We start from the raw sequence: 41,391 nt of genomic DNA, 5'->3' as shown, positions 1-41,391 counted from the left end.
GTATTCTTTGGCAAATTGATCGTGGGGAAAGCGAGTCATTAGGGATTTTTATACTCTATGTATTAATTATATTATTTGATGGTTCATCTATTTCAGTTAATGATATTAATCAGGGCGATCGCATAAATAACAAAACATAGTCCGATCGCATAACCAAAAACAACCCAATCGCACTTTTCCCATCAGCACAAAAAAGAACGATCGCCTTTCCTAAACTTAGCCGAAAAAAGCGATACGCCTACGGCACGCTACGCGAACGCATTTTTTACTGGTAGTGCAATCGCATAACCAAAAACAACCCAATCGCACTTTTTCCCGTCAGCACAAAAAAGAGCGATCGCCTTTTCCAAACTTAGCTGAAAAAAGCGATCGCATTTTTTGCTGGTAGTGCGATCGCATAACCCAAAACAACCCAATCGGACTTTTCCCACCAACACAAAAAAGAGCGATCGCCTTTCCTAAACTTAGCTGAAAAAGCGATTGCATTTTTTTCTGCTAGTGCGATCGCATAACCAAAAACAACCCAATCGCTCTTTCTTTTCCCACGAACACAAAAAGAACGATCGCATTTCCCAAACTTAGCTGAAAAAAGCGATCGCATTTTTTGCTGGTAGTGCGATCGCATAATTGAAAATAGCTTGAGCCGATTTAGGGTGTTTTGCTGTAGTTTTGTTGATTCATGCTTGTTTACTTAGTTGGAAACTGGCCCGTTTGCTGGATTAAATTTCTGACACCCACGTTCTTTTCTGATATTTTCAGTACATGGAACAAAACATCCCCAGTGTTTTTCTTTATATTTGTTCCAATGGAACAGCGAAACTTGAATAGATGCAGATCCAGCTACTTCTCTAAGAAATGGATCTTGATGCTTAGATAGGGTTTCTCTACAAAAAGTTACTGCATCTGCCATGTTAAAGTTTATTTCAAGCGGAGGAGTTAGTCCTGAGCCAACCCGCTTTCTCACCGTACAAGCACCTCTAGTTGGATCGTCAATAGGTGGGTATTCATTATAAGCATAGCCCTCTGGCTTCTTTTTATTGCAAAGTTTGTCAAAGGTTACATTACCTACAAAAAATACATCATTTACAGGAGTTTGTGCAGTTTGTTGAGGTTGCGGAGGTTGTTGAGGTTGTTGAAATCGACTCATAAATTGATCAAAAGATTCTTTCCACAAAGCTAAATCTGATAGGCTAGGAGATGGATCTAAACTTGGCGCACACTTAATATCACTTATACATTGTTTAAACTTTTCTGGATTTCGTATTGCCCATTCGGTAATTGCTGCTCCTTTACCAAGAGTATAGGCAATAGTCACTAAATCTTTTGGACTGCTTCTAGCTTTTTGGATATTTGTTCCTAGTTTGTTAATTGTTTGACGTACTGGTTGTGGAATATTCCTCTGGATATGGTTAGAGAATTTGGGATTTTGCCTCTGACGTTGGTATTTAAAAAGCTCTGCTTTTCTGCCACTGTCTCGTAGCCACTGTTCGTATCTTGGATTATTGCTTGCAATTATAGTTTTGCGATTGTTACTTTTGGTATCAATAACCAGTATTTTTTTAAGGCTGGAGCTCAATGTAGAAGACATTTGCTTATTCATTGAAACATAAATTTCATTTCCACTTTCAGTATCAACTATTACTGCCCACACAGATGGAGAATTTTGTGTCCCTACCCAAGTAATTATCAATTCATCGGATACATCTGATTTAGGTTGATTTCCTAATGATTCGATCAATTGTCGGTAGTAAGGGTTACTTCCTGTTAATCTGATAGGGAAAATAGCAATTGGCTCAGGCTCAGAAGGAGACTCATAAATGCTGTAAAGCCACATACCATCTAAAGATTTGTTATCAGGTTGACTCGAATCAGGTCTGTCAAAGTCAGGACGAACCGGAAAATTTGGCCCCGGATCTTGTGGAAAAGGTGGTGCTTGCGGATTACTTTGTTGTGGGGAAGGTGTACTTGGTTGAGGATCTCCAAATTCACTGGGATCTCGTTGTGCTAACAAATTACTAAAACCATCAAAAATAGTGTTTTCTACAGCAGGGGGAGTTGCTGCTACTACTCGCTGAGAAGATTGTCCCCAATTTGCTGTACAAACCATTGAATTGAAACTGAAAATCCCACAAACTAAAGTGGAAAAAACGCGATTTACCCAAGAACCAGGAACGAGTAAAGCACCAAAAATAGCGGCAACAAAACTCACCAAACCCAGAACTAAAAAACGAATGCGACGCATAAATTACCTCGTTTCAAAATTGTTGAACGTCAAGAAAACTCAAAAATGCTTTCAGTCCATTTTTAGGGGCAGGTTTAGCAAAAATTCTTTGTTTGTTACAGATAACCTCACAACAAAACCCGCCTCTGCCAACCTTGTAGAGACGTTGTATACAACGTCTCTACAATATGTGTAATCGATCGCAAATCATCCAAGAGTTTTTTGCAATTACCTCCTAAAACGGCAAACCAGGAATTCTCACTGGGATAACTCGCTGAATAATTCCAATGCCAACATTAAGGGCAAAATTGTTATACCAACCCTTAACTTCTTCGCGGGAAGGTTGAGTTGCGGCGACATTATCAGCTGGTTTATTATCCCTAGTGATACTAGAAGAATTCATCCCAGCTTCAGGCATTAAAGCGACAAAAGTATTAATCGGAACTGCCGCATTAAATCCGGTTTTAATCTCTTCTTGTCCACCTGATTCTGTTTGTACAGCACCAGTGCGATCGCCTTGTCCATGAATTCCAATTACTCGTCCATTCACATCAAAAACAGGGCCACCACTCATTCCCCGGCGAGTCAAAGCATCGTAACGGATCGTATAACCTTGGGGACGACTACTAGGACGACTGCTAACTTGTCCAGCAGTAAATTCAAATTCCCTTTGTCCACCAGCTTCAATTGACTGCGGATAACCAGCAATATAAATTCCCGATCCAATTCCCGCATCATCGGAATTACTAATTGCCGCAATAGCTTGTTGTTCAGGACTTTCAAAAGTCACAATTGCTAAATCGGGATCGTTGGGATTTTTCGCCAAATTAACCACAGATTTTGCCGTATAAGTTTTGCCTTTACTGGTGTAAATCTGGTATTCCAAATTGGGATTTTGTACCACATGATTAGCGGTCAAAACTGTATATGTATTGCCATTTTTAGCAATAATTACCCCAGAACCACCCAAGTCATTACTCAGCGGATTGTCAATTCTCACCGTTGTAGGAACAGCAATTTTCGCCACATCTTTAGCCGTTTTCGCCATAGCAGGTTGGCTAATTACGATCGCAGCAACAACAGCTGTACCTGCCAAAATTCCGGGAACATAATTAAACCGAGAAAAACCTAAACTCATAACAAACTCCTAAAAAATACAGGTACGTAGTTGCGCTTCAGCGCCAAATCTTTAGCACTAAAGCGCAACTACGTACTTATTAATGGGAATTCCCCAACTCGAATTCATGATTTGCTGTAACATTGCAGGTGAAGGTTCGCTGCCATCTTCAAAGGCATAAACGCCAAAATCTGGATCGCGGTTTTTCACCCTGCCATTAATCCCAATTAACAAACCATTGGCATTAAAAATTGGCCCCCCACTCATCCCAATGGCAATATCATTTGTGTAGCCCAATCGATAACCTTGAGACAAAGATTTCGGCAACAACAAAGACACTTCTCCAGAGGTAAATTTAAAGATTTGAATACCTCGATCGAACGTCGTATTGATAGTTCCTGGTTGATACATGGGAAAACCAGCCGCAAAAACCTTTTCTCCCACCATTGCAGGTGCTTGGCTAATAGCTGCAACTGCATAATTAGCCATGCTGCGAAATTGAATAACAGCTAAGTCTTGATTACCCAGTTGTTTCGGCGGAAAAATAGGAGAATAACGACGATTATCGGGAGTAATAACTGTGTATTTGCTGCCAAAAGCTACAACGTGCCAACTAGTTAAAAGCGTATAAACTTGCCCTTGTCGCTTAACAATTACCCCAGAACCAGAAGCATTACCAGAAAGGATGCGAACAGTAGTTAATTGTGCCAAGCGACGAACATTAACAACCTGAGTTTCTTCATCTGCCAAATTAACTGGAAATGCAGAAGCCAAGTTTGTAGTAAGCACTTCAGTGCTTAAAATTCCTACAAGTACGTAATTGAGCTTTAGCGCTAAAGCGCAACAACGTACCAGCTTTAGCGCTAAAGCGCAACAACGTACCAGTACCAGTTTTATACCGGAAATCACTTTACAACTCCCTCGGTGAACCAGTTTGAGGCGCTGGTTGCACGTTCGTTGGCGCATTCGGGGTTGATGGCGCACTACTATTGCCGCCTTCTCCCAAACGTCCACTCACATCAATATAAGGGACATTGCCACTTTCATTCAGAGAAGACACACCCGCTTGACCTTCGCGCCATGCTAAAAGATTATTCAGCGTCCGAACTGCATCTTGATTAGGTTTCAGAGTAAAAATCAAATTCTCGCAACGACCATTAATCACACTGGCAGTGCAAACAACCCTTTGCCGATTCATCATCCCAACGGTGATATATCTCAACTGTTTGTTCTGGCGATAGTTTTCCAAACGGGCACTAACTTCTTGACAGCGAGTTAAAGGGTCATATCCGGCACTTCTGAAACTATTGGAAACCCAACGAATCCAAGGTTCGCTGGCACCTTGGGCATTTTGGTAAACTGTGACGGGTACGCCGCTAGATGTGTCGCAATAAAAACCCCTTGCGGCAGAGTTTTGTGCCTGACTCGGTTGGTTAAATGTCCCAAATGCGCCAAGAGTAACAACTCCGGCAGTCAAAACTTTAGTCAGTATTGATAGTTTCATATTTGTTTCAGCTACACAAGGCAGCTACAGGAAAATGACTACCTATTAGGTATTCCCAAATTAGTCCAGCTTGGCACAGACAGATATAAAACTTTACATTTAATTACGTAAAAGTGGATATTTAAACGTTAGAATAGCGTGTTCATCTGCCCAGTCTATGTTTTGGGGAATTACCATCAGTGACGATCGAGGTAATTTTCAATGGGTGAGGAAACATATACTTATAGATCTGGGCAAGTAAGATAAAAAGAGGTCGCTGCATGGCATCCATCCGCGAGTTGCACCAACAACTCATCACCAAAGAACGTTCTGCTGTAGAAATAACTAAGGAAGCTTTGGAACGCATCGAGGCGGTAGAACCGAAAGTGCGTAGTTTTTTGTGCGTCACAGCAGATAAGGCTTTAGAACAGGCAAAGGCGGTAGATGCAAAAATTGCCGCTGGTGAAGAAATTGGGCTGCTGGCAGGAATTCCTATTGCCATTAAGGACAATATGTGTACTAAAGGAATTCCCACAACTTGCGGCTCAAAAATTTTGCAAGGTTTTGTCCCTCCCTACGAGTCAACGGTAACTCAAAAGTTGGCGGAAGCTGGGGCGGTGATGGTGGGTAAGGCGAACATGGATGAGTTCGCAATGGGTAGTTCTACGGAAACTTCGGCTTATCAGGTTACAGCTAATCCTTGGGATTTGGAAAGGGTTCCCGGTGGATCTTCGGGGGGTTCAGCTGCGGCTGTGGCGGCTGATGAAGCTGTGGTATCTTTGGGCTCGGATACGGGGGGATCGATTCGGTTGCCTGCGTCTTTCTGCGGTATTGTGGGGATGAAGCCGACTTATGGTTTGGTTTCCCGCTTCGGTTTGGTGGCTTATGGTTCTTCTTTGGATCAAATTGGGCCTTTTGGTCGATCGGTAGAAGATATAGCAATTTTACTCGGTGCGATCGCAGGTTACGATCCCAAAGATTCGACTAGTTTAAATGTGAAAATCCCTAATTATGCTAAATCTTTGAAACCGAATTTCAAAACTAGGGGAGTTCTGAGAGTTGGCGTAATTTCGGAAACTTTTGGTCGGGGTTTAGATCCAGTTGTCGAGAAAGCTGTGACTAAAGCGATCGAAGTTTTGCAAGAATTAGGTGCAGAAATTCATGTAATTTCTTGTCCCCGTTTCTCTTATGGTTTACCAGCATATTACATCATTGCTCCTTCGGAAGCTTCGGCAAATTTAGCCCGTTACGATGGAGTGAAATATGGTATACGCGATGAAGAGGCTAGTAATCTTTTATCTATGTATACTAAGACTCGCGCTGCTGGATTTGGGTTAGAAGTAAAGCGGCGGATTATGTTAGGAACTTATGCTTTGTCAGCAGGTTACTATGATGCCTATTATTTGAAGGCACAAAAAGTCCGCACTTTGATTAAAAAAGACTTCGATAGTGCTTTTGAAAAGGTGGATATTTTAGTTTCTCCGACTGCGCCAACAACGGCATTTAAAGTAGGTGATAAAACCGCCGATCCTTTGAGTATGTACTTAACTGACTTGATGACAATTCCAGTTAATTTGGCTGGTTTACCTGGGGTGAGTATTCCTTGCGGTTTTGATGAACAAGGTTTACCAATTGGAATGCAATTAATCGGTAGAGTATTGCAAGAAGAATTACTTTTGCAAGTGGCTTATGCTTACGAACAAGCAACTACTTGGAATGAGAGAAAGCCGAATTTGGATTAACTAGTAGGGGCGAAGCATTCGGACAGAAAATCTAGGGTTTGAACCGATAAATTGTCGCCCGAATGCTTCGCCCCTACCCAAAACTAATGACAAATGACTAAGGACGAAAAATATGTCTTTTGTTGGTTTACACACACACAGCGATTACAGTTTACTTGATGGCGCAAGTCAAATTCCTGAACTGATCGATCGCGTTATCGAATTAGGAATGTCTGCGATCGCACTTACCGATCATGGTGTAATGTATGGTGCGATCGAATTAATTAAAGTTTGCCGAAATAAGAATGTAAAGCCGATCGTCGGTAACGAAATGTACGTGGTAGAAGGCGAGATCGAAAAACAAGAAAAACGTCGCCGTAAATATCACCAAATTGTGTTAGCTAAAGACACCCAAGGCTACAAAAACTTAGTTAAATTAACCACTATTTCTCACCTGCAAGGTGTTCAAGGAAAAGGTATTTTTTCCCGTCCTTGTATTAACAGAGAATTATTAGAAAAATATCACGAAGGCTTAATTGTAACTAGCGGTTGTCGCGCAGGTCAAGTTCCGCAACTGATTTTACAAAATAAATTGAAAGAAGCCAGAGAATGTGCTAAATGGTATCAAGATATATTTAAAGATGACTATTATTTAGAAATTCAAGATCACGGTTATTTAGAAGACAGAATTGTTAATGTTGAAGTCGTTAAAATTGCCCAAGAACTAGGCATAAAAGTTGTCGCAACTAATGATTCCCACTTTACGGATTGTTCCGATGTAGATGCACACGACGCTTTATTATGTATTAATACAGGACAGAAATTAATTGAAGAACAAAGAATGCGCTATAGCGGGACAGAATATTTAAAATCCCCTAAAGAAATGGCGGAATTGTTCCGGGATCATTTGCCAGAGGAAGTAATTAAAGATGCAATTAAGAACACTTTAGAAGTAGCAGATAAAGTTAAAAAATACGAGATTTTCAACGAACCAAGATTACCTGATTATCCAGTTCCTCCCGATCATACACCTAGCACTTATTTAGAACAACTTGCTAGAGAAGGATTGCAAGAAAGATGCAATAATCGTAGTTATAATGACATCGAATCAGCATATAAAGAACGGCTGGAATATGAATTAAAAATGATTGAAAAGATGGGATTTTCCACTTACTTTTTAGTTGTGGGAGATTACATCAGATTTGCTAGAGATAAAGGCATCCCAGTTGGGCCAGGAAGAGGTTCTGCGGCTGGTTCTTTGGTTGCTTATGCTTTAAAAATTACGAATATTGATCCGGTACATCATGGGCTTTTATTTGAACGTTTCTTAAATCCTGAACGGAAATCAATGCCAGATATTGATACTGATTTTTGTATTGAAAGAAGGCAAGAAGTTATTGAATATGTTACCGAAAAATACGGTAAAGAAAGGGTAGCGCAAATCATTACTTTTAACCGTTTGACTTCTAAAGCAGTGTTAAAAGATGTGGCGAGAGTGTTGGATATTCCCTATAAAGAAGCCGATGAAATGGCGAAATTAATTCCGGTAGTCAGGGGAAAACCAACTAAGTTAAAGGTGATGATTTCTGATGACACTCCTGCCAAAGAGTTTAAAGAAAAATATGATAATGATGAAAATGTCCGGCGTTGGATTGATATGGCAATGCGGATTGAAGGTACTAACAAAACCTTTGGTGTTCACGCGGCGGGTGTGGTAATTTCGGCTCAACCTTTGGATGAAGTTGTACCATTACAAAAGAATAATGACGGTTCTGTAATTACTCAGTATTTCATGGAAGATTTGGAATCGCTGGGTTTGTTAAAAATGGACTTTTTGGGGTTGAAAAACCTCACGATTATTCAAAATACTTTGGATTTAATTAAGAAAAATCGTGGCTTTGCAGTTAATCCTGATGATATTACTTTTGAGGAAAGAAAGGCGTTTAAAATTTTAGGCAAAGGTGAGTTGAAAAAACGACCGCAAGAGGTAGAAAAAACCTATAAAGTTTTAGAAAAAGGGCATTTAGAAGGGGTTTTTCAATTAGAATCTTCGGGAATGCTTGATGTGGTGCAAAAGTTAAAACCTTCGAGTATTGAAGATATTTCTTCAATTTTAGCGTTATATCGACCGGGGCCTTTAGATGCGGGGTTGATTCCTAAGTTTATCGATCGCAAACACGGCAGAGAAGAAATTCAATACGAAGATAATAACTTAGAACCCATTCTAAATGAAACCTATGGCATTTTAGTTTATCAAGAGCAAATCATGAAAATTGCTCAAGATTTGGCTAATTATACTTTAGGTCAAGCTGATATTTTGCGTCGTTGTTTGAGTGGTTCAACTGAAGTAATTGATGCAGCTACAGGTAGGTTGGTTACATTAAGTGAAATTGCTAAAAAGCCTGAGTATTGGTTAGGAAGAAAAGTATTTTCTTTGGATTTAGAAACGCAAAAGATTACTCAACAACCAATTACAGAAATTCATCCTAATGGGGTGCGAGATGTTTGGGAAATTACTACTAAAACTAATCGGACTATTAAAGCAACAAACGATCATTTATTCTATACATTGTTGGGATGGAAGCCTTTAAAAGCATTTAAAATTGGCGATCGCATTGGTTTAGCCAAAACATTACCTATCACTCATAGCAGTGAAATTTCAGATTCACAAATTAAACTGACTGCTTATTTAATTGGTGATGGACATCTTTCTACTAAAAGCCCTAGTTGTAGCTATTTCTGTAACAGCGATCCCGAAATAATCGCCGATTTTAATCATTGTGCAGAAACATTATTTGGTTCATCAGCACCAGTTGATATTCAGTTACATCCTGGACGCAAGTCAGTAAATTATGCTCGAATTGGTTTTATTTCTGCTTTCAATCACTGGGTAGATAAACACCTAAAACGTGCTCATTCTAGAGATAAAGAAATTCCTAGTTGGGTTTTCTCGTTATCAAAGAATCAAATTAAACTTTTCTTGGGTACTTTATGGTCAACAGATGGTAGTTTTGACACTAAAATTGGACATACAGACTATACTTCAACTTCTCCAGTTTTGATTAAACAAATCCAACATTTACTCTTAAGGTTGGGTATTGTTGCTTTATTTGATGTCAAAACAATTACTTACCAAGGCAAACCTCACATTTCCTATCGGGCGCAAATTACAGGACGTGAGGATATGTTGAAGTTCTACGAACTAATTCAGCCATTTTTAAGTAGCTATAAACAGTTGCAAGCACAAGCTTGTTATTTAGCAATCAAAGATAAGATCAAAAATCAATCTAAACATACAATTCCTGCGGAAGTTATTACACTAATTGCAGATGCTAAAAAAGCTAGTGGTATGACTTGGGCAGAAATTGATCAAGCTGCGGGAACATTGAGGGGAACAATGTCTTCTGGCTTGAATTTTCAAAACACTCCTACTCGCAACTTATCTAGACATCGAGTTGGTAATTTTGCTTTAGCTTTCCAGCATTCTGAGTTAATGGCGATCGCAAATTCGGAAGTCTTCTGGGATGAAATTATTTCGATTAAATATGTAGGAAAAGAAGAAGTTTTCGATCTGACAATTCCTGAAACGCATAACTTTATCGCTAATGATTTTATTGCTCATAACTGTATGGGTAAGAAGAAAGCTGACGAAATGCAGAAGCAAAGAGAACTTTTTATTGATGGTGCAACTAAGAATGGAGTCAGGCAAAAAATAGCCGAAAAACTATTCGATCAAATGGTTTTGTTCGCGGAGTACTGTTTCAATAAATCCCATTCCACTGCCTACGCTTACGTCACTTACCAAACCGCTTATTTAAAAGCAAATTTCACAGTCGAATACATGGCTGCATTGCTAACAGCTAACAGCGGCGATCAAGATAAAGTACAAAAATACATTGCTAACTGTCAGGAATTAAACATTAAAGTTGAAGGGCCAGATATTAACCGTTCCGATCTTAATTTTACACCTTCAGATGGAAAAATTTTGTTTGGGTTGTCGGCAATAAAAAATGTGGGTGAAAATGCCATTAAAAATATTTTGGAAGTGAGGAAACAGGGAGGGGAGTTTAAGGATTTGGCGGATTTTTGCGATCGCATAAACCTACACAGCGTCAACAGTCGCGCCTTAGAAGCTTTAATCAAATGTGGCGCATTAGATTGTTTGAATCAAAACCGTCAGCAACTCATTGAACATTTACCTTTCGTCGTTAGTTGGGCACAAAAAAGTAAAGACGCTTCTGAACAACCAACTTTGTTTGACTTAGGAAGTGTCAGAAGTCCCGCACCAAAACCACCACAAATAAATGATTTTTCCCCCAAAGAAAAGCTACAATTTGAAAAAGAATTGCTAGGCTTTTATGTTTCTGCTCATCCCTTAAAATTCATTGAAAAATTAGCTCCTAAATTAAGCTTAAATCCTTCTCCCATTACCCTTAATCAATTAGCAGAAAACCGGGGAAAAAATGTCCATGTCATTGTCATGATTACCGAAATTAAAAGAGTGGTAACAAAAAAAGGTGATCCAATGGCAATTCTGCAAATAGAAGATTTAACTGGCAAATATGAAGCAGTTGTTTTTAGCAAAACTTATGACAAAATTAACGCTGATTTGGTAACAGATGTGCCATTAATTTTCAAAGGTAAAGTAGACACAGAAAAAGAACAACTTCAGTTAATTGTTTATGAAGCAAAATTAGTTCCAGCTGATACACTGGCGAGTTTGGAAGAAACTTCCACAACAGAAATCGAACCAGAAGTTATGGTAGTTTTGGAACTAACACCGCAGCAAATAGAGGAACAGCAACTACTCGAAAATCTCAGAGCAAATTTACAAGAATGTAGGGGTGACGCTGACGCGAAAATTCCGGTAATCGCAATTGTTATGAATCAAAATCAGCGTCAAGCTGTGCGCTTTGGTAAAGAATATTGGGTACAGGATTACGAATATGCTGTTTCTCGGCTCAAAAATGCCAAATTTAATGCTAGACTCTACTCCCCAATTAACTTTTGAAAATGACCAATGACAAATGACAAATGACAAATGACCAATTAATCAACCAAATCCCTGCCAAATTTTGATGGTTTTATCGGAACTGGCGCTAACAAGTAATTGACCATCAACACTCATTGCTAAACCATTAACCGCACTTGTGTGTTCATTCAAAGTAAACAGTAATTCCCCTGTTTCTAAGCGCCATATCTTAATAGTTTTGTCGCTACTGGCGCTAACTACAGTTTTACCATCAGGACTAATTGCCACAGCATTTACATACCCAGAATGTCCCGAAAAAGTCCGAATTACTTCTCCGTTTTGTAAATTCCACAATTTAACTGTTTTGTCCTTACTCGCACTAGCAAGCATTTGTCCATCAGGACTAAATGCTACAGAATAAACTGAATTAAAATGCCCATTGAGAGTATTAACTAATTCTCCTGTCCCTAACTTCCAAAGTCTAATTTGGTTATCTAAACCGCCAGTGGCAATTAATACCCCTTTCGGATCAATTGCTATTGCCTTAATCATTCCCGCAGAAGCAAACAAAGTGCGGATTGGCAAGCCATTTTTTAGCCGCCACAATTTGATAGTTCTGTCATCTCCACCACTAACTAAAATTTGTCCATCTGGGCAAATTGCCAGTGCATTCACATCTCTAGAATGTTCGGTTAAAGTTTGCATTAAAGTAGCGCTGTGTAAATTCCAAAGTTTGATTTTTTCATCATCGCTACCACTAGCAAGAATTAATCCATCAGGACTAATAGTTAGAGAATTAACTGCCTTTGTATGTCCTGATAAATTCTGTAAAAGTTCTCCTGTTTGGGAACTCCAAACTTTAATTTGGTCATCTAAACCACCGCTAGCAATCACTTGTTTATTAGGACTAATAGCTACCGCCATTACCCAAGAAGTATGCCCAGTTAAGGTATTCACACATCTCCAAATTCTCTGTGTAGAACTGGTTTTTGGTTGCAGGGAAACAGGTGGAGGCGTTATGGGACGGCGTGTATTTCTTCCCGGAGTAACTGGAGTTTTACTAATATTTAAACGTCCAGAAACACTGGGATTAGGTGCAGGTTGTCGGGAAACCGCAGGCGGGGGAGTAACTGTAGGTGGTTTGGTAGGTGTAGGATTTTGTCTAGTAGCGGGTTGCCAACCCACGACACTTAAATCTTGCAATACTATATCGGCTGATTGATAACGTTCATTCACCCAATCTTTGAGCATTTTATCTAAGATTTGGGCTAAGTTATCGCTAACATCTAACCCTTTTTTACGTAAATAATCGCGCCAAATCCATTGACCATTTAAAGGATTATAAAGGCTATCCGGCTTAACTTGGGTCATTAAGTAAATACAGGTTGCACCCAAACTATAAATATCACTAGCGGGAAACACTTGTCCGTTCCGCAATTGTTCTAATGGTGCATAACCTTCTGTACCAATTTTAGTTCCTGGTTGTGAGGCTGTACTTTCTGTAATTTGTTTAGCAATGCCAAAATCTATTAACACGAATTTTCCATCGTTTTTGCGGCGAATAATGTTAGTTGGCGTAATATCGCGGTGAATTACTTGTCGTTCGTGAACAAATTTTAATACAGGTAAAATATCTTGTAAAACTTCCCGAATTTTGTCTTCTTTAAATATTCCCTGTTGCAGCAATTCTTGATATAAATTTTGTCCTTCAATAAATTGTTGTACTAAATACAGACGTTTATCTTGTTCAAAGTAAGCTAACAGAGTAGGAATTTGCGGATGTACTCCTAGTTCATGCAGTCTATATGCTTCTTTATTGAAAAGTTCGATCGCTTTTTCTTGAGATTGCGTCCCTTGCGATTGTACGGAAAATTGCTTAATCACGCAGCTAGCATTTAACATATCTTGATCCGCTGCGAGATAGGTTTTGCCAAACCCTCCCTGTCCAATAGGTTTAATCACTCGGTAACGGTTTCTTAGCAGTGGTTCTAGTTTGCTACCGCAGTTTTGGCAGATCTTTCTACCTGGAGGATTTAATGGCTGTTTACAATTGGGGTTGAGGCAACATATCATAATTGGCAAGGCACCCGCAGGCTTAATTTGTTCTATTTAGCAGGTTTTTCTGTCTTGATACTATCTTCTTGGTTAACTTTTTTCTCTTTGCGATCGCTTCTGTTCCATTATGCCCTGTCTAAAGCCTAACACTACCAAAATATTTGCCAGTGTTAAAAAAAACTCAGCACCACCATGCAACCAATCAACATTTGCTAAAGATTCACCATAAACTATTTTTGCGTAAATTCCCGCAGGAATGGTAACACCGACAAACACCAAGGTCATGTAAAACCCAATTAAACCTAAACGTGGCATTTGTTGGGAACGAGTAATAAACCACAAGAAACCCAAATACGGAAATAGCGACACAATAAACAGGGTGTCTTTAGAAATCATAGTCCTAAGTTAGTAGAAGATGGCGTTTGATCCTGACTTCCAGGTGTTTTTACCATAGCAGATTTAGCACTTCGCCAAATCAACCAACCAGCGAGTAACAAAGTAAAATTTCCCAGTACCGTCATCGCAGCTTGCAGCGTTACCAACCATTCCAGAGACTTTGGGTTATCGAAGTAGTGCCAAGTGCAAGCACACATCGCACTCACTAAAGCTGGCAGCATCCCCAGAGACAAAGCATACCACGCTCGGTTCTTCGTCACTTCACCATAAGTCCAAATTAACCAAATCGCAGCGATCCACTCAATAACGCTGGAAACATGAATGATCCAAGTAGGGATTGACAGTACGTGCATTCTTCAACAATAAATAAAATTTATTTTATGTTATCTTAGTTTAATTAACTAATACATCTTTATAAATATAAGTTAGTAAATTATTCTAGCTGAGTTCACCACTAAAAAAATTCTCAGCTAGTAATCTCACTAAATTATGCCAACCCCGAAGCTAAGCCGGAACCTTCATTTCTCTCTCCCTTTCAGGATCGTCTAAGTCGATCGTTAATTGCAAAGGATTCAGAAATTTTATCCTTGTATCAATTACCTCTGCTTGTTCCTGTCTTAAATCTTCTATGTAACCGCCTTTCTCTAATTCCGCTTCCCTTAAACTATCAAAAGGCCCAAAGTAGTAAATACAACTAGGATTCTTGGTAAAAATCTCCAACCACCAAGACATTTTTTTATCTCCCTTTCTTTTGCCAATAAAGTTGTGCTACTCTTAACTTTTCCACTTTTTCGTTAAAACTGATTAACTAAATTCCTTGAACATAGATGACAATTATACTGCAAGCAGTCAAGAAAAATTGATATCAAGAATACAATTAGCCGGATTTTACAAAAACTGCCAGTTTTTGTCTACTGCAACCAGGCTCCTTATTGCCCAAAGAAACGACTAAAGTCGCTACTACAAACGTGATGATAATTAACCGGACATTGTATTTTTCCGCTAAAATGTATAAATTTTACCTACGATTCATCTAAATTCTCAAGTTAAGGTTTCATTATAAAAGTGATCCCCAAATTCACCTGGTTGTAATTGTATATTTTGGATGAATAAACAAAACATATTACACTCAGTAATGCTTTTTTTCGATAATTAATTAAATTGGCAATAAAATTCCCCCAAGCTAAAGTACAATAGCACTTCAGGTCGGGGGGCGAGGGTTTTGATTGTCAACATCAAACCTTCAAACCTTCAGCTGCCTGGGGACGGGCAAAAATCATCCTTCCGGCAGTAGTTTGCAAAGCAGAAGTTACTATCACTCGCAATTCACTACCCACGTATTTACTACCCTCCTCAACTACAACTAAGGTGCCATCATCTAAGTAACCGATACCTTGACTAGGTTCCTTACCCTCCTTAAGAATTTTCAAATCCAGGCTGTCACCCGGTAAGTAACTAGGACGAATAGCGTGGGCTAAATCGTTGATATTCAACACAGGTACTTTTTGCAGAGTAGCAACTTTACTCAAGTTGTAATCATTAGTTAATAAAGTTCCATTAATTTCCTGCGCTAAACGCACTAACTTAGCATCAACCGTAGGAACATCTTCATAGTCAGCAGAATGAATCACAATTCTTTCCTGATAATCTTCTTTCATCCGGTTCAGAATTTCCAAACCGCGACGACCTCGGACTCTTTTTTGGTCGTTAGAAGCATCAGCAACTTGTTGTAATTCTCGCAGGACAAACTGTGGCACTAAAATTTGCCCTTCCACAAAACCAGTAGCGAGTAGTTCTTCAATGCGACCATCGATAATGCAACTAGTATCTAAAACCTTTGTTGCCGCAGGTTTGAGGGTGCCTTCTGCTACCAGCAAAGTTTCTGCTGTATGAGGATTAATTAACCGCAGGAAGTTGTGCCCGTGAGTGTCTGCTAAACTAACGCCCGTAAAGGCAAACATCACGCTACCCAAAACCGCAACTACTGGCTTAATAAAACCAAAGTCTGTGGGAATGGGTAGTAGAAAAATTGGTGCTAGCATCAAGTTGGCTACCAGCAACCCCAAAACTAAGCCAATGGCGCGAGTTAAAAGCACGTCCACAGGCATTTCTCGCACTTTTCTTTCCAAGCGACGATAGGTAGTTTGGACACTTAAGCCAATGGCAGCGCCGATAATGGCACTAAACCCGGCAAGTACCCATCGTAAACCTTCTATGTTCGTCACTTGTTTGAGCATCGTGCTGGGCAAGAGGTCAATGCTATCGAACCCAATACCAGCTGCTGCTAGGATGAATAAAATAATAATGATTGCGTCAAGCATTTTTTTGGGCTGATTGTGTTTTAGTTTCCATCCGGGAAGAATGAAGAAACCATTAAAAAAATCTCAGCTTTTGAGATTTATATCGTTCCATTATACTCCTTGGTTTGTTTTTGGTTATTTCGTAGATTCCTGGTAGGAATACCGTACACGCACAACAGTTCAGCCGGATTTTTAAGAATTTATTTGATTTAATTTACAAGTATTTACGAATAAATTAAGGTTTGTTCATAATTGGGCATTTTTTGGCAAGTTGGGAATTAATATTTCCGGCGGGGCTACTTTAAAGTATTGCCGGAATCACATCAGTTCAATCTCTCAGATTTATCTGTAAGTTCAATCTAAAATCAAATGATCAGAAATTTCACCAGAGAAAGTAGCAATTACAACATAGATTTAAATATTCCGACTTCTGCTTATATTCATATTCCTTTTTGTCGGCGACGCTGTTTTTATTGTGATTTTCCGATTTCGGTGCTGGGCGATCGCACAAGAGGCGAAAACTCTGGCACAATTGTCCAGTACATTGCTATTCTCTGCCAAGAAATTGCCGCAACTCCCACCCAGGGAAAACCCTTAACAACTGTTTTCTTTGGTGGGGGAACTCCTTCGCTATTATCCCCCAAACAAATCGAAACAATTTTAACAACTTTAGCCAATAAATATGGGATTGCCACTGATGCGGAAATTTCTTTAGAAATTGATCCCGGAACTTTTGATTTACCGCAAATTCAGGGATATAAAGATGCGGGGATTACGCGGTTTAGTTTAGGCGTGCAAGCTTTTCAGGACGAGTTATTACAAGTTTGTGGTCGATCGCATACTACCGCCGATATCTTCGCCGCAATTGATTTAATTCGCCAAATTAATCCGCCAGAATTGAGCATTGATTTAATTTCTGGGTTGCCGAAACAAACGATCGCACAATGGCAAGAAAGTTTAGAAAAAGCTGTGGCGATCGCACCAACTCACATCTCCGTTTATGATTTAATTATCGAAGATGGTACAGCTTTTGGGCGCTATTATCAACCCGGTTCTCAACCCTTACCCACCGATGAAACTACCGCTCAAATGTACCGTCTAACCCAACAAATCTTAACCCTTTCCGGTTACGAACATTACGAAATTTCTAACTACGCCCAACCCGGACATCAATGCCGTCATAATCGAGTTTATTGGGAAAATCGCCCCTATTACGCTTTTGGCATGGGTGCCGCTAGTTACCTCAACCGTCAGCGTTTTACTCGCCCAAGAAAACGCCAACAATACTACAAATGGGTAGAAAATTTTATCGCTTCCGGTGGGATTTTAGATGCTCCCCAATTAGACGAACATGATATTTTATTAGAAACCTTAATGTTAGGATTGCGGTTAGCTGAAGGTTTAGAAATAGCAGTTTTAGCCGAAAAGTTTGGTCGAGAAACCTTAGAAAAAATTTGCCATTGCTTACAACCTTATCAGCAAAAAGGTTGGATAGAAATATTAGAAACCACCAAGGGAAACTTTCCCTTCCCTGCCACTGGCAGGTTAAAATTAACTGATCCCGAAGGGTTTTTGTTTTCTAACACAGTGCTCGCAGCTTTGTTTAGTTATCTCGAAAAGACCCAGTACGGGGAAAGTAAAAAAATTAACGATTAACCGATTAATTAGTTTTGTTAATTTTTGCAAAAAAATATGCTATTTGGTGCGGTTTATGATAAAGAATACTCCGAAAAAGTCAGTAGATCGCAAAGTTATCTGATGAATTTGGGTGTGGGGTGTGGGGTGTAGGGAAAAACTGGGGGATAGGTGGCCCAGGTGTGGGGGTTGGGGGAATATATATCGATCCTAACCCCTCGTTCTTCTTCCCTACACCCTAACCCCTAACCGCTACACCCTGCCTTTAAAGATCGCTTTTCGGGTCTACTGAAAGTAGGTGAAGGGGTGCGATCGGCAAAAAAATTAAAAATTGCCAAAGACAATTTGCTATAAGGCAAATTAAAGATCCCAATTTTTGCCAAGATTAATGTTAGACCTCTTGCAAAAGTTGATTTCAACCCGGGCAAAGGGCAAAGGTTAAAGGTTAAAGGGCAAAGGAGGAAATCCCACCCTTTCTCCTCTTTGGTTAACCCCTTTTCTCCGGCTTCTGCAAGGAGTTTATGGAATTGCCATGAAGTTGTATTGGCAAAAAAGGACATGGCCCAAAGAGACATCGACAACAACGCTACAGGCGTTCTGATTCTAATTATCCCCATAGCGTTCGCCATCATACTGCTATTTAAAGCTTGGCCCATACTACTGATCTTAGTTTTGCTCAGTAGTGCTTGGAGTATTTGGCAACGCTATCAATTACAAAGGTTGAGCCGACAACTTAACCCTGTGTTCCATCAGTTAATCTTAGAAAACCAAGGATGTGTAACTGCACTAGACTTGAGCATGAAGGCAAATCTTTCGGGAAGATCGGCCCAAAGGTTCTTAGATGCCAAGGCTGAGGAATTTGCTGCCCAAAAACACATTTATGAAGACAAAGGTGCGGTGTATTACTTCATTACCGCTAACACTCTCGGCAAAATATTTGACGCGAGTGATACGGATGACGATCGTGAGGACACCAAATACCTAAGTCAGGCAAAAGAATTGTTGTTAAAGGCAATTCCTGAACCGGAAACTACAGAGAAAACCCCTGATTATTTGGAGGAAGAAACCGAAGAAGATTATATTCCAGAATCCCTAAGCACACAGGAGGCAATTCCGAGAAAACATCCGATTTTTCAATCCTTGATTCAATCGGAATTAGCCAGACGGTTGCGTGTACATTCGAGCACGGTGATGAAAAGAAGAGACGATCCCAGTTTTACCGAATGGAGTCGCAGAAGAGATCCAGAAGGAATTGCTTGGGAATATTCACCAGATACTAGGGAATTTTTTCCCATAGAATCTCCACCACCCCGAAAAAAGTAAAGTAGGGGTGCAATTAATTCTAGGGTTTGTGGTCAAAATCCTTTGGTCATCTGGATAACATTTCTCTGCATCAGGAGCTTCTGAAGTCTTATCCTTAACCAATAAAAGTTTGACCACACCCAATTTCAGGGGAAAAACTTAGGCATGGAATCTCAATATTTAGTTAGTTGTTTATTAGCAGATATACACACAATATTTCGGGATTTGTCAATAGACAACTCGTCAAACTCTTGTAAGACAAAGCGTCAAACTTATATCCGAAGATTTAAATCTTAAAAATTCCTAATAACCTCAATAATTAACAATAATTTGTTCCATAATTTACAGATAAGGTAATAGATTTGCAGTTATTTTCGCATTAAGCTGGTTGGGCAACTTGTAATCAAGCCTAGATCTGGGATATTTTCACCTTAATATCCAACAGGGCAAGAAAGTGTTTTCTGAATAAAGATTATGAATAAAAAGGGGAGTTTTTTGATTTGGTTAGCCTACAATCTCTCAATCAGGTTATCTCAACATGAATAAATTAAAGTTTGAGGGTGATTAATTCACTATAAACATCAAGACAGGAGGATTGTAGTGAAATTAGAAGAAATAGAAACAGAGCAGTTCTTTGTGATTTTAATGCTGACGATTCTGATCGTCGTAACTTTTATAGAACTGCTATCAAGCTTACAAGCTGACTCCTTTTTATTGCTTTAGTGTAATTTATTCTGGATTCATTTTGAGGGTTAGTTCCTTAGTGGAAATATCATGCTGGAGTATCTTCCCCCGCTCAACGATCATAATTTGCCTTATCCCGATACGATTCATCCCATTGTGGTGCATTTTGTGATTGCAATGGTTTTATTTGCAGTTTTATGCGATGGGATTGGCTATTTTACCCGCAATGCTCGACTGTATGAAGTGAGTTGGTGGAATTTGTTTTTTGCGACAATTTCTATTTTCATTGCTATTATTTTTGGGCAAATTGAAGCGGGATTAGCTGAACCATATTCAGTAGCAGAGTCAACTTTGAATCTGCATACATTACTGGGATGGTCATTATCGGGCATTATTGCCGCAGTTACGGCATGGCGCTATGTGTTGCGATCGCGCGATCCCAAAACTTTGCCCCTCCCATTTTTAGGAGTCGGCTTACTCCTAACCGGACTGGTATTTTTCCAAGTTTATCTGGGGGATGTACTGGTTTGGGTTTATGGGCTGCATACAGTTCCAGTGGTAGAAGCAACACGGGAGGGGATATTGCAATGAGTCCTGATTTAATCGACCAACTGAAAGGACAATTAGGTGCGAACGGCTTGCCCTATTCTCTACCGATTCATCCCAATTTAGTGCATTTGACACTGGGATTGTTCATTGTAGCGATCGCCTTTGATATCGTCGGCACACTCTTCCCCCTGGAAAAACCCATCTTCAAATTTTTGGCTATTCCCGCCACCCGATCGAATTTCTTCGACGTGGGTTGGTACAACATTCTAGCCGCTGCCGTGATTACCTTTTTCACCGTAGCAGCGGGTTTCTACGAAGTAATGTTGGCAGAACCAACCGCAGATGTGAAAAGCGCCTGGGGTTTACAGGCAATGGAAACCATGCTTTGGCATGGAGTTGGGGGCGTGGTGTTGCTAATGCTAATCGTGGCAATGGCAATATGGCGAGGGTTTCAGCGATTTCTCTGGCGTAAAGATCGCGCACAACAGGTGCAGTGGAGTTATTTACTAGCAGGATTGGGTATTTTCGCCTTGATGTTTGTTCACGGAACGCTGGGAGCACAACTAGCAGCAGAGTTTGGCGTGCATATCAGTGCCGATCGCCTGCTGCGGCTGGGCGAGAATCCGAATTTGCTATTGAAATGAGGGGACGCATGAAAATTCGCACAATTTTAATTTTAGGAACAATTGCGATCGCCCTTGCCCTGATCAGCCTGTGGATGGGACAACAAGCCTATACCTGGTTGCCCCCGCAAGCCTCTGTAGAAGCTGAGTTGATCGATCGATTATTCAGCTTTCTGGTAACGCTGGGAACATTCATTTTTCTGGGAGTTGTGGGGACGCTGACTTACTCAGTGCTGTTTCAACAGGCGGGTAAATACGACACCAGCGATGGCCCCCATATTGAAGGCAATCTGACGCTGGAAGTCGTTTGGACGGTGATTCCCTTTGTGCTAGCAGTCTGGATTGCTGGCTACAGCTACCACATCTACGATCAGATGTCAATCTTGGGGCCGATGGATCATGTCCATGTAAAAACTATGGGTATGGCAACCGCAGAAGCGGCAACCTTAGATACAAAAGAAATGAAAACCCATCCGATTGAAGTCCATGCCCGTCAATGGGTGTGGGAGTTTTACTATCCAGAGCAAAACATTACCAGTACCGAATTGCATTTACCCAGCAACCAGCGGGTGAAACTGGTATTGCGATCGGAAGATGTGCTGCACGGCTTTTATGTGCCAGCCTTTCGCGTCAAACAAGACATCATCCCCGGTCGAGTCATTGATTTTGAATTTACACCAATTCGGGAAGGACGATATCGGTTGCGCGATTCTCAGTACAGCGGCACTTATTTTGCCGCCATGCAAACCGATGTAGTAGTAGAGTCTGAGCAAGCTTATCAACAGTGGCTCATCGACGCAGCCGCAAGTCCGCCTATCGTGGCCTATAACCGGGCTTTTGATGAATATAACCGAGCCCATAATCCCATCAGCACAGGCTGGAAAACGGTTGAACCTGCGCCTCCCCCGATGGTCAATGCTCCAGCCAATCGTTCCACAAATCCCCCTAGCGGTCAAAGCTTGTAAACCATGACAAATCTTTCGGTTGAAACAATTACTCAGATTGAACAACCACTTCCTGGTGCGCCTGATAACTGGAAGCGATTTTTCAGTTTCAGCACCGATCATAAGGTGATTGGCATTCAGTATTTGGTGACATCGTTCTTTTTCTTTTTGATTGGCGGCATTTTCGCCATGATTATTCGCGGCGAACTGATTACCCCGGAAGCTGATTTGCTCGATCGCGCCGTTTACAATGCCATGTTCACCATGCACGGCACAGTCATGCTGTTTCTCTGGACATTCCCTTCCCTAGTCGGGCTATCCAACTATCTCGTACCCTTGATGATTGGGGCAAAAGATATGGCATTTCCCCGCTTGAATGCAGCCGCATTTTGGATGGTGCCCGTGTTTGGGGTGATTCTGATGGCAAGTTTCTTTGTCCCCGGAGGCCCTTCTCAGTCCGGTTGGTGGGCTTATCCTCCCGTGAGTTTGCAAAATCCTACGGGCAACTTGATTAACGGACAGATGTTGTGGTTGCTGGCAGTGGCAATCTCTGGCGTGTCTTCGATCATGGGGGCAGTTAACTTTGTGACTACCATTGTGCGAATGCGATCGCCCGGAATGACCTGGTTTCGGATGCCCGTGTTTGTGTGGACAGTGTTGGCAGCCCAAATCATTCAACTGTTTGGCTTACCTGCGTTAACGGCAGGGGCAGTAATGTTATTGCTCGATCTTACCGTTGGTACTAGCTTTTTTGACCCAGCCAAGGGTGGCGATCCGATTCTGTTCCAGCACTTCTTCTGGTTTTATTCTCACCCAGCAGTTTATGTGATTATTTTGCCAATTTTTGGCATTTTCTCAGAAATTTTCCCCGTCTATGCTCGTAAGCCACTGTTTGGCTACAAAGTAGTTGCCATCTCATCACTAATTATCACGGGGTTGAGCGGTATTGTCTGGGTTCACCATATGTTTGCCAGCGGTACACCAGGTTGGATGCGGATGGTGTTTATGGCAACTACGATGTTGATTTCCGTTCCGACTGGAATTAAGGTTTTTGCTTGGGTGGCAACGGTTTGGGGCGGTAAGTTGCGGTTGAATACTCCCATGCTGTTTGCTTTGGGTGGTTTGGTGATGTTTGTGTTTGCGGGGATCACCGGGATTATGTTGGCATCGGTGCCGATCGATATTCATGTCAACAACACCTACTTTGTCGTCGGACACTTCCACTACGTCATCTACGGTGCGGTAGTGATGGGAATGTATGCGGCGTTGTACCACTGGTTTCCCAAAATGACCGGGCGAATGTATTCTGAAGGTTTGGGTAAGCTGCACTTTGCCCTAACTTTTCTGGGTACTAATCTTAACTTCTTTCCCATGCACCCTTTAGGATTGCAAGGAATGCCCCGTCGCGTCGCCTCCTACGATCCTGAGTTTGCTTTCTGGAATGTGGTTGCCAGCTTAGGCGCGTTTTTGTTGGGTATGTCTACTTTGCCGTTTATTTTGAATATGATTGGCTCTTGGGTACAGGGCGAAAAAGCACCGCAGAATCCTTGGCGAGCGATCGGACTGGAATGGTTACTCTCTTCTCCCCCTACAGCAGAAAACTTTGAAGAGTTGCCGATCGTCATCTCTGAACCCTACGGCTACGGCAAAAATGAACCGTTAGTTGCTAACCCTGATGCGCTGGAGGTGAGTCATGAATCCAACTAAAATCGACCCTTCACTCAACTCTCATGTTGAATCAACCCATACCTCTGGGCTGCATGGAACAGTAGAACATACTCACGATGAAGCGGGTAATAGTATGTTCGGCTTCATTGTGTTTCTGTTGTCAGAAAGTGTAATTTTCTTGAGCTTTTTTGCTGGCTATATTGCTTACAAAACCACCGCTTTAGATTGGCTTCCCTCTGGTGTCATGGGATTGGAAATCAAAGAACCAGCTATTAATACAGTAGTGCTGGTTTCTAGCAGTTTTGTGATCTATATTGCTGAACGTTTTCTGCACGTTAAGAATCTCTGGGGTTTCCGGGCATTCTGGTTGCTGACGATGGCAATGGGCAGTTATTTCTTGTATGGTCAGGCGGTGGAATGGAGCAATCTGCCTTTTGGTTTTACTGATGGTGTGTTTGGCGGCACGTTTTATTTGCTCACCGGATTTCACGGTTTGCACGTAATGACGGGAGTGTTGTTACAGTCGATTATGTTGGGGCGATCGTTCATTCCAGGCAACTACGATAAAGGCGAATTTGGTGTTGCTGCTACCTCACTCTTCTGGCACTTTGTCGATGTGATTTGGATTATTTTGTTCATTTTAATTTACATCTGGCAGTAGTCCTAAAAACTCAGGTTTTCCCGATCAGAAAATCTTCTTCTCTTAAATAAACTTTGCCGTCGATTCTGATGCGATTCCTGTCAGTTCCAAAACGAACATGAGGTTTTATGATTATTGATGACCAATCCTACGATCTGATTATTGTTGGTACAGGTGCAGGTGGAGGAACTCTCGCCTATAAGTTGGCTGCTACGGGGAAGAAAATCTTGATTTTGGAACGGGGCGATTTTATGCCCTTAGAGGAGCAGAATCGCAGTAATGTGGATATTTTTAAGCGGGAACGCTATCATGCACCGGAACAGTGGTATGACAGTGCGGGAGAACCGTTTTCACCGCAGATGAATTATGCAGTTGGTGGTAATACTAAAATTTATGGGGCGGCTTTGCTGCGATTCCGGGAACGGGATTTTGAAACGGTCAAGCATCAAGCTGGTGTCTCCCCAGAATGGTGTTTGAAATACGCAGATTTTGAACCCTATTATACGGAAGCGGAAACACTTTACAAAGTTCATGGTCAGGCAAATGTCGATCGCACAGAACCCCCCCGCAGTACAGATTATCCTTTTCCACCAGTGGCGCAAGAGTCCCAAGTTGCTGAAATCTATGAAGCTATTGGTAAGCTTGGTCTTCACCCCTCTCGGTTGCCTTTAGGTTTGACGCGCCAAGAGGACGATCCGACGAACGATTCTGAGGTTAGCGGCATTATCCCAGCCATAACACATCCCAATGTTACCCTGAAAACTGGGGCGAAAGTGGTTCGTCTGCACATCAATCCATCAGGTCGGGTGGTGAAAGGGGTGCAAGCTGAGATCGCTGGACAATCTTACCTGTTTCTAGGGGATATTGTGGTGTTGGCTTGTGGTGCGGTGAACTCGGCGGCGTTACTGTTGCGTTCGGCGAGCGATCGCCATCCCAACGGTTTAGCTAACAGTTCCGGTTTAGTTGGGCGCAACTTGATGAAAAGTTTAATGACTGTGGTGGTGCAACTGAGCACTAAACCCAACTCTGGTGCTTTTCCAAAGACGGTTTGTGTCAATGATTTTTACTGGGGCGATGGGGATTTCCCTTATCCAATGGGACATATTCAAAACTCTGGGGGACTGCTTACCGATGTGATTTTTGCGGAAGCACCGCCAATGTTTTCGCTACTGGCAAAGTTTATGCCGGGATTTGGGTTAAAGCAGTTGGCAACTCATTCGATCGGTTGGTGGGCACAAACAGAAGATTTGCCCGATCCCAATAACCGAGTGCGGTTTGAAGGGGGAAAACTATTTGTTGATTATACTCCCAACAACATCGAGGCGCACGATCGCTTAATTTATCGCTGGATCGAAGTGTTGAAAAGTATTGAAAAAGAACTGGATGGTTTTCAACGGGGATTCCTGCATCCACGAGGAGAAATTCCGATTCAGGTGATGGCAAATCAATGTGGAACTTGTCGCTTTGGCGAAGATCCCGCTACTTCAGTTTTAGACCCCAACTGCCGTACCCATGATGTCGATAATCTCTATGTGGTTGATGGCAGTTTTTTCCCCTCGAATGCCAGCGTTAACCCAGCTTTGACGATTATTGCCAATGCTCTGCGCGTGGGCGATTATTTAATTGAACGTTGGCGATAAATATTAAGTCCGAGAATCTTCCTTTTCACCGATCGCAATCAGTTCCAAAAATCTCTAAACTGATGGGAAGGTAATTTTTTTGTTGGGTAGACATTGATCAATACTCTCTCTCTTGCGCCTGATGATTGGCTAGGTTTGCTTTCTCGATTGTTACTCGCCTTATTTCTAGGAGGAATTATTGGCTGGGATCGTGAACTGAGAAATAAACCAGCTGGCTTTAGAACTCACATGATTGTTAGTTTTGCTTCTGCTTTGTTTGTCATGGTTCCCATTGTTTTAGGAGTAGTCCGCGATGGTGATAGCATTGCACGGGTAACTCAGGGAATAGCAGCTGGTGTGGGTTTTCTAGGTGCTGGAGAAATAGTCACATCATCTGGAAAGCAATCTGATTCAATTCGAGTTCGGGGACTGACTTCCGCTGCTGCAATTTGGGCTTCAGCCGCTGTAGGGGTTACTGCTGGCTGTGGCTTATGGCAATTAGGCTTAATTAGCGCTCTGCTCTGTTTTTTCGTCTTGAGAGTGTTAAAAATTTTGGAGTTTGACTAATCTTGTAGCTTAAGCGATGCTTTCCCACGCTTGAGCGACAATTTCTTTGAGCCAACGCCGTTGCTGCTTATCCAATAAACAATCGTCAGCTAGAACTTCCTCCGTTAGTTGCTCTAAGGATTTGCCCTCAGATCGCGAAATTTGAATCACTCCAGCGATCGCAGCTGCAATTAGTTCTTCATCTATGCTTTTTTGTTTTAACGCCACTACCTCTTCTGGGCTGGCTGGAATGGGATAATTCATAGCTAGTTAATTAATTGATCTCCGTAAAGATTTACAAAAATGAGAGAATTGTAAAGATTTTTAAATTTCCATTAAGTATCGGCTATTATATCGCACTTTTACTGTGTGTCAACACCGTCTCTTTACTTAGTTTTACCGACCTTACTGAGCATGAAAGAAATCCTTTATTTAGAAGTCCCCACCCCGAATACAGATGTGGTTCGCACTTGGTTACAACAGGAGTTTGAGCCAGTTTCGGGCAAAAAAGTGATTACTCAAGATGGCTTTTGCCTGAGTTCTCCTAAAACTACAAGTAGTACTACAATTATTCCAGAAACAGACATTCAGCTTTCGGTTTTTGTTTGGTCGGTACAGCGATCGACATATTTAAAGGTATTTCGTTGGGGATCTCGACCTTTTCCCCAAGAACCACAAATTTTACAACAGTTAACCGCCCAACTCAGGAAGCAGTTTCCCAATCAATATCCTGAACCACCTGCGATCGATCTTTCTCGCCAATCAATCTTTGACGCACTCGCCCCTTACTACCCCTTAACCGTGCATTACTTCCAAAAAATGCCCAACGGTGAAGCTGACCTAAAACGTGCTTACTGGTGGGAAATGCGTTGGCGCGAAGGTGTGCGAAACCCCCTGCAACCCAAACAAGTGATTTTTGAGTCAGCAACCCAATCACAAAACAGCGAAACAACCCAAAAATACGACCTAATTTATATTGGTGGTGCGCTGGGAGTAGTTCACGCCGCAGTCATGGCGCAATTAGGTTATCGAGTATTATTGGTGGAACGTTTACCTTTTGGCAAAATGAATCGGGAATGGAACATTTCCCGAATAGAATTTCAGAGTTTAATAGATTTAGGTTTGTTTACTCCTGCTGAATTTGAAAGTGTAATTGCCAGGGAATATATCGATGGGTTTAGTAAATTCTTTGATGGGAATAACCCTCAGCATTTAAAAGCCGCAATTTTACACACTCCCACCGTGTTAAATATTGCCTTGAATTCGGAAAAATTGCTGCGTTTATGTGGGGAAAAACTTAGGGCATTAGGGGGAGAAATTTGGGATGAAACTGAATTTATCCGCGCCGATATTAGCGAAGAACAGGTGACAGTGCAATTAAAGCATTTACCTAGTCAAACCGATAAACAAGCAACTGGGCGGTTGTTGGTAGATGCAATGGGAACAGCTTCTCCTATTGCTTGGCAATTAAATAAAGGTCGGGCTTTTGATAGCGTTTGTCCGACAGTTGGGGCGGTTTTAAGTGGGATAACGCCAGAGGTTTGGGATGCAAAATATGGCGATGTTCTGTTTGGTCATGGGGATATTTCTAGAGGTCGTCAGTTAATTTGGGAATTGTTTCCTGGTGAAGGTGATGAATTGACAATTTATTTATTTCACTACCATCAAGTACACCCGGAAAATCCCGGTTCTTTGTTGGAAATGTACGAAGATTTCTTTACTATTTTGCCGGAATATCGTCGTTGCGATCTGGATAAATTAGAGTGGAAAAAGCCGACTTTTGGTTATATTCCGGGGCATTTTAGTGTGGGAAGTCGCGATCGCACAGTGGCGTTCGATCGACTAGTTGCGATCGGTGATGCAGCTTCCTTGCAATCACCCTTAGTTTTTACCGGATTTGGTTCTTTAGTGCGAAACCTTTCCCGCTTAACAGAACTTTTAGATACCGCCTTAAAACATGACCTTCTCAAAGCCAAACATCTCAACCAAATTCGTGCTTACCAAAGTAATATTGCCGTCACCTGGCTATTTTCCAAAGGCATGATGGTTCCCACAGGCAAATATTTACCACCCCAAAGAATCAACTCCATGTTAAACACATTCTTTGGAATCTTAGCCGCCGAACCGCAAAATGTTGCCGAAACTTTCATCAAAGACAGATTCGATTGGTTAACCTTCAATCGACTAGCATTAATAGCTGCAAAAATTAACCCAGCTTTGTTACTTTGGATATGGGAACTCGCTGGCGCAAAAGATATTTTCCGTTGGTTAGGTAGTTACTTCACCTTTACCTTCAACGCCTTAATTAGTTGGCTATTATCCGGTTGGTTTCCTAATTGGTTACGCAGTCAACAACCTTGGTTAGAAAGGCGTTATCCAGCACTTTGGTTATGGTTACTCTCTCAAAGTTACGCCTTCACCACTGGCATGGGAAAACCCAAAACTTGCAGCTTTCAACTCTCAGCTTACCAAAGTAAAAGCCTGGAAGTACAACACTGAAGAAAGTTTTGAATTTTGAATTCAGGACTTACGTACTGGCACTAAATATGATAAAATGGTGCGTTACACTATCGTTAACGCACCCTACAAATAGAAGTTTCAGCTTATTTTCAGCTTGGCGAATCATCATGCTAATTAATCGAAGATTAGTTTTGAGGGTAGCCAAATGAAAAGCTTAATTTATAACAGTTTATCAGCATTAGTATTTGCTACTACAACTGTTGTTACCCCTATAATTATTCATCTAAATTGGGAAATGGCAACTGATTTTTGAGCGATTTACGGGGGAAAAAAAGCTGGAAATCCGAAAAGTTGCCCATTTCTCATTTGGCGCATTTACTTAGTTTGGCTTGGTCGAGGAAAGCTAGGCAAATCGACGGCAGCTAATGATTTAATCTTCTTGGTAGTACGCTGCGGGTAAACTATAGGTGAAGGCGAACTGGGGTAAGGTTTAGAATCAACCGACTCATCGTTTTTAGCAGCTGCTAAATTAGGCTCTGTTGTTGGTGTTACTGATAGTAATTCTACTTCTTTAACCGCAGATTCTTCAGTATTTGCTGGCCAAGAATTAGAAGGTTTAGGAATTACAGAAGTTTCTTGGGGAGTAACATTTACTGTTGTACCTTGAGTGAGTCTTTCTAATTCTTCCCACATCGCTTCTTCATCGGCAGCAAAATTTGCCGGAGGATTATCTGTTGATTCTTTTGATCTGTCTGCTGCTAAATAAGGATCGGATTTGGCAATTTCTAAAAATGGGTTACTCAAAGATTCGCTGCTTGGTTCTAGCTGAGGTTGTGGTTTATTAAATTGAGGTAATATCAAATTTCTGCTACTTTCTTCTTGAGTTATATTTGATGGTTCGGTGGTAATTTGCGGCACTGATGACCAAGGTTTGATCGGTTGAGGTTTGAGTAATAATTGCACTGCTTCCGAAATATTTTGGGGGTTGGTTTGATTTTCTGAAGAGTTCAGCAAGGCACTAATTTCGGCATTAATTTCTTTGATAGTTGGTATATCGAGACATTTGTCTAATGCCGCTTTAAATTGCAGAGTATAACGTTGTTGTCGCTGTAAACGGTCTTGCAGTTCTTGACGGGTGTTTTCGGTTTGCAAAAGTAGTTGGGATTGTTCGTTGTAACGTTGTTGAATGAAGGCGCATTGACGTTCTAATTCTGCGACTCGTTCTTGGCTACTTTCTAATTGGTGATTTAAAGTTTCAATTAATATTTGCTGACGTTGGGCGACTTGATGAGAAGCTTCTAATTCGCGGAATAAGCGGCCTAATTGTTCTTGGGTGGTATTTAATTCTTTGGATTGTTCAGCGAGTTTGGTTTCGGCGGTTTGCGATCGCTTAATCTGCGATTCCAATGCTCGGTTACACTCATCTAATAATCTTTCTACATCCTGTACATGAGCAAGTAAATCGTTGTTTTGCTGTTGCAGTGCTTCACTTAAATGCACCAACTCTAAAACATCAAAATCGCCTGTTTCTGCCTTAGAGATTTCAGCTATTGCAGCACTTTCATTGTTGGACTCAGCTGTTTCGGTGCTTTCGCTAGAGCTACTATAATCCTCAGAAGTAGTATTTACGGGTTGAAATGCTTGGATCACTTCTAAATTAATTTCAAACAGATTTGTCTGGTCTACCTCTGCTGTTTCTTTTGATGATTCTCTAGAGATGTCAAACCGCAATCCCCCAGCATCTCCAATAAATGATATCCTTGGCTGTTCTTCGGGTACTGCTTTTGTTGCAGGTGTTTCTTCGGAAATCACTGCTTCTGGGGTGTTAGACTTGGCTGCACCTTGTTTCTGAATTACAAAAGATATCTCTGGTTGATTTGGTTCCTCTTGTGCGCCTAAATCTCCAACCGACTTAATATCATTGGATTGAGTCTCGTTAGCGGAGTTAGTCGGTTCTGGTATGGGATTATCAAAGGGGTTTTGGGCTTCACTCATGGCTCTAGTTCAAAAGAGTTAAGAATCCTGAATGCGTACTAGTACAATTTGGCAGAGGGTTCCAGGGTAGAAGGCTCCAAGGAAAGAAGGTTTATACAACAGCTTTTCACCTAATTTTTAACTATATAGTTATTTCTGCCATGCTGTACTAGTCGTCTCATTGTGAATAGCCTATCTCAGATCAGATGTTTATTCTAGGTTATTAGCAACATTTTTACCTTTTAATCAGCTGCTAAAGCTTGAGTTAACAATTCTCGATGAATCAGCGCTCTGTCTACTAAGGATTGAATCTGTGCTGATGATAGACTATCACCGTTAGCATAGCAGTCTAACCAAGTTTGGGTAATTATTTTCGGATCTTCAGGGATTTCTGATAATTTCCATCCGGGAATTGACAGTTCTTGCATCAGGTTGCTAACTTTTGGGTCATAGCTGAGGGCGAAACAACGACATTCCTGGGCGGCTGCCATAATCAGGCTATGGTAACGCATTCCGATCGCCATTTCCACTCCCCGAAATAATCCAAATAATTCTCTGGGGTCATCCAGTGTCAAAATTTTACTAACGCCTGGTAATTTTGACTCTAAAGATTTAGCGATCGCTAAATCTTTAGATTTCTGAAATGGTACTAGTAAAATAAAACTTTGGGTGGCTTTTTGAAAGTCTATTAGAGCTTTAGTTAAATTAGCAATTCTTTCTGGGGACAGTTGGGGATGTTGACGCAAAGTTACGGCTACTCTTGGGGCTGGTAAATCCCACAGTCCTTTTACTGGTAAACTTTCTAATGCCCATACCGGATCGGGTGCTAAACAACAGGGTATTTGCCAATTTAATAGTAGGTTAGCTGAGGCGCGATCGCGCACACTCACCAATTCACATTTAGCAAAAACTTGTTTGGCTATTGCCCGAATTATCGGACGTTCTATTGGGCCAATTCCTTGCGCCCAAGCAATAGTTCTCAGTCCAAATTGTCTGGCTAATCCCATCAATCCAGCATAATAAATTGGGCTAGCAAAACTTGTTACATCTTGCATCAAACTTCCGCCACCCCAAATAAAAACCTTCGCACTACGAATGGCTTTGAACACTTGCCAAGCTGACATTCGATCGTAACTTTCCACCTGATATCTTTCTTTAGTTTCTCGCGGATTTCCCGAAAGCACTAAAGGCTTAACATTCGGTGGCAACATTTGTAATAACGAAGCTAACAATGCTTCATCCCCGCCATTACCTTTCCCGTAGTAACCACACAATACTGCTCTAATTTGCCCCATTTGATTTATTATTGTTTGCTTGATACCAAATCCGGGTTAGTTACCCGATTGGCGTATCCTCTTCTTCTTCCTTCGTGTTCTTCGTGTCTTCGTGGTTCCATAAAAATCCCTAAACCGGGGTAATCAACCCAGATTTAGTATGATATCAGTTTAGGGCGCAACGGAAGAAAGTTTTGAGTTTTGTGTTAGGGAGAGTTTGGGGAGTTCTAAGTTTTCAGTTTTGAGTTAGGGACAGACTAATGAAATTGATTAACTTCTCAAGAGTCCCAAGAGTCCCAAGAGTCTCCCCATCTCCCCATCTACCTGCTAAGAGTCGCTTTGCAAAATTGTTTTGGAAACAATGCGGGTTTTTTTGCGATCGGCTTCCGAAAGTTCTTCCCCTGCTTGTAAGCGAGTCGCACTTGTTTGTAATACTGTAGCTGCGCCTTTATCTCCCATTTGTAAGGCAGTTTTTGCCGCAGTTTGTAACATTGTAGCTGCACCTGTGCGATCGCCTTGTTGTAATTTCGTTTCCGCAATTTGAGTTTGGCGATATTTCGCTAAAGCTAAAATTGACTTTTGAACTTGCGGATTTAAACTAGGTTGATAGTTCTGAACAAAATTACCTGTTACTGGAAACACTTCTGAAAGTAATCCTTCTTTGCCTTGAACTGGATCGTCGTAACGGACTTGTAAATTAGCTAAAGTTTGTAAACCTTCCGGCATTTGACCAATATAAAGGTTAGCTAAAATTATCCGTTGTTGGGATGTCATTAAATCTCCCAAACGCACGGAAAATTTATCGCCTTCTGGTTGGATTGGTAATTCAATAGTATCAGGAAAAACTTGGGCGATCGGCTTTAATTCCGCTAACCTCACTTTCGGCATTAAAGAAAATAGCAAATAAGCATTAGTTAACCCTACTGATTGAATGCGATTAAACAACCGACTAAAAGCATCAACCGCTTGTTCTGGTTGTTCAATATAAGACAAAGTACCGCCACCAGCATCAGCAATTTTTTCTAAAACATCTTGGTTCCAATGCAACCCAAAACCCAAAGAATTTAGCGTTAATTTATAACTTGCTGCTAATTGCGCTAACTTCAAACATTTTTCATTATCACCATGCTCATTTTCGCCATCAGTTAATAAAAAAGCTTGAGAAATAGCATCTTTTTTGCCCTTAGCCAGTTCTTCGATTCCCAGGCGCAAACCTTCATCAATAGCAGTTCCGCCATCAGGTTTAAGTTGATTAATTTGCCGTTTAATTTTCTGGGGATCTTCAATTAATTGATTAGCAACTAATACCTTGGCGCGATGATCGAAGATGACCACAGAAAGGCGATCGCCCGACTTCAACTTATCCACCAATTGCCCAGCCGCCTGTTTCACCGTTTCCAACGGTCTACCACTCATTGAACCAGAATGATCCAAAATCAGACACAAATTCAGCGGCACATTTTCGACAAATTCACCTCGAATTGCCGAAACAGAAATCTCTAATTGACGCTGACTAGTAGATTGAGTCGCATCCAAATTGCCATCATTTAATAGAGGTTGCAAACCAACTTTCATAATCTGTGCTCCCAAGGCAAAAAAAAGAATATTTAGTTATACTTAACGCGGTCAAAAAACCAGCTTTTCGGAGTCGATCGGTAAAATTAATCATTAATTAATCATTGGTCATTGGTAGGCTGATGACGAATGACTAATAACAACCAAAAGCTGAGCCTTTGACCGTTGCAGTATTGTTAAACTTCACTTAATTTGTACTTAAGCCTACTTAAATATAGACTTAAATGCTCAATTAAGCTATAATTTTAGCTCCTGACAAAGGTCACTAATGAGTGATAACTAAAATTCAGTCAGGCAAAAACCTTAAGTAATAACTTAAGTTGAAGCAGTCCCAAATATCAATCTGATGATGGGATAGAGGGTGAGTAGCCATCCATTTAGGGTAAAACCTCCTAATAAAACTAAGACCATTAATATTTGTCTATGGTTTTAGTAGCTATACTTCACGGCAAACTCAGAGGTTTACGCACGATTCCTCCAGGATAAAACACTACAAGTGGTGTAGGGATCACTACACCAGTTATATTTCAGGCATATCCCAAAGCGCGTTACTATGAAAAATACACAATGCCATACAATTAATTGGGCTCAACGCGCTTATGGAATCACCTATAAAGGCAATGCAAGCTTCATATTACGGAGATGCCTCTTTCCGAACACCACCTCCAGATTTGCCTTCCCTATTGCTGAAGGAAAGGATTGTTTATTTGGGAACTCCTATAGTTTCCCCAGATGAATATAAGCGCCAAATGGGACTTGATGTTACTAAGCTAATTATTGCCCAGTTGCTTTATCTGAAATTTGACAATCCAGAGAAGCCGATTTTCTTCTACATTAACTCCACAGGAACATCTTGGTATACTGGCGACGCGATCGGCTACGAAACAGAAGCCTTTGCCATCTGCGACACCATCAACTACATCAATATCCCTGTACATACCATTTGTATCGGTCAAGCAATGGGTACCGCAGCCATGATCCTATCCGCAGGAACAAAAGGCTGTCGAGCTAGTTTACCTCATGCCACCATTGTTTTGAATCAACCTCGCAGTGGAACAAGGGGACAAGCAACAGATATCCAAATCTACGCAAAGGAAGTCTTGGCAAACAAAGCAGCGATGCTAGATATCATGTCGAAAAATACAGAACAGCCCGCAGAAAAAATTGCCAAAGACACTGAACGGATGTTCTACATGACACCGCAAGAAGCTAAAGAATATGGACTGATCGATCGCGTCCTCGAAAGCAGAAAAGATCTGCCAGCGCAAATACCCGCCCTAGTCTAAGGAACCGCAAATTATTCATTATGCCTGTTAATTCAGCACTTCGAGTTCCGTACAATATTCCAGGTAGTACTTACTGGCAATGGGTGAATATTTACACTCGCTTAAGCCAGGAACGCATTCTGTTTTTAAATCAGCCACTAACAACTGATGTGGCAAATTCTTTAATTACGGCAATGTTATATCTGGACTCGGAAGACCAAAGTAAACCGATATACATCTATATCAATTCTTTGGGCGATCCAGTCTTGGCAGGAATGACAAATGAAAGTCTGGGGATGATGTCAATTACGGCTGGCTTGGCAGTTTATGATTCAATGCAGCACGTTAAGTCAGAAATCTTCACCATTTGTCTAGGTCAAGCAGTTAGCATGGCAGCGCTGATTCTATCATCTGGAAGCAAAGGAAAACGAGTTAGTTTACCTCATGCTTCGATCGCACTGACTCAGTTTCGCAGCCTCACCCAAGGACAAGCAACCGACATTCAGGTGAACGCTAAACAAGTGTTGGACAAAAAAACCTTGCTGTTAGAAATTTTCGCCCAAAATACTGGGCAATCAGTTGAGAGAATCGCAAAAGATACCGAACGCATTCTTTACATGACACCCCAAGAAGCCCAAGAGTACGGACTGATCGATCGCGTTCTCACTAGCAGCAAAGCCCTACCCAATAACGTTGCAGCCTTAACTTAATCAAGTCTGTTCAACTATTCCCAGCAAAAATTACACCAAACCCCCGAAAACTATGCCTATTGGTATCCCAAAAGTTCCCTATCGCCTTCCCGGTAGTACCTACGAACAATGGATCGATCTCGAAGATCGTCTATTTCGGGAACGGATTATTTTCTTGACTGAAGAAGTAGATGATACGATCGCCAATGCGATCGTTGCTTATATGCTCTACCTAGATTCCGACGATCAAGGAAAGCCAATTTATCTGTATATCAACTCTCCCGGTGGATCGGTCACTGCTGGTATGGCAATTTATGACACCATGCAATACATTAAATCAGAAGTAGTGACGATTTGTGTCGGTCTAGCCGCTTCAATGGGTTCCTTCCTCCTAGCCGCTGGCACCAAAGGCAAACGCCTAGCACTACCCCACTCCCGGATCATGATTCACCAACCATCCGGCGGTACCAGAGGACAAGCAACAGACATTGACATCGAAGCCAGAGAAATCTTGAGAATTCGTCGTCAACTCAATCAAATCTATGCCAACATGACTGGTCAGACCTTGGAAAAGATCGAAAAAGACATGGATCGCGACTTTTTCATGTCTGCTGAACAAGCAAGAGAATACGGTTTAATTGACAAAGTGATTGACGAACGTTCTCCCGAAGCCAAAGCAGAAACACTCGCCACTCGCTAATTGTAGGGTGCGTTAGGCGCAAGCCGTAACGCACCTAATGAGTAGGGTGCGTTAGGCAGCGCCGTAACGCACCATCAATTGAGGGTAGGGTGCGTTACACTGGATTAACGCACCCGACACTCTTCCCCTAATGAGTAGGGTGCGTTAGGCGCAAGCCGTAACGCACCATCAATTCTACGTTAACGCACCCTGCACTCTTGCCCTAATGAGGGCTTGCTTCAAAAAGGTAAAAGGTAAGATATGCAAAGGTTTTAGCCATTTTTTGCCCACAATAAATGCAAGGCTATCACAATCTTTTAGTGCAAAAACCTTGCCTTTTTGGGGGAAATTGTAGGCACACGGCATTCAAAAGATAACGTAGGAGTTGCAAATATTAATGATGCCCTGTCCCTACCCTCACCAACAGACTTATTCAGCAAGCCCTAATTAGTAACGCACCATCAATTCAGGATTTGGTGCGTTACACTGCGTTAACGCACCCTACACTGATTCCTCAGAAAACTTATTAATAATCGCCATTAAATGGGAAAGATCGTAAGGTTTGTTTAAGTAATGACAAATCCCCAAAGAATTAGCTAATTCTTCAATATCTGCGTAAGCTGTAAGCAAAACAACCGGAAATTTCATTCCTTGCTCGCAGAGTTTTTCGTAAACCTTTGTGCCAGTTAACTTGGGCATTCGATTGTCTAATAAAATAATGTTTGGTTGTTCTGCGATCGCTTTTTCCAAAGCTTCTTGACCATCTTGTGCTTCTAAAACTTCCCACCCTTCGCTCTCGATGAAAATAGAAAGTAGTATTCGATTATCATCATCATCGTCTGCAATGAGAATTTTACCTTTCACTGGATTACTGATATTCATAACTTTTCTTTACTGTTGGTATTCTTAGGACAAAAGGATGGGGCTGTAATTGAACCCTATTCAGTGCAGGTATTGGTATTATAGAAATTTCTCCTAATGCTAGAGTCTGCATTTCCCAGATTTTTACTAATACTGACCCACCTGAACCTACCAGTTCAAAAGCCCGTAAAAAATAATGAAAAAGATTCTTGAAAAAGATTTGGTAATCTGCCTCGACCCAAACTTCCTCCTCAGTTTGGATAATAATTTCAACTTCCCGAATTTTAGTTTCTGTCGCTAATAAATCAACTAATTCCTGAACTGCATCACTTAAACAAATAGGTTGTATTTGTTCTGTTTCTGCAAAGGAAGCGAGATTCCGCCAAAGTGTGGCTCGATGCCGAAATAACTGAATTAATTCTTCAGCTTGGTGGAGTAATTGTTTGGCATAATCAAATTTGTTTCCCGCTACTAAACGAGAGGTCATTTCTAGCCGGAGACGCGCCGCAGAATGTGCTTGAACTATATCTTGATACAAGTTATCTAATGGTTGAGCATCTTCTGGATTAGTCGTCACTACGCTACGAACATCGGCTTCCAAACGTCTAAATAACATTTCGGCTTCAACACCGTGAGAGGCACAAATTAAGATGTCTTTGAGCCGTTGTCCGACTTCCCGTTGTCGAACGGAAATACTTAATGCACCAATGACTTGATGTTTGTCATTTCGCAAAGGTATTCCTTGACAAGTAAAGGGATGAAAGCCTGCAATAAAATGTTCTGCGCCTACGATTTCCACATAGCTATTTTCGGCTAAGGGAGTTCCTATGCCATTAGCACCACCTACCGCTTCTGAAAGCAAAGATCCAGGATCAGGAACTCTTTCGGGACCATTGACACTTTGTTCGTCACCGACAACATCTAATACTATAGCGTTCTGTTCGCTAAGCATTACGGCATGGCGATCGGATTTTGCGGCTTGGGATAGTATTTTCATATAAGGACGAGCCGCACAAATCAGAGCGTCTTGTTGTTCTAGTAACCGCTGTGTATCTAATTTAGATAGTTTTTCTGCTTGCAAAGCCTGGGGATTTGCTCCCTGAATATGTGACCTTTCCCAAGCTCGGTAAATCACATCGCGCAGACTATCAGCAGAAATCGCACCGATAGCTAAATACTTCCGTCCGGCTTCTAGAGCTTCCCTGGATTGAAAAATCGTCATCGGCTCAAAACCAAGAAAATAATAGCTTACCAATCCGTCAGAATCTGTGTCTATTTACATTGTCAATCTGTCTGGGGCAAAAACAGTCTTTTCTTAACCAATTCTTAAAACCATCTGCCGCTAATTTAGGGTTACTATGGTAGTTTATCCCTGCCTTTGCTATTATCGGCGTAAGTTCTATTGTTACTTCAATGAATCTGGCAGATTGCTATAAGTTATTAGGATTAAATACTGGATCTTCTAGAGAGGAAATTAAAACCTCTTATCGTCGCTTGGTAAGAAAGTATCATCCCGATCTTAATCCTAACGATCGACAAGCGAAGGACAAGTTTATTGCTATTCAGGAAGCTTATGACTTCCTGATGGAAAATGTCAAGGAACCAGAAGTTCCTCCAGAGTCAACGGCGAGCCAACAAAAGGTAGCGACACCGCCGAAAGTCAAAGTAACTAAGACTAATAAAGTAAAAACTATTGATATTCAACCGCCGCTTTCACCGGAAGAACAAAAGTTAAAATGGCAATCTTATAATCAACTTCAGGTTTTGCTCAGAGATCAGCGGTATCCTAGAGCGATCGCCCTAGTAGAAGGATTAGCTCAACGTCTCCCCGAAGATTTAGAAGTGCGTCAGTGGCAGGCTATTACTTATCAGCGTACAGGTCGGCATTTTGTCGATCGTAAACAACTAGAAAAAGCCAGAGTTTACCTCAAAAAAGCCCTAAAAATCGACCCCCACAATCGTTCCCTTTGGCAAGAAGTAGAAAGAGACTTCCGCCGCATCGAACAAATATATTAAAATCCGTAGGGTGCGTTAGCGCCAGCGTAACGCACCATCCCTATATTCAAACTCAACTACCCAAAGATTTCAAATAAGCATTGAGTTTAGCAGACAATTCATCAACTATCGGCTTAATTTTACTAGCTTGCTCCTCCGTAATTAACTTCCGATTCCAAGCCAATCGTAAAGCATGAATAGTCTCATATAAACAACCCCTAGCTTGCCGCACTAACTGTTGATTATCTTGCTGCTCTTGCACAGTTCCCGCAGCAATATTAGCACCAATACAGTCAGCCGAAATAATTATTTGCTTACCTAGAGAATCCTTATTAAATTCATCCCAATCTTGCACTAATCGCCAAATTTCGTTAGCCAATTTTTCTGAAACTTGATAAACCGGAAGCCTTTCAAATTCTGGTTTTCCCATATAACTTTGCTCCTTAACTACTAAAATTAATTACTACATAAATACCATTATAGTTAGCTTCACCAGGTTAATTATATAATATAATGTTTATTTTCTAGCTTATCCCAGCTAAAAACAAATCAGCAATACTTAACTAAGTGTAATATGACTCAACATAAAATTACTGTTACAATTAAATTGTTTGCTGCTTATCAAGAAGCTTACGGCGTACCGGAATTAGTGCGAGAATTTCCCTCAGAAACTTCTGTGGGCAAAGTATTAGAAAACATCATTACCGAACATCCAGAACTTGCTCAATGGCGGGAAATTACTCGTTTTGGTGTCAATCTTCAGTTTGTCGAACCGGATACAGTTTTGCAAGACGGCGATGAAGTGGTGTTTATTCCCCCTGTGAGTGGCGGTTAATACAAGTACGTTGTTGCGCTTGGGCGCTTTTCCCACTGAAGTGGGAACAACGAACTAGGTTTATCTAAATCTTCGCAAAAATATTTGAAATTCATTTGTTTTCAGTCCACTTGTAGGGGCGGGTTTAGAAAGTATATTTTGTTTCTCACAGAGAATCTCACAACAAAACCCGCCCGTACTGCTATTAGCCTGTGAATTGATTCGCAGGTGGGCTAAAATCGCAGGTGCAAGATTTCAGCGAAAGAGATCCCCCATTATCCCCCTTAGCAAGGGGGACTTGAATCTAAATTCCCCTTAGCAAGGGGGACTTGAAACTAAATCTCCTTGGCAAGGGGATTTGAAAGAAATTGCGGATGACAGAGACGGGTTAATAATTTATACTTTTGGGAAAATCTTTTTAACTGCATAGGTTCTCAGGTGCTAGATATATATGCCACTGAGAAGCTTTTTAATTAACCGCTATGCGTTTACCAAAACTCTCAATTGCTACATTTATTGCTTTACTCACTGTTGTTGCAGATACTTCTATTAGTTTCTATTCGTTGACAAGTTTGCCAGTGCCAAAAGTTTTGGCGCAGACGAGTAGTGAAAAGAAAGCAGAAGCAGATCGACTTTCACAGCAAGGGATTCAGCAGTTGGAACCGAGTCGATTTAGGGAAGCATTGCAATCTTTTCAACAGGCGTTAATTATTTATCGGGAAATAGGAGAGCGCAGGGGTGAAGCAGCAGCACTTGCAGGTTTAGGTGTTGCTTACTCTTTTCTGGGAGAGTACCAGAAAGCGTTAGATTCCTCGCAGCAGAGTTTAGTCATTGCCAGGGAACTCAAAGATCCGAAACTGGAACAATTAGCTCAGAAAGCACTTTCAATAGTTCAACAACAAAATAACCCTCGGCAAGCTGAAGCAGATCGACTTTTACAGCAAGGAGTTCAGCAAGGTCAAACGAAACAATATAGAGAAGCATTACAGTCTTTGCAACAGGCGTTAATTATTTATCGGGAAATAGGAGAGCGCAAAGGTGAAGCAGCAGCACTTGCAGGTTTAGGTGTTGCTTACTCTTCTCTGGGAGAGTACCAGAAAGCGTTAGATTCCTTGCAGCAGAGTTTAGCCATTGCCAGGGAACTCAAAGATCCGAAACTGGAACAGTCAGTTCAACAAGTACTTTCAGAAGTTCAACAACAAAATAACCCTCGTAAAGCTGAGGCAGATCGACTTTTTCAGCAAGGGATTCAGCAGTTTCAAACAAGTAAATTTAGAGAAGCATTGCAGTCTTGGCAACAGGCGTTAGCTATTTATCGGGAAATTGGCGA

At 41.3% G+C, this 41,391-nt stretch carries 35 protein-coding genes; 18 read left to right on the top strand and 17 right to left on the bottom strand.

From position 1 onward, the window contains the following. Positions 1-352 precede the first annotated feature (352 nt). From ACE1CC_RS07485 to ACE1CC_RS07465, 5 genes are all read right to left on the bottom strand, one after another. Positions 353-625, bottom strand: coding sequence for a hypothetical protein (locus ACE1CC_RS07485; protein WP_413269844.1), 273 nt, complete (start codon positions 623-625; stop codon positions 353-355). Positions 626-691: 66 nt separating this feature from the next. Continuing rightward, complete coding sequence (locus ACE1CC_RS07480; RefSeq protein ID WP_413269843.1) at positions 692-2,242, bottom strand: hypothetical protein; 1,551 nt, start codon at positions 2,240-2,242, stop codon at positions 692-694. Positions 2,243-2,456: 214 nt separating this feature from the next. Further along, a complete protein-coding gene (locus ACE1CC_RS07475; protein WP_413269842.1) occupies positions 2,457-3,359 on the bottom strand; it encodes a S1 family peptidase in 903 nt (300 codons plus the stop codon). Positions 3,360-3,416: 57 nt separating this feature from the next. Further along, positions 3,417-4,127 (bottom strand): S1 family peptidase, encoded by a 711-nt coding sequence (locus ACE1CC_RS07470; protein ID WP_413269841.1) that lies wholly within the window; start codon positions 4,125-4,127, stop codon positions 3,417-3,419. Between the two features lie 121 nt (positions 4,128-4,248). Next, positions 4,249-4,842 carry a COP23 domain-containing protein gene (locus tag ACE1CC_RS07465; protein WP_413269840.1) on the bottom strand — a complete coding sequence of 198 codons (594 nt, stop codon included), beginning with the start codon at positions 4,840-4,842 and terminating at the stop codon, positions 4,249-4,251. A gap of 260 nt (positions 4,843-5,102) precedes the next feature. On the opposite strand from ACE1CC_RS07465, the gene gatA reads away from it, so the two are divergent. Both gatA and dnaE read left to right on the top strand, forming a co-directional pair. Then, complete coding sequence (gene gatA, locus ACE1CC_RS07460) at positions 5,103-6,563, top strand: Asp-tRNA(Asn)/Glu-tRNA(Gln) amidotransferase subunit GatA (protein ID WP_413269839.1); 1,461 nt, start codon at positions 5,103-5,105, stop codon at positions 6,561-6,563. A 112-nt stretch (positions 6,564-6,675) separates the two neighbouring features. After that, on the top strand, positions 6,676-11,553 hold the full coding sequence (dnaE, locus tag ACE1CC_RS07455; protein ID WP_413269838.1) for a DNA polymerase III subunit alpha: 4,878 nt from the start codon (positions 6,676-6,678) through the stop codon (positions 11,551-11,553). Between the two features lie 42 nt (positions 11,554-11,595). Here dnaE and ACE1CC_RS07450 read toward each other — a convergent pair whose 3' ends face one another. From ACE1CC_RS07450 to ACE1CC_RS07430, 5 genes are all read right to left on the bottom strand, one after another. Then, positions 11,596-13,587: a protein kinase domain-containing protein gene (locus ACE1CC_RS07450; RefSeq protein ID WP_413269837.1), complete on the bottom strand. Its 1,992-nt coding sequence runs from the start codon at positions 13,585-13,587 to the stop codon at positions 11,596-11,598. Positions 13,588-13,659: 72 nt separating this feature from the next. Beyond that, positions 13,660-13,965, bottom strand: coding sequence for a DUF3593 domain-containing protein (locus ACE1CC_RS07445; RefSeq protein ID WP_413262896.1), 306 nt, complete (start codon positions 13,963-13,965; stop codon positions 13,660-13,662). Further along, the gene (locus tag ACE1CC_RS07440) at positions 13,962-14,318 is read right to left on the bottom strand and encodes a DUF2499 domain-containing protein (protein WP_413269836.1); all 357 of its coding nucleotides are present in this window, start codon (positions 14,316-14,318) and stop codon (positions 13,962-13,964) included. The genes ACE1CC_RS07445 and ACE1CC_RS07440 overlap by 4 nt, the downstream gene beginning before the upstream one ends. A gap of 151 nt (positions 14,319-14,469) precedes the next feature. Further along, entirely contained in the window at positions 14,470-14,697 is a 228-nt protein-coding gene (locus ACE1CC_RS07435; RefSeq protein ID WP_413269835.1) for a DUF1816 domain-containing protein, read from the bottom strand. Positions 14,698-15,200: 503 nt separating this feature from the next. Then, a complete protein-coding gene (locus ACE1CC_RS07430; RefSeq protein WP_413269834.1) occupies positions 15,201-16,286 on the bottom strand; it encodes a PIN/TRAM domain-containing protein in 1,086 nt (361 codons plus the stop codon). Between the two features lie 348 nt (positions 16,287-16,634). On the opposite strand from ACE1CC_RS07430, the gene hemW reads away from it, so the two are divergent. The 9 genes from hemW to ACE1CC_RS07385 all read left to right on the top strand — a co-directional run bounded on the left by hemW (position 16,635) and on the right by ACE1CC_RS07385 (position 26,496). Continuing rightward, positions 16,635-17,921, top strand: coding sequence for a radical SAM family heme chaperone HemW (gene hemW / locus ACE1CC_RS07425; protein ID WP_413269833.1), 1,287 nt, complete (start codon positions 16,635-16,637; stop codon positions 17,919-17,921). Between the two features lie 537 nt (positions 17,922-18,458). After that, the gene (locus ACE1CC_RS07420; RefSeq protein WP_413269832.1) at positions 18,459-19,223 is read left to right on the top strand and encodes a hypothetical protein; all 765 of its coding nucleotides are present in this window, start codon (positions 18,459-18,461) and stop codon (positions 19,221-19,223) included. 753 nt (positions 19,224-19,976) lie between these two features. Continuing rightward, positions 19,977-20,477, top strand: coding sequence for a DUF2231 domain-containing protein (locus ACE1CC_RS07415; RefSeq protein ID WP_413269831.1), 501 nt, complete (start codon positions 19,977-19,979; stop codon positions 20,475-20,477). Continuing rightward, a complete protein-coding gene (locus ACE1CC_RS07410; RefSeq protein ID WP_413269830.1) occupies positions 20,474-21,079 on the top strand; it encodes a DUF2231 domain-containing protein in 606 nt (201 codons plus the stop codon). Before ACE1CC_RS07415 ends, ACE1CC_RS07410 begins: the two co-directional genes overlap by 4 nt. 8 nt (positions 21,080-21,087) lie before the next feature. Continuing rightward, positions 21,088-22,023 carry a cytochrome c oxidase subunit II gene (locus ACE1CC_RS07405; RefSeq protein WP_413269829.1) on the top strand — a complete coding sequence of 312 codons (936 nt, stop codon included), beginning with the start codon at positions 21,088-21,090 and terminating at the stop codon, positions 22,021-22,023. A 3-nt stretch (positions 22,024-22,026) separates the two neighbouring features. Next, positions 22,027-23,709 carry a cytochrome c oxidase subunit I gene (gene ctaD / locus ACE1CC_RS07400; protein ID WP_413269828.1) on the top strand — a complete coding sequence of 561 codons (1,683 nt, stop codon included), beginning with the start codon at positions 22,027-22,029 and terminating at the stop codon, positions 23,707-23,709. Continuing rightward, positions 23,696-24,331, top strand: a complete 636-nt coding sequence (locus tag ACE1CC_RS07395) for a cytochrome c oxidase subunit 3 (RefSeq protein WP_413269827.1) — start codon at positions 23,696-23,698, stop codon at positions 24,329-24,331. Before ctaD ends, ACE1CC_RS07395 begins: the two co-directional genes overlap by 14 nt. Before the next feature lie 107 nt (positions 24,332-24,438). Next, the gene (locus ACE1CC_RS07390; RefSeq protein ID WP_413269826.1) at positions 24,439-25,950 is read left to right on the top strand and encodes a GMC oxidoreductase; all 1,512 of its coding nucleotides are present in this window, start codon (positions 24,439-24,441) and stop codon (positions 25,948-25,950) included. 93 nt (positions 25,951-26,043) lie between these two features. Then, a complete protein-coding gene (locus tag ACE1CC_RS07385; RefSeq protein ID WP_413269825.1) occupies positions 26,044-26,496 on the top strand; it encodes an MgtC/SapB family protein in 453 nt (150 codons plus the stop codon). A 9-nt stretch (positions 26,497-26,505) separates the two neighbouring features. Here the strand turns inward: ACE1CC_RS07385 and ACE1CC_RS07380 are convergent, their stop codons facing one another. Continuing rightward, on the bottom strand, positions 26,506-26,739 hold the full coding sequence (locus tag ACE1CC_RS07380) for a hypothetical protein (protein WP_413269824.1): 234 nt from the start codon (positions 26,737-26,739) through the stop codon (positions 26,506-26,508). Positions 26,740-26,889: 150 nt separating this feature from the next. On the opposite strand from ACE1CC_RS07380, the gene ACE1CC_RS07375 reads away from it, so the two are divergent. Beyond that, complete coding sequence (locus tag ACE1CC_RS07375; protein WP_413269823.1) at positions 26,890-28,974, top strand: NAD(P)/FAD-dependent oxidoreductase; 2,085 nt, start codon at positions 26,890-26,892, stop codon at positions 28,972-28,974. Positions 28,975-29,310: 336 nt separating this feature from the next. Here ACE1CC_RS07375 and ACE1CC_RS07370 read toward each other — a convergent pair whose 3' ends face one another. The 3 genes from ACE1CC_RS07370 to ACE1CC_RS07360 all read right to left on the bottom strand — a co-directional run bounded on the left by ACE1CC_RS07370 (position 29,311) and on the right by ACE1CC_RS07360 (position 33,758). After that, complete coding sequence (locus tag ACE1CC_RS07370) at positions 29,311-30,930, bottom strand: mitotic spindle assembly checkpoint protein MAD1 (RefSeq protein WP_413269822.1); 1,620 nt, start codon at positions 30,928-30,930, stop codon at positions 29,311-29,313. Positions 30,931-31,151: 221 nt separating this feature from the next. Beyond that, positions 31,152-32,204: a polysaccharide pyruvyl transferase CsaB gene (csaB, locus tag ACE1CC_RS07365; protein ID WP_413269821.1), complete on the bottom strand. Its 1,053-nt coding sequence runs from the start codon at positions 32,202-32,204 to the stop codon at positions 31,152-31,154. Positions 32,205-32,510: 306 nt separating this feature from the next. Further along, positions 32,511-33,758, bottom strand: a complete 1,248-nt coding sequence (locus tag ACE1CC_RS07360) for a vWA domain-containing protein (RefSeq protein WP_413269820.1) — start codon at positions 33,756-33,758, stop codon at positions 32,511-32,513. A 599-nt stretch (positions 33,759-34,357) separates the two neighbouring features. Between ACE1CC_RS07360 and ACE1CC_RS07355 the strand changes: the two genes are divergently transcribed. From ACE1CC_RS07355 to ACE1CC_RS07345, 3 genes are read left to right on the top strand one after another with little or no spacing between them, the layout of a single operon-like run. Further along, positions 34,358-35,044: an ATP-dependent Clp protease proteolytic subunit gene (locus ACE1CC_RS07355; protein WP_413269819.1), complete on the top strand. Its 687-nt coding sequence runs from the start codon at positions 34,358-34,360 to the stop codon at positions 35,042-35,044. A gap of 20 nt (positions 35,045-35,064) precedes the next feature. After that, a complete protein-coding gene (locus tag ACE1CC_RS07350; RefSeq protein ID WP_413269818.1) occupies positions 35,065-35,733 on the top strand; it encodes an ATP-dependent Clp protease proteolytic subunit in 669 nt (222 codons plus the stop codon). A gap of 52 nt (positions 35,734-35,785) precedes the next feature. Then, a complete protein-coding gene (locus ACE1CC_RS07345; RefSeq protein WP_413269817.1) occupies positions 35,786-36,412 on the top strand; it encodes an ATP-dependent Clp protease proteolytic subunit in 627 nt (208 codons plus the stop codon). Positions 36,413-36,892: 480 nt separating this feature from the next. On the opposite strand, the gene ACE1CC_RS07340 is transcribed toward ACE1CC_RS07345, so the two are convergent. Both ACE1CC_RS07340 and ACE1CC_RS07335 read right to left on the bottom strand, forming a co-directional pair. Next, positions 36,893-37,273: a response regulator gene (locus ACE1CC_RS07340; protein WP_413269816.1), complete on the bottom strand. Its 381-nt coding sequence runs from the start codon at positions 37,271-37,273 to the stop codon at positions 36,893-36,895. Next, positions 37,260-38,474: a GAF domain-containing protein gene (locus tag ACE1CC_RS07335; RefSeq protein WP_413269815.1), complete on the bottom strand. Its 1,215-nt coding sequence runs from the start codon at positions 38,472-38,474 to the stop codon at positions 37,260-37,262. Before ACE1CC_RS07335 ends, ACE1CC_RS07340 begins: the two co-directional genes overlap by 14 nt. Before the next feature lie 191 nt (positions 38,475-38,665). Between ACE1CC_RS07335 and ACE1CC_RS07330 the strand changes: the two genes are divergently transcribed. Then, positions 38,666-39,268, top strand: coding sequence for a J domain-containing protein (locus ACE1CC_RS07330; RefSeq protein ID WP_413269814.1), 603 nt, complete (start codon positions 38,666-38,668; stop codon positions 39,266-39,268). Positions 39,269-39,320: 52 nt separating this feature from the next. Here ACE1CC_RS07330 and ACE1CC_RS07325 read toward each other — a convergent pair whose 3' ends face one another. Next, positions 39,321-39,677, bottom strand: a complete 357-nt coding sequence (locus tag ACE1CC_RS07325) for a four helix bundle protein (protein WP_413269813.1) — start codon at positions 39,675-39,677, stop codon at positions 39,321-39,323. Between the two features lie 144 nt (positions 39,678-39,821). Here ACE1CC_RS07325 and ACE1CC_RS07320 point away from each other — a divergent pair, with 144 nt between their 5' ends. Both ACE1CC_RS07320 and ACE1CC_RS07315 read left to right on the top strand, forming a co-directional pair. Next, positions 39,822-40,082, top strand: coding sequence for a MoaD/ThiS family protein (locus ACE1CC_RS07320; RefSeq protein WP_413269812.1), 261 nt, complete (start codon positions 39,822-39,824; stop codon positions 40,080-40,082). A 461-nt stretch (positions 40,083-40,543) separates the two neighbouring features. Beyond that, positions 40,544-41,391, top strand: an 848-nt coding sequence (locus ACE1CC_RS07315; RefSeq protein ID WP_413269811.1) for a tetratricopeptide repeat protein, incomplete at its 3' end; no start/stop codon positions are given.

It is taken from the genome of Floridaenema aerugineum BLCC-F46, assembly GCF_041929345.1.
In the GTDB taxonomy this organism is placed as follows: domain Bacteria; phylum Cyanobacteriota; class Cyanobacteriia; order Cyanobacteriales; family Aerosakkonemataceae; genus Floridanema; species Floridanema aerugineum.
This window is presented reverse-complemented; position numbering and strand designations above follow the sequence as displayed.

Excerpts from the sequence above, each read along its gene's own strand:
- ACE1CC_RS07485 (WP_413269844.1), bottom strand. The coding sequence starts at position 625 with ATGCGATCGCACTACCAGCAAAAAATGCGATCGCTTTTTTCAGCTAAG.
- ACE1CC_RS07480 (WP_413269843.1), bottom strand. The coding sequence starts at position 2,242 with ATGCGTCGCATTCGTTTTTTAGTTCTGGGTTTGGTGAGTTTTGTTGCC.
- ACE1CC_RS07475 (WP_413269842.1), bottom strand. The coding sequence starts at position 3,359 with ATGAGTTTAGGTTTTTCTCGGTTTAATTATGTTCCCGGAATTTTGGCA.
- ACE1CC_RS07465 (WP_413269840.1), bottom strand. The coding sequence starts at position 4,842 with ATGAAACTATCAATACTGACTAAAGTTTTGACTGCCGGAGTTGTTACT.
- gatA (WP_413269839.1), top strand. The coding sequence starts at position 5,103 with ATGGCATCCATCCGCGAGTTGCACCAACAACTCATCACCAAAGAACGT.
- dnaE (WP_413269838.1), top strand. The coding sequence starts at position 6,676 with ATGTCTTTTGTTGGTTTACACACACACAGCGATTACAGTTTACTTGAT.
- ACE1CC_RS07450 (WP_413269837.1), bottom strand. The coding sequence starts at position 13,587 with ATGATATGTTGCCTCAACCCCAATTGTAAACAGCCATTAAATCCTCCA.
- ACE1CC_RS07445 (WP_413262896.1), bottom strand. The coding sequence starts at position 13,965 with ATGATTTCTAAAGACACCCTGTTTATTGTGTCGCTATTTCCGTATTTG.
- ACE1CC_RS07440 (WP_413269836.1), bottom strand. The coding sequence starts at position 14,318 with ATGCACGTACTGTCAATCCCTACTTGGATCATTCATGTTTCCAGCGTT.
- ACE1CC_RS07435 (WP_413269835.1), bottom strand. The coding sequence starts at position 14,697 with ATGTCTTGGTGGTTGGAGATTTTTACCAAGAATCCTAGTTGTATTTAC.
- ACE1CC_RS07430 (WP_413269834.1), bottom strand. The coding sequence starts at position 16,286 with ATGCTTGACGCAATCATTATTATTTTATTCATCCTAGCAGCAGCTGGT.
- hemW (WP_413269833.1), top strand. The coding sequence starts at position 16,635 with ATGATCAGAAATTTCACCAGAGAAAGTAGCAATTACAACATAGATTTA.
- ACE1CC_RS07420 (WP_413269832.1), top strand. The coding sequence starts at position 18,459 with ATGGCCCAAAGAGACATCGACAACAACGCTACAGGCGTTCTGATTCTA.
- ACE1CC_RS07415 (WP_413269831.1), top strand. The coding sequence starts at position 19,977 with ATGCTGGAGTATCTTCCCCCGCTCAACGATCATAATTTGCCTTATCCC.
- ACE1CC_RS07410 (WP_413269830.1), top strand. The coding sequence starts at position 20,474 with ATGAGTCCTGATTTAATCGACCAACTGAAAGGACAATTAGGTGCGAAC.
- ACE1CC_RS07405 (WP_413269829.1), top strand. The coding sequence starts at position 21,088 with ATGAAAATTCGCACAATTTTAATTTTAGGAACAATTGCGATCGCCCTT.
- ctaD (WP_413269828.1), top strand. The coding sequence starts at position 22,027 with ATGACAAATCTTTCGGTTGAAACAATTACTCAGATTGAACAACCACTT.
- ACE1CC_RS07395 (WP_413269827.1), top strand. The coding sequence starts at position 23,696 with ATGAATCCAACTAAAATCGACCCTTCACTCAACTCTCATGTTGAATCA.
- ACE1CC_RS07390 (WP_413269826.1), top strand. The coding sequence starts at position 24,439 with ATGATTATTGATGACCAATCCTACGATCTGATTATTGTTGGTACAGGT.
- ACE1CC_RS07380 (WP_413269824.1), bottom strand. The coding sequence starts at position 26,739 with ATGAATTATCCCATTCCAGCCAGCCCAGAAGAGGTAGTGGCGTTAAAA.
- ACE1CC_RS07375 (WP_413269823.1), top strand. The coding sequence starts at position 26,890 with ATGAAAGAAATCCTTTATTTAGAAGTCCCCACCCCGAATACAGATGTG.
- ACE1CC_RS07370 (WP_413269822.1), bottom strand. The coding sequence starts at position 30,930 with ATGAGTGAAGCCCAAAACCCCTTTGATAATCCCATACCAGAACCGACT.
- csaB (WP_413269821.1), bottom strand. The coding sequence starts at position 32,204 with ATGGGGCAAATTAGAGCAGTATTGTGTGGTTACTACGGGAAAGGTAAT.
- ACE1CC_RS07360 (WP_413269820.1), bottom strand. The coding sequence starts at position 33,758 with ATGAAAGTTGGTTTGCAACCTCTATTAAATGATGGCAATTTGGATGCG.
- ACE1CC_RS07355 (WP_413269819.1), top strand. The coding sequence starts at position 34,358 with ATGGAATCACCTATAAAGGCAATGCAAGCTTCATATTACGGAGATGCC.
- ACE1CC_RS07350 (WP_413269818.1), top strand. The coding sequence starts at position 35,065 with ATGCCTGTTAATTCAGCACTTCGAGTTCCGTACAATATTCCAGGTAGT.
- ACE1CC_RS07345 (WP_413269817.1), top strand. The coding sequence starts at position 35,786 with ATGCCTATTGGTATCCCAAAAGTTCCCTATCGCCTTCCCGGTAGTACC.
- ACE1CC_RS07340 (WP_413269816.1), bottom strand. The coding sequence starts at position 37,273 with ATGAATATCAGTAATCCAGTGAAAGGTAAAATTCTCATTGCAGACGAT.
- ACE1CC_RS07335 (WP_413269815.1), bottom strand. The coding sequence starts at position 38,474 with ATGACGATTTTTCAATCCAGGGAAGCTCTAGAAGCCGGACGGAAGTAT.
- ACE1CC_RS07330 (WP_413269814.1), top strand. The coding sequence starts at position 38,666 with ATGAATCTGGCAGATTGCTATAAGTTATTAGGATTAAATACTGGATCT.
- ACE1CC_RS07325 (WP_413269813.1), bottom strand. The coding sequence starts at position 39,677 with ATGGGAAAACCAGAATTTGAAAGGCTTCCGGTTTATCAAGTTTCAGAA.
- ACE1CC_RS07320 (WP_413269812.1), top strand. The coding sequence starts at position 39,822 with ATGACTCAACATAAAATTACTGTTACAATTAAATTGTTTGCTGCTTAT.